We start from the raw sequence: 56,955 nt of genomic DNA on the forward strand, positions 1-56,955 counted from the left end.
TGCCTGGCGCCGTAAGGACCGAGGCCGGCGATACTGAGGACACACTCAAGCAGGTGGAGAACGGCGCCAAGGCAACCTTCAACTATTTCAGGCAGCAACAGACTCCACCCGGCGCAACTTCCACTGGCACCGCCCCACCCAAACCGGTTCAATCCCAAGATCGCCCTCCCCAGGTAGATAACCCGGTTACCGCCGTCGTCATGGCAACAGGAGCAATCGCCGTTGCCGCCAAAGCGGTGTGGAGCCACACCCGGAGTCAACGACCGAGAAAGCAGAAGGATGACGATAAAGGCTGAGTTGCCAGCATACGTTCGGGCCCTGGTTCGGGGGGACCACCAGGCGCATGACCAGCTCCAGGCACAGCTTGACGCTGAAGGCTGGGACGAGCCCGCTTCCTCTCGTCGCTGTTCTTTCTAGCCGTCGATCGCCGCTTCGGCGAGAACGCAACACCGGCCGAGGTCATCAAGTTTGTGGCGGAGCTGCGGGCAGACCTGGCGAACGGAGGACCCGAGATCAACGCCGAGAGCGCCGAAGCTCTGATCAACGCGAACATCGATCCCGACGTGGAATATGACATTGAGCCAGGCATGATAGGCAAGATTCAGGCCGCCACGGTGTACAAGGTCCTAACCGACGAGGGCATTACTGATGTAGACCTGGAGGCATTCCTAAGCGAAGCAACTAACCTCGCCAATAGGCAATAGTTAACCAGTGATTGACGGATGGGGTCGGCCGGCGCAAACTCCCGGACGAGCTGGCCGGACCTACCAGCCGGCTACACCGCCGCCTGACCCGGTGGACCGGTGGCCCTACGCTGCGGACATGGCCAGACGAGTACACATCGCCTATCTGTCGATGTACCTGGGCCTGCTGGTGGCCGGACTCCTCCTGGACCTCTCCTGGGAAATGGCGGTGCTCCTCGGTGCTGTCGTGATGCTGCCCGTCGCCGTAGCGGACATCGTGACGACCAGGCGACGGGCTCACCGCCCCACCTGCGGCGACGTCACCTAGCACCCGCTCGGACCGCGAAGCCAGCACCCGGCGCCAGCCCCGCCAGCGGTTCGGGACGCTCGACGTCCCTTACTCCAGGCGCTTCTCGACGGCGTCCAGCGCCGCCGGTACCGAGTCGACCACGATCAGCAGGTCCATCGCGCCGCTCCGGACGAACGCCGTACCGGCCAGCCCGTCGAGCCAGTCCCGCAGCCCTCGGTAGAAGCCGTCGACATCCAGCAGGACCACCGGCTTGCGGTGCATGCCCAGGGTGGCGGTGGTCCAGACCTCGAAGAGTTCGTCCAGGGTGCCGAGGCCGCCGGGCAGGGTGATGAAGGCGTCCGACTTGTCGATCATCGCCGTCTTGCGGCTCGCCATCCCCTCGGTGATGACCAGCTCGTCGGCGTGCCGGTCGGCGACCTCCAGATCGACCAGCGCCTGCGGGATGATCCCGAGGGTCTTCCCGCCCGCCGCCCGGGTACCGTCCGCGACCGCGCCCATCATGCCGACGCAGCCGCCGCCGGAGACCAGGGTGTGGCCCCGCCGGGCGATCTCACCACCGGTCTCGGTGGCGAGGTCGAGCCAGCGCTGCTCCAGCCGGCGGGACGACGCACAGAAAACGCAGATCGCCGCCACGCTCAGCGCTCCCCGCGACCGCGGGCCGGCGACTCCTGCGCGGCCTCGGTCTGGGCGATCGCCGTCTCCTGCACCGACTCGTGCTCGGCGGCGAGCGCGGCGTCCGCCTCCACGATGTGCCGTACCGCCGCGTCCACGTCGTCGGTCACGACGATGAGTTCCAGGTCCGCCGAACCGATCTTGCCGTCCGCCGCGAGCGTGTCCCGCAGCCAGTCCACCAGCCCACCCCAGTACGCCTCCCCCATCAGTACGACCGGGAACCGGGTGACCTTGCCGGTCTGCACCAGCGTCAGCGCCTCGAAGAGTTCGTCGAGGGTGCCGAAGCCGCCCGGCAGCACCACGAACGCCTGGGCGTACTTGACGAACATGGTCTTGCGGGCGAAGAAGTAGCGGAAGTCGATCGCCAGGTCGACCCACTCGTTGATGCCCTGTTCGAACGGCAGCTCGATGCCGAGCCCGACCGAGAGGCCGCCGGCCTCGGTGGCGCCCCGGTTGGCCGCCTCCATCACCCCGGGACCGCCACCGGTGATGACCGCGTAGCCGGCGCGGGCCAGCCGGGCACCCAGTTCCTCGGCCAGGATGCACTCCGGGCTGTCCGGCTTGCTCCGCGCCGAACCGAAGACGCTGACCGCGGGCGGCAGGTCGGCGAGGGTGTCGAAGCCCTCGACGAACTCGGACAGGATGCGCAGCGCCCGCCAGGCGTCCCGGGTCTTCCAGTCGCCCCGGGTCCGGGAGTCCAGCAGACGCTGGTCCGCCGTGGCGAGCGGGATCGCCTCCCGGCGCAGTGTCACCGCACCCCGGTGCCGTTCCGGTCCGGGATCGCGACCCACGCCGCGCTGCCTGCTCTCGTTCATGGGTCCACGTTAGTGGGAGGCGCCGGACGGGGTGCCGGGTCACCCGGTCCGGTGGCCACGACCACCCGCACGGCGGGACCTGCGGCGACGCGGACGAAACCTGTGTCCTGGGTGACAAAGATCCAACAGATAAAGGCAACCGTACGACGGGCTCGGGCGTCTTACCATGCAACAGGGGAAACGCGCGGTGCCCATGACCGCCGTGCACCTTCGGGGGGCAATCGTGATGACCAACGGGGAGATCGTCCGGCTTCGGCGGCAGATGCAGCGCCGGATCCGGGCGGTGGTGGCGGAGCGCCGGATGGCACGCCAGGGCATGTCGCCCTGGGACGACGACGGCGAGCAGGGGCCGGACGGGACCGAGCCCCACGGACACCACACCGGGATGTGACCCGTCGTCCGGCGGGCGGGATCGGGTCCCGCCCGCCGGCTGACGGCGTTCGGCCGGGTCAGGCCGCGCGGGTCACTGCGCGGCGAGCCAGCGGTGCAGCGTGGCCGCCCCGTCCCGGATCTTGCCGATCTCGACGTGCTCGTCCGGGTGGTGCGCCAGGTTGGGGTCGCCCGGACCGAAGTTCAGCGCCGGGATGCCGAGCGCGGCGAACCGGGCCACGTCCGTCCAGCCCAGCTTCCCGATCGGCGCGGCACCGACCGCCGCCAGGAACTCCCGGGCCGCCGGCGCGGCCAGTCCGGGCAGCGCACCGGGCGCGCAGTCGGTGACCTGCACCTCGTAGCCCTCGAAGACCTCGCGGACGTGCGCCTCCGCCTCCTCCGCCGTACGGTCCGGGGCGAAGCGGTAGTTGACCTCCAGCTCGCAGAGGTCGGGCACCACGTTGCCGGCGATCCCGCCGCTGATCCGGACCCCGTTCAAGCCCTCCCGGTAGACGCAGCCGTCGATGGTGACGGTCCGGGCCTGGTACGCCACCAGCCGGTTCAGCGCGGCGGAGATCCCGTGGATCGCGTTCATGCCGTTCCAGGACCGGGCCGAGTGCGCCCGCCGGCCCCGAGCGGTCACCTTCAGCCGCATCGTCCCCTGGCAGCCCGCCTCGACCACGCCGTGGGTCGGCTCCAGCAGGACCGCGAAGTCGGCGTTCAGCCACTCCGGATGCGCCTGCGAGACCAGGTTCAACCCGTTGTACCGGGAGGTGATCTCCTCGGCCTCGTAGAAGAAGTACGTCACGTCGTACCGGGGCTCGGGCACGCTGACCGCCAGGTGCAGCGCGTACGCGACACCGGACTTCATGTCGGAGGTGCCGCAGCCGTAGATCAGGTCACCCTGGAGGGTGGACGGGAAGTTGTTGTTGATCGGCACGGTGTCCAGGTGGCCCGCCAGCACCACCCGCTGGGCCCGGCCCAGCTCGGTACGGGCCATGATCGTGTTGCTGTGCCGCCGTACGACCAGGTGCGGGACGGAGCTGAGGACCTCCTCGACGCAGTCCGCGATCTCCTTTTCGTTGAGCGAGACGGACTCGATGTCGACCAGGGTGCGGGTCAACGCGACCGGATCGGCCAACACCTCAGGGGTGAGCGGGTTCTCCATGCTGGGAGACGGTACCGTCAAGGTCGGTTGGCCGGGACGCGTCCCACTGGCATGAATGCGAGGTAGCACGGGTGACGACCGCAGACTCCGCCTGGGGGATCGGAGTGGCCACGATCGCCGGTGACCAGGTCCTCGACACCTGGTATCCGACCGGCAAGCTGGGCCTCGGCTCCTCTCCGCTGGTGGCCGGCGAGGACAGTGACGTACTCGACCTGCCCCCTGGCGCGATCGGCGAGCGCGCGCTGCCCGGGCTGCGTACCGCCGTGGTGGTCACCGAGATCGGTTCGCTGGCCGACCCGATCAAGGACGCCTCCGACGCGTACCTCCGGTTGCACCTGCTCTCCCACCGCCTGGTCCGGCCCAACGAGCTCAACCTCGACGGCATCTTCGGGGTGCTGGCGAACGTGGCCTGGACCTCCGCCGGGCCGTGCCCGCCGGACCGGGTCGACGAGCTGCGGGTGATCGAGCGGGCCGCCGGCCGGCACCTCGCGGTCTACGGGGTCGACAAGTTCCCCCGGATGACCGACTACGTGGTCCCCGCCGGCGTGCGGATCGCCGACGCCGACCGGGTACGCCTCGGCGCCCACCTCGCCGCCGGCACCACCGTGATGCACGAGGGCTTCTGCAACTTCAACGCCGGCACCCTCGGCGCCTCGATGGTCGAGGGCCGGATCGTCGCCGGGGTCGTCGTCGGCGACGGCTCCGACGTCGGGGCCGGCGCCTCGATCATGGGCACCCTCTCCGGCGGCGGCAAGGAGAAGGTACGCATCGGCGAGCGGAGCCTGCTCGGCGCCAACGCCGGCATCGGCATCTCCCTCGGCGACGACTGCGTGGTCGAGGCGGGCTGCTACATCACCGCCGGCTCCAAGATCACACTGCCGGACGGCCGGGTGGTCAAGGCCCGGGAACTCTCCGGGGTCGACGGGCTGCTCTTCTGGCGCAACTCGGTCACCGGCGCCCTGGAGGCCCGGCCGCGCACCGGCCGGGGCATCGAGCTCAACGCCGCCCTGCACGCCAACGACTGAGCCGGACACGGACGCGGCGGGCGGGATGGACACGGCACCGGACGGCCGCTCGCAGCGGGACCGGATGCTGGCCGGTGACTACTACCGTGCCGACGACCCCGAACTCGTCGCCCTGGCCCGCCGCGCCAGCGTGCTCGTCCAGCGCTACAACACGACCGACGCCGCCGAGCCGGAGCGGCACGACGCCCTGCTGCGCGAACTGCTCGGCACCGTCGGCACGCAGGTGGTGGTCCGGCCGCCGTTCTACTGCGACTACGGCTCGCAGATCCGGATCGGCGACCGGTCGTACCTGAACTTCAACGCCGTACTGCTGGACGTCGCGCCGATCGAGATCGGCGCGGACGTACAGATCGGGCCGAACGTGCAGCTGCTGACCCCGCACCACCCGCTCGAGCCGGAGCCGCGCCGGGCGAAGTGGGAGGCGGCCCGGCCGATCAGCATCGGCGACAACGCCTGGCTGGGCGGCGGGGTGATCGTGCTCGGCGGCGTCACCATCGGCGCGGACACCGTGGTCGGCGCCGGCAGCGTGGTCACCCGGGACCTTCCGCCCGGAGTCCTCGCCCTGGGCAACCCCGCCCGCACCCGCCGCCGCCTCCCCTCCTGACGGCGCGGTCGGTCCTGCGGGCGCCGGGACTAGTCCTACGACGGTGCCGGCGGCGGGTGGGCGTCCAGCCAGCGCAGGGCGTCGGCGTCGCGCAGCGGCCGGGAGAAGAGATAGCCCTGCCCGGCGCCGCAGCCCATGTCCAGCAGGATGGTGCGGACCCCCTCCGTCTCGACCCCCTCGGCGATCACGTCCAGGCCCAGCGTGCCGGCCAACCGGATGATCCCCTCCACCAGCAGCCGCTGCCGCCGGGACGAGGCGACGGTCTCGGTGAACGACCGGTCGATCTTCAGTACGTCCGCCGGCATCTGCTGGAGATAGCTCAGCGACGAGAAGCCCGTGCCGAAGTCGTCGATGGCGACCCGCAGGCCGAGGGAGCGCAACCCGGCCAGCTCGGCCCAGACCGGCTCCTGGTCCCGCAGCAGCAGGCTCTCGGTGATCTCCAACATCACCCGGTCGGGTGGCAGGTCGGCCCCAGCCAGCGCCGTACGGACCCGGACCACGAAGTCCGGCGTACGCAGCTGTCGGGCGGAGACGTTGATGCTGACGTACGGCGTCTCCCCGCCCCGCTCCTTCCGCCACCGCGCCGCCGCGTCGACCGCCTGGCGCAGCACCCAGTCGCCGATCGGCTCGATCAGGCCGGTCTCCTCGGCCAACGCGATGAACTGCTCCGGCGGCACCGGCCCCCGGGCGGGATGGTGCCACCGGGCCAACGCCTCGAAGCCGACCGCGCCGCCGCTGCGCATGTCGACGATCGGCTGGTACTCGACCGAGAAGCTGAGCTTCTCCACCGCCTCGGTCAGTGCCGCCCGCAGCTCCAGCCGCTCCACGATCGCGGTGTGCAGCTCCGACTGGTAGCGGCACCACCGGCCCTTCCCGGCGCCCTTCGCCACGTACAGCGCCAGGTCGGCGCGTTGCAGCAGCTCCCCGGCGTCGCTGGCGTCGGCGCTGGTCGCCACCCCGACGCTGGCCGAGCCGTTGACCACGGTGTCGCCGACCACCAGCGGCTCGGCCAGCGCCCGGACCAGCTCGTCGGCGATCCGCTCCACCTGCTCCGGGGCGTCCGCCTCCGGCACCAGCACCGCGAACTCGTCGCCGCCGAGTCGGGCCACCAGGTTGTTCGCACCCACCCGCTCCCGCAGCCGCTGCCCGGCGGCGATCAACAGGGCGTCGCCGATGGCGTGCCCGTGGGTGTCGTTGACCGTCGTGAACTCGTCCAGGTCGATGGAGAGGGTGCCGACCGTACGGTCACCGTCGCGGGCCTTCTCCACCGCCTCGTACACCTGGTCCTGGTACGAGGCCCGGTTGGCGAGCCCGGTCAGCGTGTCGTGCACGGCGCGGTGGGTCAGCTCCTGCTCCAGCCGGACCCGCTCGGTGACGTCCCGCATGGTCAGCACGTAGCCGCGTACCGCCCGGTCCCGGCGCAGGTCGCGGCAGCTCACCTCCAGCTGCACCCGCTGCCCGTCACTGCGCCGTACGCTCCAGTCGACCCCCTCGCCCCAGCGGTCCGAACCCGTCCGGGTCGAGTCCAGCAGGGCGGCGACCGAGAGCTGTTCGTCGCCGTGCAGCACCGCCCGCAGATCGGTGCAGTCGGTCGGATCGAGGCCCAGCACCGCGCTGACCGACGGACTCGCGTACCGGATCCGGTGGTCGTCGTCGACGATCAGGATCACGTCGGCGGCGTTCTGCACCAGGCTGCGGAAGTACGTCTCGCTGTTGCGGCGGTCGATCTCCTGGCCGAGACTGATCCGCTCCAGCGCCATCGCCGCCTGGTCGGCGAGCACCTCCAGCGAGTCGCGCAGTGACGGCAGCAGCCGGCTGTCGGCGGCCACCAGCAGCGCGCCGACCCGGGGCGCGCCGCTGGCCCGCCCGTCGCCGACCAGCGGACAGAGCACCACGGTCTCGAAGCCCCGCAACTGCTCGGCGAGCGCCGGCTGCAACGTCCGGATCCGCAGCAGCCGGGTACGCCGGGCCGCGGCGGCCGTCGGCGCCGGGTAGAAGGTGACCGGGGTGTTCAGCCAGGGACCCCAGATGCTCGTCGCGGCGGCCGGCACCCCGCCGCTGGTGTTGACCGAGAAGACGATCCGGTGTGCGGCGTTGCGCGGCACCAGCCGGGAGACCGCGGTACGCACCGCCCGCTCGACCTCGGCGGCGTCGGCGGCCGCCACCAGTGCCGCGCCGGCCTGGCGGAGACCGCGCTCGCGGATGATCGCCTGGCGGTGCGCCTCGGCGGTGTCGGCCAGCCGGCTCAGCACCAGCGCGAAGATCACGCCGCCGACCACCGCGATCACCGCGCCGTCCCGGACCCGGCCCGAGATCACCTGGAACAGCAGCACCCCTGGGGCGAGCGTCGCCGCGAGCCCCAGCAGCACCAGCCGGACCTTGCCGATCTCGGCGTCCTGCGGCGCGGCCGGCTCGGTCAGCCGCACCATCGACGGGTGCAGCGCGGCGGCGCCCCAGGCACCGTAGAAGACCAGCCAGCCCAGTTCGGTCGGGCCGCCCGCCTCCCAGCCACCGCGCAGCAGCGCGGCCCCGTAGAGCAGGTCGGCGACGTGCGCGCCGAGGGCGCCGGTGGCCAGCAGCCAGCCGGCGACGCTGCCGCCCGAGGTCACCGCGAGCCGTACGGTGACGGCCAGCAGCAGCAGGCTGACCAGCGCGTACACGGCCACCGCCGACTGCTCGAAGGTGGGGATCCGGTCGTCCCAGAGGTACGGGTGCACGACGAAGGCCCAGAGCAGGAGCGCACCGGCGGTGGTGAAGATCAGGAAGTCCAGCAGGCCGGAACGGTCCCGGGCGCCGGTGGTGGACCTGGTCAGGCCGAGCAGCCCCGCCCCGATCAGCGGCAGCATCACCAGGTAGAAGACGTCCGAGACGACCGCGGAGGTGGCCCGGGAGTCGCCGATCGGCAGGTTCGCGGCGAGCAGGTAGACCGTGTCACCGGCCGCGAAGGCCGCGAGCCCGGCGGCGAGCAGCCACCAGGCGTACGCCCGGTTGGGACGGTGCCGGCGGACCCCGACGGCGACCGCCGCCACGCCCACCAGACCGAACGCGGCGGTCAGGACCGTGCGGAGCACCGGAACGGCGAAGAAGCAGACCACCAGCGCACCGATCCCCACGGCGTAGCAGGTCAACACTCTCCGAGCTGACACGGGTCTCCTGCCGATCGTCGGGACGGCCGCGGACGGCCGCGGAACGCGATCGAAACCGCTTCGCCGATCGGTTTACCAGTCCTCGATGCGCTTCGCTATCACCCCGCCGGGTAGTGGTGTCTGCCGATGGGAAAGTCCACGAGGGAGGGCCGGCCACCCGGCGCCGGGCGGTGTCGGCCGAACGGGGGTCAAGCCGGCCGGGATCAGGTGTCCGGGATCAGCCGGATCACCAGATCGGCCCGGCCGGCCGTGCCGGCGATCACCTCGGCGTTGGCCTGGTCGCTGCCCCGGGCCCGGGCCGCCGCCTCGGCCGGTGGCCGGCCGTACGCGACGTGCCGGTCGGTCAGCCGGCGCAGCCGCTCCGGCTCCGCCAGGTCGAGAAACCAGATCTCGTCCAGGAGATCCCGCACCACACCCCACGGATGATCGGGAACCAGCAGGTAGTTGCCCTCCACGACGACCAGCCGCACCGACGGTGTGACCGGGATGGCGCCGGCAATCGGTTCCTCGATCTCGCGCCGGAACTCCGGCGCGTAGACGGTGCCCGCCTCGGGCTCGCGGAGCCGCCGCAGCAGGGCGACGAAGCCGGCGCCGTCGAAGGTGTCCGGAGCCCCCTTGCGGGCCTGCCGGCCCAGCCGGTGCAGCTCGGCCTCGGCGAGGTGGAAACCGTCCATCGGGACCAGCGCGGCGGCCGGGCCGAGCGCGGCGACCAGCCGACCGGCCACTGTCGACTTTCCGACCCCGGGCGCCCCGGTGATCCCGAGCAGCCGCCGCGGGCCGGTGGCCGCGAGGTCCCGGGCCCGGGACACCAACCGGTCCAGGGGGTACGGGACCGGTTTCATCGACCCGTCATCCGGCGGTGGATCCGGCGTCTTCCAGCCGGGGCCGGGTGATCGTGAACCGGGCCTCGACGACGGCGTGCACGCTCTGCGGCTGCGGGTCGAGCTGCAACTCCGGCGGCTCGCCGGCGCCGGCCCGCATGGTGCCGAACGAGGCGACCGCCATCATCGGCCGGTCCACCGGACCGTTGTCGGAGAGTTGCAGCAGGGCGGTCACCTCGGCGCCGAGCGCGTCCGCGTACTCCCGGGCCCGCGCGATGGCGTCGCCGACCGCGGCCCGCCGCGCCTCCCGGTGCACCGGGCTGCCCGGCCGCAGCTCCCACCACGGCCCGGCCACGCTCGCCTCGCCCTGGCCGGCGAGCCGGAGCATCAGCTCGCCGAGGCGGCCGAAATCGGTCACCGTGACCGTGGTGGTGACGTTGCCGAGGTAGGCGGCGATCCGTTCGCCCGAGCCCTTGAACTCGGGGCGTACCCACAACTGACCGGTCTCCCGGCGCTCGATCGCGGCACCGTAGCCGTCGATCAGGCTCCGGATCGCCTCGGCCCGCTCGGCGAGCCGGATCAGCACCACCTGGCGGTCACGGTCCCGCGCGGACACGGTGACCGAGAACCGGGCGATCTCCGGGGGCACCTCCCGGAACACCTCGCCGCGTACCACGACGATCGGGGCATCCGTCATCTGGCCACCCTAGCCGGGGGCGGCCCCGGGTGGCCGGCACGGTCGGCGCGTACCGGCCACCCGGGAGTCGTCCGGCGGTCAGTTCGGATACGCCTCCAGCTCCCAGAGCGAGTAGCCGTAGCCGGTACCCCGGGCGGTGCCGTTGATCCGCAGGTAGCGGCCGGTCGCCGCCAGGCCGGGGTGGTCGTCCACCCCGCCGTCGCCGCCGGTCACCGCCTTCACCGTGGTCCAGGTGGTGCCGTCCGCCGAGGTCTGGATCTGGTACGCGCTGCCGTACGCCCCCTCCCAGCTCAACCTGACCCGGCCGATCGTCCGGGTGGAGCCGAGGTCCACGCTGATCCACTGTGGGTCGGCGAACGTCGAGGACCAGCGGGTCGCCGGGTTGCCGTCCACGGCGTTCGACGCGGGCACGTCGGCACCCTCCACGCTGGAGGCGGTGGCCGGCCGGTTGAGCAGCAGGTTGCCGGTCGGCTCCGGATCCGGCCCGGGACCGCCGCCCTCGCCGAGCAGGGTGAACTCGTCGATGTCGAAGAGCCCGCCGCCGGTGCCCCGGAACACCAGGTACAGCTCGTGGGTGCCGGCCGGCGCGGTGATCGCACCGGTGACGTCGCGGAACTCGCCGTATCCGCCGGTCGCCGGGACGGTCGCCGAGCCGATGAGCTGTCCGGTGGGCGAGCCGATCCGGAACTCCAGCCGGTGGCCGGCGACGTTGGCGCCGACCCGGGCCGAGAAGGACCGCACCCCGGTCAGGTTGTACGGGGTGAACGCGATCCAGTCCCCGTCGTCGATGTAGCCGACCGCCCGGCCGCCGTGCGCCTGCCCCGGGGCGCTGGTCTGTACGCCGTTGGCCGACGAGTGGTGCTCGGCCTGGCGTACCCGGGGTTGCAGGATGCTCTGCGCGTGGGTGGTCAGCGGCGCCTGCCCGCCCCCGCCGTTGTCGGTGTACTCCGCGTCGACCACACCGAAGACGTTGGCCGAGGCGCCGTGCTCGCCGTCGCCCATCGTCCGCAGGGTGCCGGTGCAGCCCTGCGCGCCTGTCAGCAGGTGTGCGTGCGAGTCGTGCCCGAGCAGGTAGCTGACCTTGACCCGGGCGCAGTCGACGGTGCCGTCCTGCGGGTCCGTCACCACCACCCGGAACGGCACCGCGTCTCCGAAGGAGAAGGTCTGGCCGTTGGCCGGCAGCTCCAGCCGGACCGTCGGGGCGGTGTTGCCCACGGTGATCACCAGGCTGGCGGTCGCTGTCTTGCCGGTCGAGTCCCGCACGGTCAGCGTCGCATTCCGGGTGCCGTTGCCGGTGTAGGTGTAGCTGGGGTTCGGCGCGGTGGAGTCGGTACTGCCGTTGCCGTCGAAGTCCCAGGCGTAGCTGATCGGGTCGCCGTCCGGGTCGAGCGTGCCGGCCGAGGAGAAGGCGACCGTCAGCGGCGCCACCCCGGAGGTGGGGGTCGCGGCGGCCACCGGCTTCGGCGCGCGGCCGTTGCGGGCGTACTCGATGCGGTAGACCGCCGAGTGCTCGTCGCCGTTGAAGAAGCCGGTGCCGTAGTCGAGCACGTAGAGCGCGCCGTCCGGGCCGAACTCCAGGTCCATCACCTGGGTGCCGCTCCACGGGAACGGGTTGATCTTGAACGGCCGGCCGGCCTCGTCGAGCACGATGTTCCTGATCCAGCGCCGGCCGAACTCGCCGGCGAAGAAGGTGCCGTCGTAGTACTCCGGGAACGCCACCTCGGAGGTCGAGTTCGGGTCGTACCGGTAGACCGGGCCGGCCATCGGCGAGAGTCCGCCGCCGGGGAACTCCGCCGGCTGCGACCCGGTGTACGGCAGCCAGGCCGGGATCGCCGGCGGCAGGTTCCGGATGCCGGTGTTGTTCGGCGAGTCGTTGGTGGGCCCGCCCGCGCAGTTGTACTTCGGCCCGGAGGGCCCGGACGGGAAGGTGAACTCGTTGTACGCGTCGTTGTTGCCGGTGCAGTACGGCCAGCCGTAGAAGCCGGGCTGGGTGATCCGGGCGAACTCCACCTGCCCGGCCGGCCCCCGGTTCGGGTCGGCGGTGCCGGAGTCCGGGCCGTAGTCGCCGAGGTAGACCGCCCCGGTCGCCTTGTCCACGCTCATCCGGAACGGGTTGCGGAAGCCCATCGCGTAGACCTCCGGCCGGGTGTTCGGGGTGCCCGGCGCGAACATGTTGCCGGCCGGGACGGTGTACCCGCCGGACGCGCTCGGCTTGATCCGCAGCACCTTGCCCCGCAGGTCGTTGCTGTTCGCCGAGGTCCGCTGGGCGTCGAACGCCGGGTTCCGGCCGGGCCGCTCGTCGATCGGGCTGAACCCGCCCGAGTCGAAAGGGCTGGTGTCGTCGCCGGTGGACAGATAGAGGTTGCCGGCGGCGTCGAAGTCGATGTCCCCGCCGACGTGGCAGCACATCCCCCGGCTGGTCGGTACGTCCAGGATCAGCGTCTCGCTCGCCAGGTCGATGGTGTTGTCCGGCCGTACGGTGAACCGGGAGAGCCGGTTCACGCCGTTCCAGGGTGCCAGCTCGGCCGGCGTACCGGTGGCGGGGGCGCCGCCGCCCGGGGTGTTCAGCGGGGGCGCGTAGAAGGCGTACACCCAGCGGTTGGTGGCGAAGTTGGGGTCGGCCTTGATGCCCTGCAAGCCCTCCTCGTCGCCAGTGTAGACGGCGAGCCGGCCGGCGACCTTGGTGTTGCCGGCCGCGTCGGTGTGCCGGATCGTGCCGTCCCGGGCGGTGTGCAGCACACCCCGGTCGGGCAGCACGGTCAGGCTCATCGGCTCGCCCGTCTCGGCGACGCCCTTGGCGAGGGTGACCTGCTGGAAGTTCGTGTCGACGGTGCCGCCGCAGCCGCCGGGGGTGGCGCCGGCGGCGGTGCGGATCCCGCCGAGCAGGTGGGTCCGGAACAGCGGCTCGGCAAAGGACTCGTCGGTGTGCCCGCCGCCGGTGTACCAGGACCGGCCGCCGTCGTAGTTGTGGCACCAGGCGATCGGGTGGTCGTGCCCGTTGCCGCCGCCGGTGTAGGTCGTCTCGTCCAGGGTGGCCAGCACGTGCACCCGGCCGCGCGGGTTGTCCCGGAAGTTGTACCACTCGTCGGTGCGGTTCCAGCGCAGCGGCAGCGCCTCCGTGGACGGGTGCACCCGGTCGGCGACCTTGACGGTGGCCGGCTGCGGGGCCGGGTGCGACGCGAAGTACGTCCCGACCAGGCCGCCGTACCAGGGCCAGTCGTACTCGGTGTCGGAGGCGGCGTGCACGCCCACGTAGCCGCCGCCGCCCTGGATGTAGCGCTGGAACGCCGCCTGCTGGCTGGTGTCCAGCACGTCTCCGGTGGTGGAGAGCCAGATCACCGCGTCGAAGCGGGCCAGGTTGGCGTCGGTGAACTGGCCGGCGTCCTCGGTGGCCTCGACGGCGAAGTTGTTCGCCGCGCCGAGCTGCTGGATGGCGGTGATTCCGGGCCCGATCGAGCCGTGCCGGAATCCGGCGGTCTTGGAGAACACCAGCACGGTGAAGGCGGGAGCGGCACCGGCCGCGGGTGCCGCCGCCACACTGCCGCCGAGTACGAGGATCGCGCTCAGCGCCGCACCGAGCCATGATCGTATTGATGTGCGCACGACCTGGTCCTTCCTGTCACGGGACAGGCGTGCGCCGATTCACGCCACTCGGGTGCGCTCCACTGCGGCCGTCGCGGCCGGGAGCGCGAGAGATGTGGATACATCGTTACGAGGGTGTTGCCGCCGCGTCAAGTCGTTCGGCACGAGTTTCTGAGAGCGCTCTCTGTCCCGGCGCCCTCGCGACCGTGGATCCCTGCGCGGCCCGGCACCCGGATCGGGCGTGATGCCTCCGAGTCATATTCATGCCGCAGAGTCATCGCGCCGAACGGCGGTACGGGTGTCAGCGCAGACGCCGTCCGCACCGTCGAGCCAGGGACCGATCAGCCGGCGAGCCGGGACCGTCAGCCGGCGAGCCGGTCGGCCGCCGCCGCGACCCGCTCGTCGGTCGCGGTGAGCGCCACCCGGACGTGCCGGTTGCCGGTCGGGCCGTAGAACTCGCCCGGGGCGACCAGGATGCCCCGCTCGGCGAACCAGTCGACGGTGGTCCAGCAGTCCTCGTCCCGGCTGGCCCAGAGGTAGAGCCCGGCGCCGGAGTGCTCGATCACGAAGCCGGCCTTGGCCAGCGCGTCCCGCAGGACGTCCCGGCGGGCCGCGTACCGGGCCCGCTGCTCGGTCACGTGTGCCTCGTCACCCAGCGCCGCCACCATCGCCGCCTGCACCGGCGCCGGCACGATCATGCCCGCGTGTTTGCGCACGGCGAGCAGCCTGCCGACCAGCGCCCGGTCCCCGGCCACGAAGCCGGCCCGGTAACCGGCCAGGTTCGAGCGCTTGGAGAGGGAGTGCACGGCGAGCAGCCCCGAGTAGTCACCGTCGGAGACGGCCGGGGAGAGTACCGAGGTCGGCGTCTCCTCCCAGCCCAGCGACAGGTAGCACTCGTCGCTCGCCACCACCGCGCCGCGCTCGCGGGCCCAGTCGACGGTCTTGCGCAGGTGCGCCGGGGGCAGCACCCGACCGGTCGGGTTGGACGGCGAGTTGACCCAGACGAGCCGTACCCGGGAGGTCGGCCCGACGGCGGTCAGCGAGTCGGCCCGGACCACCTCGGCCCCGGCGAGCCGCGCGCCCACCTCGTAGGTGGGGTAGCAGACCCGCGGGATGACCACCACGTCGCCGGGCCCCAGCCCGAGCAGGGTGGGCAGCCAGGCGACCAGCTCCTTGGAGCCGATCGTCGGCAGCACCCCGACGCCGTCCCGGTCCGCCCCGCACTCCCGGGCGACCCATGCGGCCAGGGCCGTACGCAGGGCGGGCGAGCCCGCGGTCAGCGGATAGCCGGGCGCGTCCGAGGCCGCCGCCAGGGCGTCCCGGATCAGCGCCGGCACCGGGTCGACCGGCGTACCCACGGAGAGATCGACGATCCCGTCCGGGTGCCGCCCGGCCCGGGCCTTGGCCGGTTCGAGCAGGTCCCAGGGAAAGTCGGGCAGGTCGGCAACGCGACCCGACGAGGCGCTCCCGGACGCCGAGGCGCCGCTCAGTGCTCGCCCCGGGGCGGCTGCGCCGCGATGAACGGGGTGTCCTTCTCCACCTTGCCGATCTTGGAGGCACCGCCCGGCGAACCGAGGTCCTCGAAGAACTCGTAGTTCGCGGTGGTGTAGTCCTTCCACTGCTCCGGCACGTCGTCCTCGTAGAAGATCGCTTCCACCGGGCAGACCGGCTCACAGGCCCCGCAGTCGACACACTCGTCCGGGTGGATGTAGAGCATCCGGTTGCCCTCGTAGATGCAGTCGACCGGGCACTCCTCGATGCATGCCTTGTCGAGCACATCCACGCACGGCTCGGCGATGATGTAGGTCACCGATCTTCTCCTCCGCAAGCCACGCCGCGATCGACCGCGACGCTAAGAGCCTAGTATGTCGCCGGGGAGGGGGTCGATCGTGCTCCGGCGGCAGGATGTGGGACATCGAATAGTGGTCCGGCGTGTCGTCGGGTCCACCGGCGGTCGCACCCTCTTCTCGGACGCCCTGGGCGAGCTCGTCGACCTGACCGAGACCCACCTGGTGCTCGCCACCGCGACCGGCCCGCTGCGGGTCCCGCTGGCCGAGGTGCACCGCGCCAAGCGGGTGCCGCCGGCCCGCCGCCCGAGCGCCACCGCGGTCGTCGCGCTGGAACGCGCCGCCGACGAGGCCTGGCCCGCCCCGGTACGGGACCGGCTCGGCGACTGGCTGCTGCGCGCCGCCGACGGGTGGACCGGCCGGGCGAACTCCGCCCTGCCCATCGGCGACCCGGACCGCCCGCTGGACGACGCGATCGACGCGGTCCGGCGCTGGTACGCCGACCGGGGTCAACCAGCGCTGGTGAACGTCCCGCTCCCGTTGGCCGCGCCGGTCGGTGCCGCGCTCGACGAACGCGGCTGGGGTGCCCGCCCGCTGGTGCTGGTGCAGACCGCCCCGGTGGCGGCGATCCTGGACGCCGCGCCGGCCCGCCCGGAGCTGCCCCCGGTGGAGCTCACCCGCGCCCCCTCGGCCGCCTGGCTCGCCCTGGCGGCCGGCCGCAAGGCGAAGCAGGCGCGGCGGCGCGGCGACGCCGTGGCCGGACCGACGGTGGAACCCGATGCCGGGGCCGAGCCGCCGGCGGCCGCGCGCCACCTGCTCACCGCCGTGCCGCAGGTCCGCTTCGCGCACGTGTACGCCGACACCCCGGAGCCGGCGGGGCGGGAGCTGGTCGCCGCGGCCCGGGGCACGGTGACCGGCGGCGGGCGCTGGCTGGGGCTGGGCCTGGTGGAGGTGGTGCCACCGGCCCGCCGCCGCGGGCTCGCCCGGCACGTCGTCCGGGCCCTCGCGCAGTGGGCCGCCGAGCTGGGCGCGACGCACGCCTTCCTCCAGGTCGAGGAACGCAACTTTGGCGCGGTCGAGCTCTACCGGGGGTTGGGCTTCACCACCCACCACACCTACCAGACCCGCACCGAGCCACCGGCCGGTACGGCCTGACGCCGCCGGGCGCGGGCCACGGGTCAGCGACGTACCACCCGGCGCGGCTTCGACTGCTTGATCTCGGCGTAGCGCTTGAGCGACTGCGACCGGTAGTCCCAGCCGAGCGCGGTCAGCAGCAGATAGCCCAGGACGACGCCGCCGCCGGTGAACCCGGCGTAGAGCCAGATCTGCGAGAAGAACGCCCCGGCCCCGTCCGCGAACGGGTAGCTGCCGCTGACCACCGGTCCCAGGAAGATCGTCAGCACCATCGCGATCAGCACGGCGAGCGCCATCTCCCCGCCCCAGTCCGGCAGCGGCCGGCGCCGTCCCCAGACGAACGCGAGCGTCGCCAGGATCACCGCGATCAGCGCGAACATCGCCAACGACAGCCGGTCCTGCATCTCCGGGTCGTCGCCGAAGGCGAACCGGGAGACCAGCCGTGCCGCCACGTTGATCGCGAACAGCGCGCCCGCGAGCACCCCGACCGGCAGCCAACGATCCTTCATCGCACGTCCCTTCTCCAGTAGGAACTCCGCCACCGCGGCCGTTTCTGACCCAGATTTCTACCACTGCCGGCTGAGTGGATCCATGGGTCGACGTGCGCGGCGGAGGTGCGGAGAAGGATACGTCCGGTTCAGGTCTGCCGGGGGGCGATGATCAACCGGAACGCCATCACGGCGAAGGCGACCGAGCCGGCGAAGATCATCGCCAGTCCGACCCAGTTGTCGGCCGCGATCAGCACGTCACCCTCGCCGGTGCCCCCGGAGGCGACCACCATCAGCGCGAACCAGGCCACGGCAGGCAGCGCGAGCGCCCAGCGGCGCCCCACCGCATGGTTGGCGAACCGGCTCAGCGCCACGTTCGCCACCACCGCCAGCAGCACCGACACCCCCACCGGTACGCCGCCGACCCGCACCATCGACAGCAGCAGCTCCAGGGCGGCGGTGACCACGGCGGCGGCCACCGCGACCACGCCGCCGAGGATCCGCAGCGCGAGGTCCAGCGCCCGCACCACCGCCGTCGGCGGGCTGGGCTGCTCCGGGCCGGAGCTCACCTCCGGTGGTACGGACACGGGCGGGCTCGGCAGGGTCACCGCGCGCCCGCCTCCGCGGGCGCACCTGTCGCGGAGGACGGGAAGGGGGTCACGCCGACGTCCTGTCGGCCGGTGCCGGGGGCCTCGCCGGGCGATACCGGCAGCCCGGCGAAGAGGTCGTCCTCCCACCGGTGCGGGCCGGAGCCGGGGCCCCGCTCCCCGACGGCCAGGGTGTAGTACTCGACCCCCATGAACTCCCCGCCGAAGTTGCTGGCGATGGAGTAGAGCCAGGAGTTCTCCGGAATCTGGGTCGCGTGCGCCCGCATCGCCGCCTCCTTGGCGACGTGCTGGTCGGTGGCGTCAATCCGGGCCGCGATCTCCTCGTCCGGCGTGCCGAAGGGCAGCTCGTCGGGCTGCTCGGTGCCGGCGAACGGGTTGTCGGCGGCGTCGGCGAACGCGGCCAGCCCGGCCTCCAGCACGCTCTTCGGCAGTGCCGTCCAGTAGATCTTGGCTGGCCCGAATCCCTCGGCGGCGGCCAGTTCGGCGGCCCGCATCGCCACCCGGTGCGCCTGGACGTGGTCGGGGTGCCCGTAGAACCCGTTCGGGTCGTAGGTGACCAGCACCTGTGGCCGAACCTCACGCATGATCTCGACCAGGTGGCCGGCCGCCTCGTCGAGGTCCGCCTGCCAGAAGGCCCGGGGGTGCCCGTTGGTGGGCAGGCCCATCATGCCCGAGTCGCGGTACCGGCCGGCCCCACCCAGGAACCGGTGGTCGGTCACCCCGAGCGCCGCGCAGGCGGTGGCGAGTTCCGTGATCCGGTAGCCGCCGAGCTGGTCGGCCTCGGTCGCCGCGAGCCGGGCCAGCGCCGGGACGTGGATCTCGCCCTCCTCGCCGAGCGTGCAGGTCACCAGGGTGACGCCGGCCCCGTCCGCCGCGTAGTGCGCCATCGTCGCGCCGGTGCCGATCGCCTCGTCGTCCGGATGCGCGTGCACCAGCAGCAGCCGTCGGGCCGGCGGTGTCTCGGTCGGGTCACCCGGCGCGGTCGGATTCGTCACCCGGGCCACTTTACGCGCGCGGATCCGACCGCCCTGCTCAGGGAGTTAGTCAATGCATCCGGAGGGTGATCAGACCGATACACGTCACCCGCACGGACGCGATGGCCGGCTCGGCCACATGACGGAACCGGCCGATCTACGATCACGATGTGGACTACCCGGAGTTGGCCGCCCGTACCCGCCGCTTCAGCTGCGGCGCGCCTCGGGCGGTGACGGTGGCCAACGACGGTTCCCGGGTGGTCTTCCTGCGTTCCGGCGGTCCCACCGACCAGGCGGACGCCCTCTGGCTGCTCGACGTCGCGTCCGGCACCGAGCGCCTGGTCGCCGACCCCGCCGTACTGCTCCACCCGGACGGCGGACCCGGGCCGACGACGCCGGCCGGGGCGCGCCCGGACGCCGGCGACGAGCTGGCCGGCGAGCCCGCCGCCGCGGCCGAGCCGAGTCCGACGGAACGGGCGCTGCGCGAGCGGCTCCGGTTGAGCGCCGCCGGCATCGGCGGGTACGCGACCGACCCGGGCGCGCGGGTCGCCGTCTTCACCCTCGCCGGGCGCCTCTTCCGGGCGGACCTCGTCCACGGCGACGTGGTCGAGGTGGCGGTCTCCGGTCCGGTGGTGGATCCCCGCCCGGACCCGACCGGCCAGCGGATCGGCTACGTCACGGACACGGCCGACGGTGCCGGCCGGTTGCGGGTGGTCGACCACGACGGCACCGACAGCCTGCTCGCCGGCGAGGACGCCGGGGTGACCTGGGGCCTGGCCGAGTTCGTGGCCGCCGAGGAGTTCGGCCGGTTCCGCGGCTACTGGTGGTCGCCGGACGGGCGATCCATCCTCGCCGCCCGGGTCGACGAGTCCCGGCTGGCCCGCTGGCACCTGCACGACCCGGGCGACCCGGAGAGCCGGCCGCGCTCGGTGGCCTACCCGCGCAGCGGCGGCCCGAACGCCGAGGTCAGCCTGCACCTGCTGGACCTCGACGGCGGCTGGGTCGACGTGCACTGGGACCGGGAGACCTATCCCTACGTGGTGTCGGTGGACTGGGCCGAGACCGGCCCGCTGATCACCGTGCTGCGCCGCCTGCAACAGCACGGTCTGGTCCTCGCCGTCGACCCGCGTACCGGGGAGACCCAGGTGCACGCCGAACTCGCCGACCCGCGCTGGGTCGACCCGGTCGGCGGCACGCCACGGCACCTGCCCGACGGCCGGGTGCTGGTCGGCGGTGAACTCGCCCACGACGGCTACGACGCCCGCTGCCTCTTCGCCGACGGCACCCTGCTGACCCCGCCGACGCTCTACGTACGCCGGGTGGCCGGCTGGCTGCCGCACCGCAACGGCAGCCCGGACCTGCTGGTGGAGGGGAGCGACGGGGAACCGAGCCAGCAGCACCTGTTCCGGGTCCGTACCGCGATCGGGGTCGGCGGGATCGACGCCCGCCGGCTGACCACCGACCCCGGCTGGCACAGCGGCGTGGTCGGCGGCGACGTGCTGGTGGTGCACTCCCGGTCGCTCGACCACCCGGGCGGCCGGTGGACGGTCTGGCAGGACGACCGGGAGGTGGCGACCCTGCGGAACCTGGCCGCCACCCCGCCGTACGCGCCGCGCCCGGCGCTCGAACGGGTCACCGACCGCCGGCTGCCGGCCGCGGTGCTCTACCCCGGCAACCACGTGGCGGGCCGCCGGCTGCCGGTGCTGCTCGACGTCTACGGCGGCCCGGGTCACCAGGAGGTGCTGGCCGCCCGGTCGGCGTGGCTGGAGCGGCAGTGGTGGGCCGACGCCGGGCTCGCGGTGGTCACCATCGACAACCGGGGTACGCCGGGCGTCGCGCCGTCGTTCGAGAAGGTTGTCCACCGGCGTCTGGCCGACGTGATCCTGGCCGACCAGGTGGACGCGCTCACCGCGCTGGCCGGCAAGCACCCCGATCTCGACCTCGGCCGGGTCGCGATCCGGGGCTGGTCGTTCGGTGGCTGGCTGGCGGCGCTCGCCGTGCTGCGCCGGCCCGAGCTGTTCCGCTGCGCCATCGCCGGGGCGCCGGTCACCGACTGGACCCTCTACGACACCGCCTACACCGAGCGCTATCTCGGGATGCCCGCCGAGAGTCCGGAGATCTACGCGCACCATTCGCTGCTGGAGCTGGCCCGGGAACCCGTCCGCGACCCCGAGGAGGCCCGGCCGATCCTGCTGGTGCACGGCCTGGCCGACGACAACGTGGTGGCCGCGCACACCCTGCGGCTCTCCGCCGAGCTGCTGGGCACCGGCCGCCCGCACTCGGTCATCCCGCTGACCGGCGCCACCCACCTGGCCGCCGGCGGCGCCGCCGAGCGACTGCTCCGGCTCGAACTCGACTTCCTGCACCGCCACCTCTAGCGGTACGGCCGACCGGGGCGTCGATCGACCGGGTGCGGGGCGGCCGGTCGGCGCAGGCGGTGTGCGGCCGATGGGGCCGTCGGACGTAGCGCCGACGACTCTCACCTCAGGCCGGTGCCTGCTTCGGCGGCAGGGTGAGAATGTCGGCCCCGTCGTCGGTGATGGCGATCGTGTGCTCACTGTGGGCCGTCCGGCATCCTGTCGCGCTCCGGAGCGTCCAGCCGTCGGCGTCGGTGACGAGCTCGGCGGTGTCGGCCATGACCCATGGCTCCAGTGCCAGCAGTAGCCCGGGGCGCAGCCGGTATCCGCGACCGGGCCGCCCCGTGTTCGAGACGTGCGGGTCCTGGTGCATCGTCGATCCGACGCCATGACCGCCGAACTCGGTGTTGATCGGATATCCCGCCTCGCTGAGGACCGCGCCGATGGCATGGGAGATGTCACCGATGCGGGCCCCGGGTCCGGCCGCGGCTATTCCCGCGCTCAGGGCGCGCTCGGTCGCGTTGATCATCGCGACGCTCTCCGCGGGCTTCGAGTCGCCCACGATGAAGCTGATGGCGGAGTCAGCGACAACGCCGCCCTTGGCGACGGCGAGGTCGAGCGAGAGCAGGTCGCCGTTGGCGAGCGGGTAGTCGTACGGCAGTCCGTGCAGCACGGCGTCGTTGACGGAGGTGCAGATGTAGTGGCCGAACGGCCCGCGCCCGAAGGGTGGCTCGTAGTCGACGTAGCAGGACTGCGCCCCGGCCTCGGTGATCATGCTCTGCGCCCACGAGTCGATGTCGAGGAGGTTCGTGCCGACCGTGCTACGGCTCTTCAGTGTCTGCAGCATGCCGGCGACGAGGGCGCCGGCGTCCTTCGCGTGGAGCAGTTGGGTGGGGTTCAGAATCTCGATCATGCGGCTCCTCACTCGGGCAGCCAATAAGTATCCCGGCCATATTATCCCGGTACTAGAATCGGAGCATGGTCAGGCTGCCGCTCACTCCCGCAGAGGTCGAGCGCGGACAGCGCCTCGGCGCCCTCCTGCGTCGCGCCAGGGGGGAGCGGTCGATGCTCGGTACCGCGCTGGCCGCAGGCGTCTCGCCGGAGACCCTTCGGAAGATCGAGTCCGGTCGGGTGGCCACGCCCGCCTTCCCGACCATCGCCGCGATCGCCGACGTCCTCGGCCTCTCCCTCGACACGGTGTGGTCGGAGATCAACCAGTCGGACGGCCGGGTCGTACTCGCAGGATCGGGTCGCGACGCGGGCGAGCGGTTGGCCTCGTAGGCCCCGACCCGCAGCGCCGTCGCAGTACATGCAGCGGTACGCCGAGGGCCGGCCCCACCGCGCGGGTGGGACCGGCCCCTGAGCGCCGGGAACGCTATGGCTTGACGTACGCGTTGTAGAAGACGGCCGAACCGAACTGCTCGGAGATGAGCACCCCGCCCACCTTGGCACCGGTCACCAGGAACGAGTTGTCCTGGTAGATCGGCACGACCGGGGCGTACTTCTCCATGATCATCTGGTCGACCTTGGCCCACTCCGGACCCGCCTCGCCGGCCGGCAGGTTGCTCACCCGGTCGATCTCGGCGTTCACGTCGTCGGCGTTGAAGTACGACACGTTGGAGTTGCCCTGCGGGCCGAGCTTGCGGCCGTCCCACAGCACCGGGATCGTCGACACCGCACTGGGCCAGTCCGCCGCCCAGTTGCTCAGGTAGATGTCGTACGGGTTGCCCCGGGTCCGGGCGGTCGGGTTGTGCCGGGCCTGCTCGACGTACTGCACGGTCACGTCGAAGCCGGCCCGCTCCAGGCTCTGCTCGACGATCGGCGCGGTCTGCTGGCCGAAGGCCGTGTTCCGGGACATGAAGACCAGCTTGACCTTCTGGCCGCCGAGCAGCTCCTTGGCCTTCTCCGGGTTGCCGTTCGGGCCGCCGTCGTACGGATTGGGGTAGTCGGTCTGCCCGATGGTGGTGTCGGCGAGCAGGGTGTGGGTCAGCTTGCCGGACGCCTGACCGCCCTGCGTCGCGAGCACGCCCTGCTTGTCGAGCGCGTACGCGATGGCCTGACGGACCTTGACGTCCTTGATCCGGTCGTTGTTGATGCTCAGGTACCAGACGGACGGTGCCGGCTTCTGCAGCACCCGCGCACCCAGCGAGGTGTCGGCCTGCACCTGGTTGACCAGTGACTGCGGGACCTCGTCCCAGGCCACCGCCGCCGCGTCCGCACCCTGCCCGGCGAGCGCCCGCTCGGTCGCGGCCTGGTCGTCCGGCCCGATCTCGACCTCGATGTTGTCCGGGTAGGCGTGCCGCAGCGGGTCGGTATTCGGGTCCCAGTTCGGGTTCCGTTCCAACACCAACCGGCTGTCCTTGACGTACTCCTTGATCTTGTACGGGCCGGAGGAGACCACCCGTCGGTCGTACTCGGTCTTCGTGTCCTGGGCCTTTGGCACCGGCACCGAGGTCGGCAGCGACAGCGCGAACGGCAGGTCGCAGTGCGGCTTGGCGAAGTTGAAGACCAGGGTGCGGTCGTCGGCGACCGTCAGCCCGGGGACGGTGTCGGTGCCCGAGGTGTAGGGACCCTTGTAGCTGGTGTTGTACACCGGGTTGTCGGCCAGCCACTCCTGGATGTACGTCGGACCGCCGTCGATGCTCTCCTCGAACGAGCGGGCGATCCCGTACGCCACGTCGGCCGCCTTGATGGGCGTGCCGTCCTCGAACTTGACGCCCTCCTTCAACCGGTATTCCCAGGTCTTGCAGTCTTTGTTGACGTCCTTGCCGGTGTCCTCGGCGAGGTCGCCGACGAGCAGCACGTTCCCCTTGCCGTCGTCCTTGAAGACGGTCAGCGTGCGCACGAACATCAGCTGGATCGCCATGCCGAAGAAGGTGTAGGTGCGCTGCGGGTCGAGGTGTTCGAAGTCGGACTCCATGATCGCCTTCAGGGTGCCGCCGGGCTTCGCTCCGGACACCTCCGCCGCCGGCCCCTGGGAGTCCTTCGGGTCGGTCGCGATCGAGCTGGTGAACTGCTTCCCGCGGCTGTCGGAGTCATCGGTGTCACCGGTGTTCTCCGAACAGGCGGTCAGGGCGCTGGTCGCGAGCAAGAGCATGGCGCTCGTCGCGGCCACCGCGAACCTGGGTCGCATAGGAATTCCTCCTGGTCTGGTTCCCGCAGGTGCTTCGGCCGTGTTGAAGGAAATATTCACGCATGGGAGCACGAAGGTAAGTTCGTGGCAGTAACGATGGGGCAACGGTTCCCCGGCCGGCGGCAATCAGGGCGTCCACCCGGCCGGCGTCGCTCATCCGAGCCGCACCCGGGGGTCGACCACCGCGTACAGGAGGTCGACCAGGACGTTCGCCGCCACCACGAAGACGGCGGCGAGCAGCACCGTCGCCATCACGATCGGCATGTCCAGGTGCAGTGCCGCGTTCAGCGCCGTCCGGCCGAGCCCGGTGAACCCGAAGACCGTCTCCGTGATCACCGTACCGCCGAGGTAGGCCCCCAGATCCAACCCGGCGATCGTGATGATCGGGGTGATCGCCGCCCGGAGCGCGTGCCGCCCGTACACCGTGACCTTCGGCAGCCCCTTGGCCCGCGCGGTCCGGACGAAGTCCTCGGAGAGCGTCTCCAGCATCTGCGCGCGGGACAGCCGGGCGTAGGTCGAGGAGTTGAGGAAGCCGAGCGCGATCCAGGGCAGGATCATCGCGGACGCCCACCCCAGCGGGTTCTCGGTGAGCGGGGTGTAGCGCGGATAGTCGAGCAGCCCGGTCTCGTAGACCAGGCCGATCAGCAACAGCGGCCCGAGGAGCAGGATCGGCATGGAGGCGCCCACCAGCGACGTGCCGACCGCGAGCTTGTCGAAGACCGTGCCCCGGCGCAGCGCCGAGAGCATGCCGATCGAGACTCCCAGCAGCAGCCAGACGATCGCCGCCCCGGAGACGATGCTCAGCGTCACCGGCAGGGTACGGCCGACGATGCCGGTCACCGGTTCGTCGTTGCGGAACGAGAAGCCCAGGCAGGGCGCCGGGCAGTCCCGGGCCGTCTCGCCGGAGCCGATCGTCCGGCCCACGACGATGCCCCGCATGAAGTCGCCGTACTGCGTGAGGATCGGCTTGTCCAGCCCCATCCGGCGCTCGATCATCTCGATCCGCTCCGGACTGCAGACGTTCTTGCTGTCACCGCACATCAGCTCGGCCGGGTTGTTCGGCACCACGAAGAACAGCCCGAAGGTCACCACGCTGACCGCGAACAGCGTGCTGAGGGCGAGCAGCACCTTCTTGACCAGGAACCGCAGCATGGCCGCCCCTACCTGTTCGACTTCGGGTCGAGCGCGTCGCGCAGCGAGTCGCCGAAGAGGTTGAACGCCAGCACCAGCAGGAACAGGGTGGTGCCGCCCAGGATCGTGAAGCTGGGTACGTCCCGCAGATAGCGCACGCTGTCGTTGAGCAACCGCCCGAGATCGGGGGTCGGCTCCAGCACGCCGATACCGAGGAACGACAGCGCCGCCTCCGCCGTGATCAGCGCCGGTACGTTGAGCGAGAAGGTCACCAGGATCGGTGCCCACAGGTTCGGCAGCAGTTCGCGGAAGAGCATGTGCCCGAACCCGGCCCCGGAGGCGCGGGCCGCGTCCACGAACTCCCGCTCCCGCATCGAGAGCACCTGACCACGAACCAGCCGGGCGGAGATGGTCCAGTTGAACAGCACGAAGATCAGCACCAGCAGCGACGGGCGGAACCAGGGGGACACCTCGTCGCGCGGGCCGTAGAACTGGCTCACCGCCAGCGGTACGAACGCGAAACAGAAGATGTAGAACGGGAAGGCCAGCGCCAGGTCGATCACCCAGGTGATCGCCGCGTCGACCCAGCCGCCGACGTACCCGGCGACGATGCCGATCACCACGCCGAGCGCGATGGTCAGGACGGCCGCGGTGAACGCGATCATCAACGAGGTACGCAGGCCGTAGACGATCTGGATGAAGATGTCCCGGCCGATCCCCGGCTGGATGCCGAACCAGTGCTCGCCGCTCACCCCCGCGTAGCCGAGCGGGAAACCGTTGCGGTCCAGCCGCTCCGGGAACCGCTCCTGCGGGCCCTTGCCGTAGAGCCGGGCCACCAGGGGCGCGGCCACCGCCAGCAGGATGAAGAAGACCAGCACGCCACCGCTGACCATGGCCACCTTGTCGCGGCGCAGCCGCAGCCAGGCGAGCTGACCCGGAGACCGGCCGACGAACTCCGTCGGATCAACCCCCGGCACCGTCCCGGCGGGCGGCGGGTCGATCCCGGCCGCCGCGACGACCCCCACCTGCTGCTCACTCACTGTGGAGCCTCCGTTCGCGACTGCGGGGCTCGCAAACCCGGCTCACTCCTCGCACTCACTGTGGAGCCTCCGTTCGCGACTGCGGGGCTCGCAAACCCGGCTCACTCCTCGCACTCACTGTGGAGCCTCCGTTCGCGACTGCGGGGCTCGCAAACCCGGCTCACTCCTCGCACTCACTGTGGAGCCTCCGTTCGCGACTGCGGGGCTCGCAAACCCGGCTCACTCCTCGCACTCACTGTGGAGCCTCCGTTCGCGACTGCGGGGCTCGCAAACCCGGCTCACTCCTCGCACTCACTGTGCAGAGCGCCTTCCTCGGGGAAGTGGCAGGCCGCCGCCGAGGTGCCGCCGTCACGGACGACGAGGGCGGGCTCCTCGGTCGCGCAGACGTCGCGCGCCTTCCAGCAGCGGGTCCGGAAGCGGCAGCCGGACGGCGGGTCGAGCGGGGTGGGCACGTCACCGGTGAGCCGGATCCGGCCGGCCCGGCCCAGCTTCGTCACGTCCGGCACGGCCGACAGCAACGCCCGGGTGTACGGGTGCCGGGGCCGCTCGTAGATCTCCGCGCGGTCGCCGATCTCCACGATCTTCCCCAGGTACATCACCGCCACCCGCTGCGAGAAGTGCCGCACCACCGCCAGGTCGTGCGCGATGAAGACGAAGGCGAGATCCAGCTCCCGTTGCAGGTCGCGGAGCAGGTTGACCACCTGGGCCTGGATCGAGACATCCAGTGCGGAGACGGGCTCGTCGGCCACGATCAGCTTCGGACGCAGGGCGAGCGCCCGGGCTATCCCGATGCGCTGCCGCTGGCCGCCGGAGAACTCGTGCGGATAGCGGTTGTAGTGCTCCGGGTTCAGTCCGACCAGTTCCAGCAGCTCGCGTACCCGCCGCTGCACCCCGCCCGGCGGGGAGATCCCGTTCACCCGCAGCGGCATCGCCACGATCCGCCCGACCGTGTGCCGGGGGTTCAGCGAGGCGTACGGGTCCTGGAAGATGATCTGCAGGTCCTGGCGCAGCGGCCGCAACGCACCACGGCGGGCGTGGGTGATGTCGCGGCCCTCGAAGACGATCCGCCCGTCCGTCGGCTCCAGCAGCCGGACCAGCAGCCGACCCGTGGTCGTCTTGCCGCAGCCCGACTCCCCCACCAGCCCGAGCGTCTCCCCGGGGCGGACCTCGAAGTCCAGCCCGTCGACGGCCCGCACCGCGCCGCCGCCCCGGAAGCCGCGCCGTACCGGAAAGTGCTTGGTCAGGCCGGTCACCGCGAGCAGCGGCTCGCCAGCGGGCCGGGCCGGTCGCGACGCGGCCTGCGCGCCGTCGAGGCGTTCCTCCACCGTCATCGGGCCACCCCCACCCGGACGATCTCGTCGGCGTAGCGGCGGCGCCGCTCAACCTCCGGCAGGTGGCAGGCGACCAGGTGCCCGGCCTCGGTCACCGGGGCCAGCTCGGGCACCTCGGTGTACGAACGGTCGCCGTTGCCACCCGCGTAGCGGCAGCGGGGGTGGAAGGCGCAGCCGGCGGGCAGGTTGATCAGGCTCGGCGGGTTGCCCCGGATCGGGATCAGGTCCACGTCCGCCTCGCCGTGCAGGGAGGGCACGCTGGACAGCAACCCCCAGGTGTACGGGTGCTGCGGCCGGCGCAGCACCTGCTCGACGCTGCCGTGCTCGACGGCCCGGCCGGCGTACATCACCAGGACCTCGTCGGCGACCTGGCTGACCACGCCGAGGTCGTGCGTGATCAGGATGATCGCCGAGTTGAACTCGGCCTGCAGGTCGGCGAGCAGGTCGAGGATCTGCGCCTGCACGGTGACGTCGAGCGCCGTGGTCGGCTCGTCGGCGATGAGCAGGTCGGGGTTGTTCACCAGGGACATCGCGATCATCGCCCGCTGTCGCATGCCGCCGGAGAACTCGTGTGGGTACTGGTCCACCCGGCGCGCCGGCTGCGGGATGCCGACCCGGTCGAGCATCTCGATCGCCCGTCGCCGGGCCGCCCGGCGCCCGGCCCGCGGCTGGTGCACCCGGTACGCCTCGGCGATCTGCCGCCCGACGGAGTAGTAGGGGTGCAGCGCGGAGAGCGGGTCCTGGAAGACCATCGCCATGTCCCGGCCACGCAACCGGCGGATCTCGGCGTCGGCCAGCCCGACGATGTTCCGCCCGCCGACCTGGATCTCACCGGTGATCTCGGTACGCCGTGGGTCGTGCAGGCCGAGCACGGCCAGGCTGGTGACGCTCTTGCCCGAGCCGGACTCGCCCACGATGCCGAGGGTGCGTCCCCGCTCGACGTCGAACGAGACGCCGTCGACCGCGCGCACCACGCCGTCCTCGGTCCGGAATCGCACCCGCAGGTCTCGGACCCGCAGGTAGGGACCGGTCGTCGGTGTCGGTGCCGGTGTGCCCACGACCGCCCCTCTCCGTGCGCCGATGCGGGTTTTCGCTGTTCACGCGCTCGGGTACCGGCGACCGGCGCTCGGTGCGACGCGTGAAGAGAAACTTACAACAGAGTGCGGGGACTGAAAATAAGCTACAGGTGCCGATCTGCCAGCCCGGCGTGCCGGGGAGGTCGGACGGCACTCCCCGGCCCCTATTCAATGCCCCCGCTGGGGATCTGTCGACCCCCGCCCCGACGACCACGACCGGTCCGACATGGATCGTACGTGTCGGCGGATCATGCGAAACCGACGCCGGCCGGGATGGAGGCAGCCCGGCCGAGACAGCGGCGACGACGAGCCGCCGGATGCACTACCACGTCACCGCCCGGATCCGAGCCGGTGACGGCGGAAATCCGGCCCGAGAGCCTGCTACCCGGGCGCTGAACCGCTTCCCTCGCATAGGCTCGTTCCATGATCGGGTGCCGGTCGGCATCCGATCGGCGTCCCGGACGACCCGGTCCGTCGGGGACGGACGCCACGAGCGCAGCGAGGAGACGCCGATGGCCGAGTTCGACGTCGCGACGGCGGCGGTGCAGGCGGCCCTCGACGCCGGGGCCCGCTACGCCGACGCCCGGGTGATGCACCGGCGCTACGAGTCGATGTCCGCCCGCAACGGGGAGATCGAGGGGCTGGTCCAGGACGAGAGCGCCGGCCTCGGGGTCCGCGCCCTGGTCGGCTCCGGATGGGGCTTCTACGCCGTACCCGAGTTGACCGGGCCGGCGGCGCGGGCGGCCGGTGAGCGGGCCGCGCGGATCGCCGCCGCCAGCGGCCGGGTGGCCGGTCCCGGCAACAACCTCGTACCCGTCCCGGCCAGCACCGGATCGTGGAGTTCCCGCTGCGACCGGGATCCGCTCTCGGTGCCGCTGGCCGACAAGGGCGACCTGCTGGTCCGGGCCACCGCGACGTCCCGGGAGCACGGCGCCGACCAGGCCGAGGGGCTCTACCAGATCTGGGACACCCGCAAGTGGTTCGTCTCCAGCGAGGGGCACCGCATCGACCAGCACATCCGGGAGTGCGGCGCGGGCATCTCGGCCACGGTGATCGGCGACGGCGAGACCCAGCGGCGCTCCTACCCCAGCTACCGGGGCCAGTACGGCACCCAGGGCTGGGAGCTGGTCGACTCGCTCGACCTCACCGCGCACGCCGGGCGGATCGCGGAGGAGGCCCGCGAGCTGAGCCGCGCGCCGCTCTGCCCGGCCGGGGAGACCACCCTGATCCTCGGCGGCGAGCAGCTCGCGCTCCAGATCCACGAGTCGGTCGGGCACGCCATCGAGCTGGACCGGATCCTCGGCTGGGAGGCCGCCTTCGCCGGCACCTCCTGGCTCGACCTGGACCAGTTCGGCGCGCTGCGCTACGGCTCCGAGCTGATGAACATCACCATCGACCCGACCATCCCGGGCGCGCTCGGCAGCTTCGGCTACGACGACGAGGGCACCCCGGCGGCGAAGCGCGACGCGGTGCGCGAGGGGCGCTGGGTGGGTGCGCTGGCCGGGCGGGACTCGGCCGCGGTGGCCGGCCTGGACTACGCCGGCAGCGTCCGGGCCGACGGCTGGGCGCGGCTGCCGATGGTACGGATGACGAACGTCGGCCTGGAGCCCGGACCGCACACACTGGACGAGATCATCGCCGCGACCGACAACGGCGTGCTGATGGAGACCAACCGCTCCTGGTCGATCGACGACAAGCGGCTCAACTTCCAGTTCGGCTGCGAGATCGGCTGGGAGGTCAGGAACGGTCGCCGGGGCCGGATGCTGCGCAACCCGACCTACACCGGGATCGGCCCGCTCTTCTGGCGCTCGATGGACATGCTCTCCTCGGAGATCGTCTCCTGGGGGACGCCGAACTGCGGCAAGGGTCAACCAGGGCAGACCGGCCACACCGGACATCCGGCGGCGCCCGCCCGGTTCACCGGGGTACGGGTCGGAGTACGCGGGTGAACCTGCGCGGTCCGGTCCGGACCTCGGCCCGCGAAGCGCTCCGGAGTGGAGGATGAGCACGGTGAAGTCCCAACTCGACGTCGCCGGCCAGGTGGTCGACCTGGTCCGGGAGCTGGCCGGCCCGGCCGCCCAGGCCGAGGTCACCGCGGAGCACACCGAGTCGGCGCTGACCCGGTTCGCCAACTCGTACATCCACCAGAACGTCGCCGACGCGACCACCACGGTACGGCTGCGGCTGCACCTCGACGGGCGGACCGCCGAGGGTTCCACCACGGTCGTCGGCGACGAGGGGCTGCGCGGGCTGGTGGAGCGCACCGTGACCGCGGCCCGGCACTGCCCCCCGGACCCGGCCTGGCCGGGGCTGACCGCCCCGACCCCGCTGGCCGGCACCGGCAACTGGGACGAGCAGACCGCCGCCGCCAGCCCGGCGGAACGGGCCGAACGGGTCCGGGAGTTCGTCGACGCGGCCGGTGGTCTGGAGGCGGCCGGCTACTGCCGCACCGGGCGCCGGGAGGGCGCCTTTGCCAACACCGCCGGGCAGGCCGTGACCGGCCGGAGCACCGAGGCGGCCATGGACGGGATCGCCCGCTGCGGCGGTGCGGACGGGGTGGCCCGGCTGGCGTCCGTCCGGCTGGCGGAGATCGCCGGCGGGGTGCTCGGGGCCCGGGCGTCGGTGAAGGCCCGCGCCGGGGTGGCCCCGGTGGAGCTGCCGCCCGGACGCTACGAGGTGGTGCTGGAGCCGACCGCCGTGGCCGACCTGCTGCAGAACTTCTCGATGTTCGGTTTCAACGGCAAGGCGTACATCGAGCGGCGGTCCTTCGCGGTGCCGGGGGCGGAGCAGTTCGATCCGGCGGTCACGCTGGTGGACGACCCGGCGGCCACCCCGGCGTTGCCGTACGACGCGGAGGGCACGCCCCGGGCCCGGGTACCCCTGGTCGAGCGGGGCGTCACCGCCACGGTGGCACACGACCGGCGTACCGCCGCCGCGGCCGGCACCGCCTCGACCGGGCACGCGATGCCCGGCGGCGCCTCGGCCGGAGCGCTGCCGCTCCACGTCGGACTCCTGCCGGCCGCCCGTGCGGGAGCGCCCCCGGCCACCGAGGTGTCCGGCCCGATCGTCGACTCGGACACCGCCGAACTGGTCGCCGGGGTACGCCGGGGGTTGCTCGTCACCGACCTCTGGTACACCCGGGTGCTCGACCCGATGAGCCTGGTCGTCACCGGGCTCACCCGCAACGGTGTGTGGTTGATCGAGGACGGCGAGGCGACCACCGCGGTCCAGAACCTCCGCTTCACCCAGTCGTACCCGCAGGCCCTCGCCCCGGGTGGGGTGCTCGGGGTCGGCCGGCACGCCGTACTGCAGCCGGTCAACTTCGTCTCGGCGTGGTGGTCCGCGCCCGCACTGCGGTTGACCTCGTGGAACTTCACCGGCGGCGCGTCCGGCTGACCGGCACCGGGTATGCCGGGCCGGGACAACGGTGCTTGACTGTGCGGCGTGACGGACGACGCGAGCACCCCGACCGCGGACGACGGGACCGGGATCGGCCGGTACGGCGCCACCGGCTCCCCCGTCGGCGAGCCCGACCGACCGCCGCTGGCCACCGGGACGCCCGACCCGGCACCGGCCGAACCCGGCCCGTCCGGCCCGGTGAACCGGCGTCGACGACGGCTGACCATCGCCGCGATCGCGGGGGCGGCCGTGTTCGTCCTGCTGGTCTGCGGCTGCTTCGGCGCGCTCGCCGCCACCTTCGGCAAGCTGGCCCGCGAGGCCGACCACGGCCGTCAGGTGCACGCGCGGGCCGAATCCGCCTGCGCCGACCTGGAGAAGCGGCTCAACCGGCTGACCCCGCCCGGGGCGACGGTCAACCCGGGGCAGCGGGCGGCGGCGATCCGGAACGAGAACGCCGCCCTGCGACCGTTCCTGTCCGAAATCGACCGCCTGCCCGGCCAGTGGCGGGACGAGGACGACGACGAGGACGCCAGCCGCCGGGACGACGGCTGGCGGCAGCTCCTCGACGCGCGTACCAGCTTCGCCGACGCCCTGGACCGGCAGGTCACCAACGGCGAGCCGGCCTTCTTCCTCGCGCCGCAGGACCGGGACGGCCGACCGATGCTGGACCGGTTGCAGCGCGGACCCGAGGCGTGCGCCGCCGCCGCCCGGCGCCTCGCCGCCCCCGACCTCTGACACTCCGCCGCATCCGGCCCACGCCGGCACCCGGTCGCGGCGAGTGAGGTTCTGCACAACCGTGCCCGGATCGGGCGGCGGGACTTTCGTAACCGGCGGAAAACCCGCGAGACTCCCTTGCGCGTGTGCCCGTCAACGTGCGGCGTAACGTGTGCACCGACGCGGACGCAGGTAGCGCGGCTGCGGGGTTCCCCCTGCCCCCGCGCGCCCCGTCGGAACACCATCAGTGCCCGTCAGCCAGACCGGGCCCCGTCAGGGAGACATAGATGACTACGAGGACGGCCCCGCCTCCGGCCGGACTGCCGGGGAGCGTGCGGCAGCGCGCGGCAATCGCGGCGAAAACCCTGCGTACCGACCGTTGGTGGTTCGCTCCGCTGATCACGGTGGTCGGGCTCGGCGCGTGGGTCACCTACGCCACGGTGCGGGTGTTCATGCACAAGTGGTACTGGGTCGACGAGTTCCACTACCTGACCCCGTTCTACTCACCGTGCGTCACCGAACGCTGCATCCCCGAGGCAGCGCACTTCGGCCGGGTACTGCCCGGCTGGTGGATCATCCCGGACGCGGCGCTGACCCTGCCGTTCCTGCTGCTGTTCCGGCTGACCTGCTACTACTACCGCAAGGCCTACTACCGGTCCTTCTGGCTCTCGCCGCCGGCCTGTGCCGTGCCGGACGGGCACAAGACCTACACCGGGGAGACCCGCTTCCCGCTGCTCGGCCAGAACCTGCACCGGTACACCTTCTACGCGGCCTCGATCATCGCGCTGATCAACACCTGGGACGCGGTCCTCGCCTTCCACAGTCCCAAGGGCTTCGGCTTCGGCCTGGGCAACCTGGTCCTGCTCACCAACGTGGTGATGCTCTGGGCGTACACGCTCTCCTGCCACTCCTGCCGGCACATCGCCGGCGGCCGGTTGAAGCACTTCTCCAAGCACCCGGTCCGGTACCGCTTCTGGACCGTCGTCTCGAAGCTGAATGTGCGGCACATGCAGCTCGCCTGGATCACCCTCGGCACCCTGGCGGTGGCGGACTTCTACGTCATGGCGCTCTCCGCCAACTGGTTCGACGACCTGCGGTTCATCAACTAAAGGGCCTCTGACATGACTACCCGAATCGAACGACACCACTACGACGTCGTCGTCATCGGTGCCGGCGGTGCCGGCCTGCGGGCGGCGATCGAGGCCCGGCTCGCCGGCAAGCGGACCGCGATCATTTCGAAGTCGCTGTTCGGCAAGGCCCACACGGTGATGGCCGAGGGCGGCGCCGCCGCCGCGATGGGGAACGTGAACAGCCGGGACAACTGGCAGGTCCACTTCCGGGACACCATGCGGGGTGGCAAGTTCCTCAACAACTTCCGGATGGCGGAGCTGCACGCCAAGGAGTCGCCGGAGCGGATCTGGGAGCTGGAGACGTACGGGGCGCTCTTCGACCGTACCGGCGACGGGAAGATCTCCCAGCGCAACTTCGGGGGCCACGAGTACCCGCGGCTGGCGCACGTCGGCGACCGGACCGGGCTGGAGCTGATCCGCACCCTGCAACAGAAGATCGTCTCGTTGCAGCAGGAGGACAAGCGGGAGTACGGCGACTACGACGCCCGGATCAAGGTCTTCGCGGAGACCACGATCACCGAGCTGATGCTCGACGGCGACCGGATCGCCGGAGCGTTCGGCTACTACCGCGAGTCCGGCGAGTTCGTCCTCTTCGAGGCGCCGGCCGTGGTGCTCGCCACCGGTGGCGTCGGCCGGTCGTACAAGGTGACCTCGAACTCCTGGGAGTACAGCGGCGACGGGCACGCGCTGGCGCTGCGGGCCGGGGCGACGCTGATCAACATGGAGTTCCTCCAGTTTCACCCGACCGGCATGGTCTGGCCGCCGTCGGTGAAGGGCATCCTGGTCACCGAGTCGGTCCGCGGTGACGGCGGCGTGCTGAAGAACTCCGACGGCAAGCGGTTCATGTTCGACTACGTCCCCGACGTCTTCCGCAAGCAGTACGCGGAGACCGAGGAGGAGGCGGACCGCTGGTACACCGACCCGGACAACAACCGGCGCCCACCGGAGCTGCTCCCCCGCGACGAGGTCGCCCGGGCCATCAACTCCGAGGTCAAGGCCGGTCGGGGTACGCCGGCGGGCGGCGTCTACCTGGACATCGCCAGCCGGCTGCCGGCCGACGAGATCCGGCGCCGGCTCCCCTCGATGTACCACCAGTTCAAGGAGCTTGCGGACGTCGACATCACGGCCGAGCCGATGGAGGTCGGCCCGACCTGCCACTACGTGATGGGTGGTGTGGAGGTCGACCCCGACAGCGGGGCCGCGGCCGGGCACGTGCGCGGGCTGTACGCCGCCGGTGAGGTCTCCGGCGGCATGCACGGCTCCAACCGGCTCGGCGGCAACTCCCTGTCCGACCTGCTGGTCTTCGGCCGGCGCGCCGGCGGGTACGCGTCGACGTACGCCGAGGGGCTGGACGCCCGGCCGAAGGTGTCGGCGGCGGACGTGGAGGCGGCGGTGGACCGGGCGCTCGCCCCGCTGGAGCGGGACGGCGGCGAGAGCCCGTACACGTTGCAGCAGGACCTGCAGGCCGTGATGGGCGATCTGGTCGGGATCATCCGGCGCAAGGGTGAGCTGGAGGACGCGCTGGTCCGGCTCGCCGACCTGCGCGACCGGGTGACCCGGGTCGGCGCCGCCGGTGGCCGGCGGTACAACCCGGGTTGGCACCTCGCCCTGGACCTGCGCAACATGCTGGTGGTCTCGGAGTGCACCGCGCGGGCGGCGCTGGAGCGGGAGGAGTCGCGCGGCGGGCACACCCGGGAGGACTTCCCGGCCATGGCGCCGAAGTGGCGCACGCTCAACCTGGTCTGTTCGCTGGACGGCGACAAGGTACGGCTGGAGCACAAGCCGCTGCCGAAGATGCGCGCCGAGCTGATCCGGCTCTTCGACCGGGGCGAGCTGTCGAAGTACCTGACCGACGAGGAGCTGTCCGACTTCGACGCGCTCGCCGGAGACGCGCTCGCCGGAGACGCACTCGCCACAGACGCCCGCACCACGGACGCGCACGCTGAGGAGGCGGCCAAGTAATGGGCAAGCAGAACGCGCCGGATGGGACCGGCAAGGCCGGCGGTACCCGTCACTTCCGGGTGTGGCGCGGCGACGAGACCGGTGGCGACCTGACGGACTACCAGGTCGAGGTCAACGAGGGCGAGGTCGTCCTCGACGTCATCCACCGGTTGCAGGCGACCGAGGCGCCCGACCTGGCCTGCCGGTGGAACTGCAAGGCCGGCAAGTGCGGCTCCTGCTCGATGGAGATCAACGGCATGCCGCGGCTGGGCTGCATGACCCGGATGTCGACGTTCGAGGAGGCCGAGACGGTCACCATCGCCCCGCTCCGGACCTTCCCGATCATCCGGGACCTGGTCACCGACGTCTCGTACAACTACGAGAAGGCGCGGGAGACCCCGGCCTTCGCCCCGCCGGCGGAGCTCGCCCCCGGCGAGTACCGGATGCAGCAGGTCGACGTCGAGCGCTCACAGGAGTTCCGGAAGTGCATCGAGTGCTTCCTGTGCCAGAACACCTGCCACGTGGTGCGGGACCACGAGGAGAACAAGAAGGCCTTCGCCGGGCCGCGCTACTTCATCCGGGCGGCCGAGCTGGACATGCACCCGCTCGACGCGAAGAGTGACCGCAAGGAGTACGCCCAGGCGTCACAGGGGCTCGGCTACTGCAACATCACCAAGTGCTGCACAGAGGTCTGCCCCGAACACATCAAAATCACCGACAACGCGATCATCCCTATGAAGGAACGCGTCGTCGATCGCAGGTACGATCCTCTTGTGTGGCTCGGTAGCAAGATCTTCCGACGTGGGCAGGCCGAGGGCGAGCAGGGCGGCGCTCGGCGGGATCCCGACGAACTTGGTGAGGCGCACACGCATGCCGGCGCGTCCCACGAACCACAGGCGGAGGCGGAGGCCGACCGGGGTGTGCACTGGGGCCGGCAGGTGCCGCAGCCGCAGGGCCCGCCGGTGGACTCCCGCGGCCGGCTGCCGATCAGCGAGTTCACCTTCGACCGGGCCGCCGCGCCGTCGCCGTTCGGCGACGACGTGACCTTCCCACTGCCGAGCAGCGAGCTGAACTTCAGCCACCCGGACCAGCCGCGCTGATCTCGTACGCACGGTGGGGTCGCCGTCCGGCGACCCCACCGCCGCGTTCGGGCCCCTCGTCGGGTAGCCGCCTTCCGGTGCTCAGCCGTCGCGGGCGGCCCGGTCGGCCTCGGTGACCAGGACGGGGCGCAGGGCCGCGACGATCGGTTCGTCGGCGGGCAGCCAGGCGACGCTGTCCAGCTCGTCCGGGCTCAGCCAGCGCAGTTCGGAGTGCTCCAGCGGCTGCGGCTCGGTGTCCCCGACGAGCCGCGCGGCGTACACCTTGAGCACGGAGCGGCCGTGCCCCATCCGGACGTCCCGGCCGATCCGCTGGCCGACCTCGACCCGCACGGCGAGTTCCTCGGCGCACTCGCGCACCAGCGCGGCCACCTCGGTCTCCCCGGGTTCGACCTTGCCGCCCGGGAACTCCCACCGGCCGGCGACCTCCGGCGGACCGGTCCGGGAGCAGGCCAGGACCCGGCCCCGCGCGATGATCGCCGCCCCCACCACGACCCTCGGTCCCCGCTGTCCGCGATCGCCCATCGCCCCGGCCGGCTCGTCCCGGTCGTCACCGCTCGCCCATTCGGTCTGCACGGGCGTCCAGCGTGCCAGATCAATCGGCATTTCGGGTAGCGGAGCCGTCCCCACGGCCAATAGAAGACGGAGGGGTGGACGTGGACACACCAGCCGCTCAGCGACAGACTAGGGAACACCACCGAGACACGGGATGGCGACGATTTGGCCACGAGCCGGCAACGACGCCCGGGAGGTATGGGGATGCGTGCTCTCTGGCGTGGCCGGACGGACCACGACTACCTGAGCGACGCACTCACCCTACTGGGCGACTGGACCCGCGAGGGACAGCAGATCAAGCGGACTCTGGTACTCGACGACACGCAGCACGCCGCCCTCACCGAGCGGTTGAAGATCATCGCAGACGCGCTGCACCTGCGCCCCGGGATCCGGCGGCTCGACGGGCACACCCAGATCACGATCGGCCCACGGGACGGCAGCGAGATCACCGAGGGCGAGGTCACGCTGGCGGCCCGCATCGAGGACATCTACCGAGCGGTGACCAGCGCCCCCTGACCCACCGTCGGCGGGGCCGGCGCGGTGGCGCGGCCCGCCTAGTCTCGGATCATGGCAAACGTCACCTATGACCGCCGTGAGCAGTACCAGCAGATCCAGAGCGGGCTGCTCGACGGGGAGCAGGTCATCGCCGTCTACGACGCGGTCGGCGCGGGCACCGGGTTCATCGGCCTGACCGACCGCCGCGTGATCATCCAGGACAGGTCGTTCGTCGGCAAGAAGTACGCGATCACCAGCATCCCGTACTCGAAGATCACCAGTGTGAGCGTGGTCAGCAACAAGTCCTGGGGCGGTTCGTTCTTCTCCACCGGCGCGATCGCCATCCACGTCGGCACCCACACCTACGAGGTGGAGTTCCGGGGCGACCAGAAGAGCCACCACGTGCACAACGTCATCCTGCACTACATCTCGTGAACCTCACCCCGGACCGGGTGGGCAGACCCCTGGGGTCACGGGCGCCGTGACGTACGGGGCCGGGGGCGGCGCCGACGTCCACCGGTGGCGGCGACGCAGCGGGGACAGATGTGCCCCACCTCGTCCGCCTCGGTCAGCACGTCGGTCGCCGCGTACTCGAAGGCGACGTGCGGGAAGCGCCGCAACGCCGAGCGGCTCAGCGCCAGCCCGCAGAGGGTCTGGTTCTGCCCCTGTCGCCACGCGTGCACCTCGCCGCCCGGCTGGCGCGTCCCGGTGTCGTCCACCCACTCGCTGGAGGCGGCCACCGCCGCCGACGCGTTCCTGGTCATCTCCGGAGGCCGTCAGCCCCGTACCGGCGGGCCGCTCACCGCTGGTCCGCCTGGTCGCCCGCGTCCGTGCCCGGGTTCTCGGACTCCGCGTAGCCCTCCATCCGGGAGTCCGCCTCGTGTCCCTCCGGGTTGCCCGGCGGACGCTGGTTCGCGCGCATCTCGGTCTCCGTCATCGGCGCACCGCTCTGCTCCTCCGCCGCGCCGCGTTCCCCAGCCTGCCGATCGCCGCTCGTCATCGCGTACCCCTGTCCCTCGCCGCGTCCCGGTCCGGCGCGGTCGCGCCGGTGGCGGTGCGCTCGCCTCGCAACGGTGCGCTACCCGGATGGAGCCGAGCCAAACCGGACGGCTCGATCCCGCGGACGTGTCGCGGCATCCCGGCTACCGCGTCCGCGCGTCCGGGCCGCAGGTCCCGCATTCCTGATCGCGGTCGCCGGCCGACCAGAGGTAGACCACCTCCGCACCGGTCTGTCGGGCGAGCCGGTCGGCCAGCACCGCACCCCGCTCGTACCAGGCCGCCCGCTGCGCGGCGTCGGCCGGCTCGCCGCCGCCGTACTCGGCGTGCCGTTCCCACCACTGCCGCCAGGCGGTCAACGCCTCGGCGAGCTCGGCCGGGATGCCGAGACGTTTCGGCCGGGACATGCCGTCCCGCTCCCACACCGGGAAGGCGGAGTAGTCGGGGAAGAGGTCCAGCCGACGGCCGCCCGGCGGCCGGCCCTTCGGGCACCACCGGGCATGCCGCCGGAACTCCCGCCGCACGCCTACAGCCGTTTGCGCATCTGGACCGTGGTCGTCTCGAAGCCCATCTGCTCGTACAGCCTCCGGGCACCCTGGTTGAAGCCGAACACGCTCAGCCCGATCGACACCACACCCAGGTCCCGGCAGACCCGTTCGACGGCCTCCATGATCGCCCGACCGTGGCCCCTGCGCCGCAGCTCCTCGCGCACCTCGAAGTCGTAGCCGAAGGCGTGCAGCCCGTCCGACTTCCGCCGCAGATGCAGCCACACCATGCCGACCTCGACATCACCGGCGTACGCGGCCCAGAGGCGGTGCCCCTCCGTGCCCAGGCCGTCGGGAAGCAGCCGAGCGTAGTCGTCGTGCGCCTTCTGCCGGGCATCCGGCTCGGGCATCGCGCCGCTGGCGGCGATGCCCCGGGCGTAGTCGACCTCGGCGCTCTCCCGGTAGCGCCGGTACTGCTCCTCGGTCATGGGTTCGAGTGTGATCGTGTCCACGTACGTACCCTAGGCGCGCGGCTCACCCTGGAAGATCGTCGTGTCCGGGCTGCGCGGCGCTCAGACGTTGAAGCGAAACTCCACCACGTCGCCGTCGCGCATGACGTAGTCCTTGCCCTCGATCCGCACCTTGCCGGCGGACTTGGCGGCAGCCATCGACCCCGCCGCCACCAGGTCGTCGAACGAGACGACCTCGGCCTTGATGAAGCCCCGCTGGAAGTCGGTGTGGATCACCCCGGCCGCCTCCGGGGCGGTCGCCCCGACCGGAACGGTCCAGGCCCGGGTCTCCTTCGGCCCCGCGGTGAGGTACGTCTGCAGGCCCAGCGTGCGGAAGCCGATTCGGATCAGCTGGTCGAGCCCGGGTTCGGACTGCCCGATCGACTCCAGCAGCTCCCGGGCCTCCTCGGCCGGCAGGTCGGTCAGCTCCGACTCGACCTTCGCGTCCATGAAGACCGCCTCGGCCGGCGCCACCAGCGCGCGCAGCTCGTCCAGCAGCTCCGCGTTGGCGAGTTCCGCCTCGTCGACGTTGAAGACGTACAGGAACGGCTTGGTGGTCAGCAGGTGCAGCTCGCGCAGCTCGGCCACGTCGATGCCGGCGCGGGCCGCGCCCGCGTAGAGGGTGACCCCGGTGTCGAGCAGTTCGGCGGCCTTCTTCGCGGCCGTGACGGCGGCGGCCCGGTCCTTGCGGACCCTCGCCTCCTTCTCCAGCCGGGGCAGCGCCTTCTCCAGGGTCTGCAGGTCGGCGAGGATCAGCTCGGTGTTGATCGTCTCGATGTCGTCGCCCGGTGACACCTTGCCGTCGACGTGCACCACGTTCGGGTCGGAGAAGACCCGGACCACCTGGCAGATCGCGGCGGCGTCGCGGATGTTGGCGAGGAACGCGTTGCCCCGGCCCTGCCCCTTCGACGCGCCCCGAACCAGGCCGGCGATGTCGACGAACGAGACCGGCGCCGGCATGATCTTCTGCGAGTCGTGGATCTCGGCGAGCTTGGCCAACCGCTCGTCCGGCAGGCCGACCACGCCGACGTTGGGCTCGATGGTGGCGAACGGGTAGTTGGCCGCGAGGACGTCGTTCTTGGTCAGCGCGTTGAACAGCGTGCTCTTGCCGACGTTGGGCAGGCCGACGATGCCGATGGTCAGTGAAGTCATGCGAACGCGACCGCTCTCTCTCGTTGCCCTGCGCCTGCGTGTCGGCGCGCCGGCCGGCCTCCGCCGGCCCGGCCACCCGCCGAGTCTACGAGGTGCCCCGGGGCACCGGCCGAACGGAGGAACACGGCCAGGTCCGATTTCCGCGAGTCAACGCCACCGCGAGGCGGCACTATTGCGGCATGGACCTGGACTTCGAGCGGTGCTACCGGGCCGTCGACAGCCGCGACCAGCGCTTCGACGGCTGGTTCTACACCGGCGTCACCACCACCGGCATCTACTGCCGGCCGTCCTGTCCGGCGACGACCCCGAAGCGGGAGAACGTCCGGTTCTTCCCCTCCGCCGCTGCCGCGCAGCGCGCCGGCCTGCGCGCCTGCCGGCGGTGCCGGCCGGACGCCGTACCCGGCTCGCCGGACTGGGACATCCGGGCCGACGTGGTCGGGCGGGCGATGCGGCTGATCGGCGACGGGGTGGTGGACCGGGAGGGCATCCCGGGTCTGGCCGCCCGGGTCGGCTACACCGAACGGCACCTGCACCGGATGCTCGTCGCCGAGGTGGGCGCCGGTCCGTTGGCGCTGGCCCGCGCCCAGCGGGCACAGACCGCGCGGATCCTGGTCGAGACGACCGAACTCGGCCTGGCCGAGATCGCCTTCGCGGCCGGCTTCGGCAGCGTGCGGCAGTTCAACGACACGATCCGCGAGGTGTACGCGGTCGCCCCCTCCGACCTGCGGACCGCCGCCCGCGCTCGCGCGGCCCGGGCCGGCTCCGGCGCACCGGGCGCGCTCACCCTGCGGCTGGCGTACCGGCCGCCGCTGCACGCCGGGGCGTTGCTCGACTTCCTCGCCCTGCGCGCGGTGCCCGGGGTGGAGGAGGTCGACGCCGGGTCGTACCACCGGGGGCTGCGCCTGCCGCACGGCCCGGCGGAGGTCACCCTGACGCCCACGCCCGGGTACGTCACGGCCACGCTGCGGCTGACCGACGTGCGGGACCTGGCCCCGGCGGTGGCCCGGTGCCGCCGGCTGCTCGACCTGGACGCCGACCCGGAGGCCGTGGACGCGACGCTCGCCGCCGACCCGGCACTCGCCGCCGCCGTCGCGAAGGAGCCCGGGGTACGGGTGCCGCGCGCGGTCGACGGCTTCGAGATGGTGGTCCGGGCGATCGTCGGCCAGCAGGTCTCCGTGGCGGGTGCCCGCACCCTGCTGGCCCGCCTCGTCACCGCCGGTCCCGTCGACCATGCGGCCGGCGCGGACGCCGACGGCACCCCGGTCGGTCGCGGGTTGCGACCGTTTCCGTCGGCCGAGGAGGTGCTGGCGCTGCCGGACTCCGCGTTCGGCATGCCGGCGGCGCGGCGGGCGAGCATCCGGGCGGTCGCCGCCGAGGTCGCCGCCGGCCGGCTCGACCTCGATCCGGGCGCCGACCGGGCGGAACTGGCCCGCCGGCTCACCGCCCTGCCCGGAATCGGGCCGTGGACCGCCGGCTACGTCGCGATGCGCGGCGTCGGAGACCCGGACACCTTCCTCGGCACCGATCTCGGGGTACGGCAGGGCGCCGCGGCGCTCGGCCTCCCCGACGACCCGAAGACCCTCGACGCGTACGCCGGCCGGTGGCGGCCCTGGCGCTCGTACGCGGTGATCAGATTGTGGAGAGCGGAATGACCGAGACACACGCCAGCACCATGCGGACCCCGGCGGGACCGTTGACGATCCTGGCCGGCCCGGACGGGGCGGTCCACGCGGCCGGGTTCACCCCCGACGCCGAGGCGCTGCTCGGGCTCGTACACCCCCGGTTGCGGGCACCGGTGCGGACCCGGGCCGACCTCGGACCGGTGACCGCCGCCGTACGCTCCTATCTGGACGGTGACCTCGCGGCGATCGACGGGGTGCCGGTCGAGCAGCACACCGACGGCGCCTTCATGGCACACGCCTGGCGGACGCTGCGACAGGTCAAGCCCGGCGAACCCGTCACCTACACCGGTTACGCCGAACTGGCCGGCCGGCCCCGGGCGATCCGGGCCGCGGCGGCGGCCTGTGCCCGCAACGCCGCCGCGCTCTTCGTCCCCTGCCACCGGGTACTGCGCACCGACGGCGGCCTCGGCGGCTACCGGTGGGGACTGCCGGTCAAGACCTGGCTGCTGGAGCACGAGCGGCGCCAGCTCGGCGAGTGACGGACCGGTAGCCGGTGGCGGGTCGGTAGCTGACAGCAACACGACTCAACCACCGCCGCCGGTTGCCGTACCGTCGGAAGATGCCCCCGGATCGTGACGACGAGCCCGCGGTCCGGGCCGGCCGGCCCTTCCGGCCGTACCGCGCACGCCCGTCCCGCGCCCGGTTGCCGCGCAATCTCTGGCGGTTGCGCCGGTACGTACGCCCGTACACCTGGCACCTGGTCTGGCTGCTGCTCGCGGCGTTCGCGGCGACCGGGGCCGGCATCGCCGTACCGCTGGTGGTGCGGCAGGTGGTGGACGGGCCGATCGCACACCGCGACCCCGACGGCCTGCTCCGGCTCGGCGCGCTGGCGCTGGTGCTCGGGATCGCGGAGGCGCTGCTCATCTTCGTCCGGCGCTGGGCACAGTCCTCCTCGGCGGTCGGGATGGAGGCCGCCATCCGGGACGAGCTCTACGCCCACCTGCAACGGCTGCACATCGGCTTCCACGACCGGTGGCAGTCCGGCCAACTGCTCTCCCGGGTGACCAGCGACCTCTCGGTGATCCGGCGGTTCCTCTCCTTCGGGCTGATCTTCCTCGTCGTCAACATCACCACCTACGTCACCGTGGTCGCGCTGCTGATCGCGCTGCACTGGCCGCTCGGCCTGCTGGTCGCCGCGAGCGCGGTCCCGCTGTTCGTGGTGAGTCGCCGCTTCACCCGCGCCTACCTGCGGGCCGCCCGGCGCCTGCAGGACGAGCAGGGCGACCTGGCCACCCTGATCGAGGAGTCGGCGCAGGGCCTGCGCACGATCAAGGCGTTCGGGCGGCGGCCGGAGATGCGGCACCGGTTCGCCGGCGGCACCCGCCAGCTGCACGACACCGCGATCGGCAAGGCCCGGCTGCTGGCCCGTACCTCGGCCCAGTTCGACCTGGTGCCCAACCTGACCCTCGGCGTGGTGCTGGTCGCCGGTACGGTCGCCGTCGCGCACGGCGGGCTGACCATCGGCGAGCTGGTCGCCTTCGTCACCCTGCAACTGATGCTGATCTGGCCGATCGAATCGCTCGGCTGGATCATCGCCAACGGTCAGGAGGCGATCAGCGCCAGCGACCGGATACACGAGGTGCTGGACACCCGTCCCGCCGTCGTCGACCGGCCCGACGCGGTGTCGCTGCCGCTCCCGGGCGGCACCGGCACCGCCGTGGTCCTCCAGGACGTGTGGTTCGGCTATCCGGGCGGCGCACCGGTGCTGCGCGGCGTCGACCTCAGCGTCCGCCCCGGCGAGACCCTGGCCGTGGTGGGCGCGACCGGGTCCGGGAAGACCACCCTGCTGTCGCTGGTACCGAGGCTGCACGACGTCACCGCCGGCCGGGTCACCCTGGACGGGCGGGACGTCCGCGACATCCGGCTCGACTCGCTGCGCCGGACGGTCGGCGTCGCGTTCGAGGACCCCACCCTCTTCTCCATGTCGGTCTGGGAGAACCTCACCCTGGGCCGGCCGGACGCGGACGAGGCGGAGGTCCTGGCCGCGCTCGGGGTCGCCCAGGCCGACTTCGTGCACGACCTGCCGTGGGGGCTGGCCACCCGGATCGGGGAACAGGGGCTGTCGCTCTCCGGTGGTCAGCGGCAGCGGCTGGCGCTGGCCCGCGCCGTACTGGGCCGGCCGGGGGTGCTGGTCCTCGACGACCCGCTCTCCGCACTCGACGTGCACACCGAGGCGCTGGTGGAGGAGGCGCTCGCCCGGGTGCTGCGCGACACCACCGCCCTGCTCGTGGTGCACCGGCCGTCGACCATCGCGCTCGCCGACCGAGTGGCGCTGCTCGCCGACGGTCGGATCGCGGCCGTCGGCACCCACTCCGAACTGCTGGCCGGCGTACCGGCGTACCGGTCGATGCTGGCCGCCGACGCCGGCCACAGCGACGACGTCGGGCTCGTCCGCTCGTGACGGCCGGCCAGCCCACCCCAGGGGCGGCGCCCGGCGGGCCACCCGGCACGCCCGCCGCCGGGGCCGACGTGACCGACTGGCGCGGCATCGCGGCCGAGGCGGACGCGGACCGCACCGCGGCGGAGGCGGACAGCGCGCCCGCCATCGCCCGGCTCCGGGCCCGCAGCCGGACACTGCTCGGCTCGCTGGTACGCCCGCACCGGCGGCTCGTCGGCGTCGCCGTGGCGCTGCTGCTGGTGCAGAACGCGGCCGGAATGGCCGGCCCGTACCTGGTGATGCTCGGCATCGACCGGGCCATCACGCCCCTGCGCGGCGGTGACCCGGGACCGCTCACCGCCGTCGCCGGGGCGTTCGCGCTGGCCGCCGCCGCCGAGTACGCCGGCAAGCGCGGCTTCCTCAACCTCTCCGCGCGGATCGGCCAGGCCATCCTGCTCGACCTGCGCCGCCGGGTGTACGACCACTTCCTGCGGCTCTCGGTCGGCTTCCACGAGCGGTACACCTCGGGCCGGCTGGTCGCCCGGCTGACCAGCGACATGGACTCGATCGCCGAACTGGTCGACGGCGGCATCGACGACCTGGTCCTGGCCGGGCTCTCCATCGTCTCGGTCGCCGGGGTCCTGCTCTGGCTGGACCCGCCCCTGGCCGTGGTCACCCTGTTCGCGTTCCCGTTCCTGCTCTGGCTGTCCCGCTGGTTCGCCCGCGCCTCCGCGCACGCGTACCGGCGCACCCGGGAGGCGGTCGCGCTGGTGATCGTCCACTTCGTCGAGTCGCTGGGCGGGATCCGGGCGGTCCAGGCGTTCCGCCGCGAGCCGCGCAACCAGCAGATCTTCACCGCGGTCAACGACGACTACCGGCGGGCCAACCTGCGGGCGTTCCGGCTGATCGCCGTCTACTCCCCGGCGATCAAACTGACCGGCAACGTGACGATCGCGGTCGTGTTGACGTACGGCGGCAGCCGGGTGCTGCACGGCGAGGTGGAGATCGGGGTACTCGCCGCCTTTCTGCTCTACCTGCGCCGGTTCTTCGAGCCGATGCAGGAGCTGAGCCAGTTCTACAACTCCCTCCAGTCCGCCACCGCCGCCCTGGAGAAGCTGGCCGGGGTGCTCGACGAGCGACCGGCGGTGCCGGAGCCGGCCCACCCCCGGCCGTTGCCGTCCGGGCCGGTACGCGGCGCGGTCGAGTTCCGGGCGGTCAGCTTCGGGTACCGGGCGGGCACCCCGATCCTGCCCGAGCTGAGCCTGCGGATCCCGGCCGGCCAGACCGTGGCGCTGGTCGGGGCGACCGGAGCCGGCAAGTCGACGGTGGCCAAGCTGGTGGCCCGGTTCTACGACCCGACGGGCGGCACCGTCAGCCTGGACGGGATCGACCTGCGCGAGGTGGCCGACGCCGACCTGCGCCGCGCGGTGGTGATGGTGACCCAGGAGAACCACCTCTTCTCCGGATCGGTCGCCGACAACATCCGGTTCGGCCGGCCCGGGGCGCCGGACGCGGAGGTCGAGGCCGCCGCCCGGGCCATCGGCGCGCACGACTTCATCGCGGCCCTGCCCGAGGGGTACGCCACCGACGTGCACCGGCGCGGCGGCCGGCTCTCCGCCGGGCAACGTCAGCTCGTCGCGTTCGCCCGGGCGTTCCTCGCCGACCCGGCGGTGCTGATCCTCGACGAGGCCACCTCGTCGCTGGACGTGCCGAGCGAGCGGCTGGTCCAGCGGGCGCTGCGGACCGTCCTGGCCGAGCGGACCGCGATCGTCATCGCGCACCGCCTCTCCACCGTGGAGATCGCCGACCGGGTCCTGGTGCTGGACGCCGGGCGGATCGTCGAGGACGGAGCCCCGGCCGCACTGATCACCGGGGGCGGCCGGTACGCCGCCCTGCACCAGCAGTGGCGCGACTCCCTGGTGTAACGGGTGTAAGGAAGGGCCCCTTCCTATCGCTTTCTGTAGAGGAAGGGCCCCCTCCTAACACCTCGGCCCGGCCGCCCGCCCCGCTGTGGAAAACCCGGCCAGCCGGCCACCGGGCTGGGCGTACCATCGGCCAATGACCGACCCGGATCGTTCCCAGCGCGGTGTCCCCGAGCGGCCGAGCCTGGACGGGCTGGCCGAGAAGTGGGCGGACCGCTGGCAGGCGGAGGGCACCTACGCGTTCGACCGGTCGAAGAGCCGGTCGGACGTGTACGCCATCGACACCCCGCCGCCGACCGTGTCGGGCGAACTGCACATGGGGCACGTCTTCTCGTACACCCACACCGACACGGTGGCCCGGTTCCAGCGGATGCGCGGCCGGACGGTCTTCTACCCAATGGGCTGGGACGACAACGGGCTGCCCACCGAGCGCCGGGTGCAGAACGTCTACGGGGTGACGTGCGACCCGAGCCTGCCGTACGACCCGGAGTGGCAGCCGCCGCAGGCGCCGGTCGGCGAGGCCGCCCGCAAGCGGCCGGTGGCGATCTCGCGGCGCAACTTCGTGGAGCTCTGTGCCCGGCTGACCGCCGAGGACGAGCAGGTCTTCGAGGCGCTGTGGCGGCGGCTCGGGCTGTCGGTGGACTGGTCGCTGACGTACACCACGATCGGTCCGGCGGCCCGGGGCACCGCGCAGCGGGCCTTCCTGCGCAACCTGGCCCGGGGCGAGGCGTACACGGCCGAGGCGCCGGCGCTCTGGGATGTGGGTTTCGGCACCGCGGTGGCGCAGGCCGAGCTGGAGGACCGGGAGCGGCCGGGTGCGTACCACCGGCTCCGGTTCGAGGTGGTGGCTGCCGGTCCGGGCAGCGCCGGCACCCCGCCCGCCGCCGGCCCGGACCGGGAGGAACGGTACGTCCACATCGAGACCACCCGGCCGGAGCTGCTGCCCGCCTGCGTGGCACTGGTCTGCCACCCGGACGACGAGCGCTACGCCGACCTGGTCGGCGGCACCGTCCGGACGCCGCTGTTCGGCGCCGAGGTGACGGTGTACGCGCATCCGCTCGCCGACCCGGCCAAGGGCACCGGACTGGTGATGGTCTGCACCTTCGGCGACCTGGCCGACGTGACCTGGTGGCGGGAGCTGCGGCTGCCAACCCGGGTGGTGATCGGCCGGGACGGACGGCTGCTCCCCGATCCTCCAGCGGGCCTCGACCCGGCCCCGTACGCCGAACTGGCCGGCCGGTTCGTCACCGCGGCCCGGCGCCGGATCGTGGAGCTGTTGACGGCCTCCGGAGACCTGGTCGGCGAGCCGACCCCGGTCACCCATCCGGTGAAGTTCTACGAGCGGGGCGACAGCCCGCTGGAGATCATCTCGACCCGGCAGTGGTATCTGCGCAACGGCGGGCGGGACGCGGAGCTGCGCGCCGACCTGCTGGCCCGGGGGCGGGAGCTGAACTGGGTGCCGGCGCACATGTGGCACCGCTACGAGCACTGGGTGACCGGCCTCACCGGAGACTGGCTGATCAGCCGCCAGCGCTACTTCGGGGTGCCGTTCCCGGTCTGGTACCGGCTCGACGACGTTGGCGAGCCGGACTACGCCCAGCCTCTCACGCCGGACGAGGCCCTGCTGCCCGTTGACCCGACCTCGGAGGTGCCGGCCGGCTACACCGAGTCGCAGCGCGGCCAGCCGGGCGGTTTCATCGCGGACCCGGACGTCATGGACACCTGGGCGACGTCGTCGCTGACGCCGCAGATCGTCGGCGGCTGGGAGCGGGATCCGGACCTCTTCGCCCGGGTTTTCCCGATGGACCTGCGTCCGCAGGGACAGGAGATCATCCGTACCTGGCTCTTCTCGACCCTGGTCCGCGCGCACCTGGAACAGGGCGTGCTGCCCTGGCGGGACGCGGTGCTCTCCGGCTGGATCCTCGATCCGGACCGCAGGAAGATGTCCAAGTCCAAGGGAAACGTCCTCACCCCGATGGGGTTGCTGGCGGAGCACGGGCCGGACGCGGTGCGGTACTGGGCGGCCAACGGCCGCCCCGGCACCGACCTGGCCTTCGACCCGGGTCAGATCCGGGTGGGCCGCCGGCTGGCCACCAAACTGCTCAACGCGTCGAAGTTCGCCCTCGGCCTCGGCGCCGCCGACGCCCTGCGGGCGCCGGTCGCCGAGCCGCTGGACCGCTCGATGCTCGCCGGACTCTCCACCGTGGTCGCCACCGCCACCGCCGCCTTCGACCGGTACGACCACACCGACGCGCTCCAGGCCGCCGAGGCGTTCTTCTGGACGTTCTGCGACGACTACATCGAGTTGGTGAAGGAACGCGCCTACGGCACGGGGGCCGGGGCGGAGTCGGCCCGGGCGGCGCTGGCCACCGCGCTCTCGGTGCAGCTGCGGCTCTTCGCCCCGTTCCTGCCGTACGTGACCGAGGAGGTCTGGTCCTGGTGGCGGTACGGCTCGGTGCACCGCTCGCCGTGGCCGACGACGTACGAGGTCGCCCGGGTGGCCGCCGACGGTGACCCGGCGCTGCTGGCGCTGGCCGGCGCGGCGCTGACCCAGGTGCGCCGGGCCAAGTCGGAACGGAAACTGTCGATGCGCACCGAGGTCCCGCTCGCCGAGGCGCTCGGCCCGGCGGCGATGCTGGAGCAGCTCGCCCTCATCGCCGGCGACCTGCGGGCGGCGGGCCGGATCGGCAAGCTCGACTTCCTCCCGGACCGCACCCCGGAGCTGGTCATCGCCTGCGCGGTCTGAACCGGGGCTCCGGCGGCCCCCCGGTCGCTCAGTCCCGGGCGGGGCTCCAGCCGGCGGCGGCGAACCGGCCGGCGTCCGGACCCTCGCCGTGGAAGAGCAGTCCGCTCGCGCCGGCCACCAACACCCGGTCGACGTAGACGCCCCGGCCCCGGGCACTGGCGTCGGTGGTGTAGCTCCAGCGCAGTGCGGTGGCGCCGGCCGGCAGTTGCGCGTACGCCTGCCACCAGCGCCGCCCGCCGTAGCCGGTGACCTCGCCGTCGGCGGTCCAGCTGCGGCCGGGCCCGAAGAGCGTCACCTCGACCGGTGCCCAGTTCGCGCCCCCGTCGACGGAGGCCTCGAAGCGCAGCACGTCGTACCGGGGCTCGGTGTCGTACCAGAGGTGGAAGCTGGCGAATCCGCGGTCGGCCGGGCGGCGCAGCGGCGCGGTCAGGGTGACGCTGCCGCCGTCGCGGTCGTCGGCCCGCCAGGCGGTGCCACCCAGCGGCGGCCGGACCGGGGTCGCGTACGCCAGGTCGCGGGCGAGCGCCCGCCGGGCGACGGTGTTGGTGCCCCAGGCCCGGTCCGGGTGCACCCGGTTGGCGAGCAGGATCAGGAACGTGTGCGTCAGGGGGTCGATCACGATCGAGGTGCCGGTGAACCCGGTGTGCCCGAAGGTCACGGGCGAGGCGAGCGGTCCCATGTACGAGTGCTTGTTCAGCTCGAAGCCGAGCCCCCGGTCGCTGTCCGGATGGCGGCTCTCCAGCGCGGCGTTGTAGTTGACCAGCATCGTCCGCACGGTGGATTCCCGCAGGATCCGCGCGCCCCGGTACTCACCGCCGTTCAGCAGCATCTGGCAGAAGATCGCCAGGTCGCCGGCGGTGGAGAAGAGCCCGGCGTGTCCGGCCACCCCGTCCAGCGACCATGCGTTCTCGTCGTGCACCTCGCCCCAGACCATGCCCCGCCCCGCGTACGGCTGGTATTCGGTGGCCGCGATCCGGGGACGGAGCGCGGCCGACGGGTTGTAGCCGGTGTCCGCCATCCGCAGCGGCCCGGTCACCTCGGCGGCCACGAGCTGGTCCAGCGGTCGACCGGTCAGCCGTTCCAGCAGTACGCCGAGGGCGATCAGCCCGAGGTCGGAGTAGACGTACTGGTTGCCCGGACTGGCCCCGGCGGCGAACGGGGTGGCCAGCGCCGCCGCCCGCCGCTGCGCCGGCGTCGGATAACTACTCCACAGTGGAGCGAACGCGGGCAGCCCGGCGGTGTGGGTCAGCAGCATCCGTACGGTGACCGCCTCCTTGCCACCCGCCGCGAACTCGGGCAGGTAGCGGACCACCGGCGCGTCCAGGTCGATCCGGCCCCGCTCGACCTGCCGCAGCGCCACCACGGCGGTGAAGAGCTTGGAGATGGAGGCGAGGTCGAAGATGGTGTCGGGGCGCATCGGGATCTGCTGCTCGGCCGGCAACTCGACGCCGACCCGCTCGGGGGCCGGCCCGACCGCGCCGTACTTCACCGCCGTGCCGACCGCGTCGTGCCGGACGACCACCCCGTCCTTCGCGGCGAGCAGCACCGCCCCGGCGTACGTCGGATAGTTCGGATGGTCCGGCGTCGGCGCCAGGTACGCCTCGGCGTCGGCCCGGAGCCGGTCCACGTACTCGGGAAGCAGCCCCACCTCCCGGGCGGTGCCGGCGCGCAGGATGCGCCGTTCGAACCGGATGTCGCCCGGGTCGACCGTCGGCGGCCCGGTCAGCCAGGCGGCCCGCGCCCCGACGGGGCGTTCGTCGCCGGCCCCGGGGCGGGCGGCGTCGGGTGCGGCGGCGGCCGGGTGGCCGGGCGCCAGCGCCGCGACCAGGAGCACCGCGCTGACCGCACCGCCGACGGCACTTCGGGAAATCCTCGGACCGGGCATCGCCGCACCTTCCTGCCAGCTGTCGCACCAGCATGAAGCTTTCCTACGTCATATTCAAGAACAGAGAAGTTTCTTGCCAGATGCCGCTTCAGGGACTAATTTACGCGGGTATATGGACTGCCTTGGAGGTGCCATGCGGGCTCGGCTACTGGCGTCAACCCTCGCGACCGCGCTACTGGCGAGCGGAAGCGTCAGCCCGCCCGCCCAGGCCGCCCCGTCCGGCGCCGCCGGATCCACCGGCGCGGCGTCGGCCGGCACGTCCGCCACCGTGGAACGCCTCATCGCCCGGATGAGCCTGCCGGAGAAGGTCGGCCAGCTCTTCGCCACCTACGTCTACGGCGGCGACGCCACGGCACCGAGCGCGGCCGACGCGGCGGCCAACCGGCAGGCGTACGGCGTCGACACCGGTGCGGAGGTCGTCGCCCGGTACCACCTCGGCGGCGTCATCTACTTCACCTGGTCCCACAACCTCGACTCGGTACGCCAGATCGCCACCCTCTCCAACGGACTCCAGGCCGCCGCCGGCAACGCGGGTGCCCGGATCCCCCTGCTGATCTCCACCGACCAGGAGCACGGCATCGTGCAGCGGATGCCGGCCCCGGCCACCCTCTTCCCGGGCAGCATGGCCCTGGGCGCCGGGCGCAGCCTCACCGACGCGTACACGGCGGCCCGGATCACCGGTCAGGAGCTGCGCGCCGTCGGCATCCGCCAGGTCTGGGCACCGTCGGCCGACGTCAACGTCGACCCGGCCAACCCGGTAATCGGGGTCCGCTCCTTCGGCAGCGACCCGCTGCTGGTCGCCGCGATGACCGCCGCCCAGGTGGTCGGGTTCCAGCAGGGCGCCGGGGTCACCGCCGCCGCGAAGCACTTCCCCGGGCACGGGGACACCAGGGACGACAGCCACACCGCGCTGCCGGTGATCGACCACAGCCGGGCCGAGTGGCAGCGGCTCGACGCACCGCCGTTCCGGGCCGCCATCGCCGCCGGCATCGACACCGTGATGACGGCGCACATCGTCGTACCGTCGCTGGACCCCTCCGGCGACCCCGCGACCCTCTCCCCGCCGATCCTGACCGGACTGCTCCGGGAGGAACTCGGGTTCCGTGGCGTCGTGGTGACCGACTCGCTGGCCATGGCCGGCGTCCGGCAGCGCTACGGCGACGAGCGGGTCCCCGTGCTGGCCCTGAAGGCCGGCGCCGACCTGCTGCTCATGCCGCCGGACCTGGACCTGGCGATCAACTCCGTACTGGCCGCGGTCGCCGACGGCGAGCTGACCGAGGCCCGCATCGACGAGTCCGTACGCCGGCTCCTCACCCTCAAGCAGCGACGCGGTGCCCTGACCGGCGCGCAGACGGTGGACCCGGCCGCCGCCGAGCGCCTGGTCGGCCGGGACGCGCACCAGCGCGACCTCCAGAAGATCACCGACCGTACGGTGACCGTGCTGCGCAACGACGCCGGGCTGCTGCCGCTGCGTCCGGCCGACCGGTCGGTGCTGGTGACCGGCTGGAACTCCGGAGCCTTCGACAACGTCGGCACGCTCGCCACCGAACTGGCCGCCCGGGGTGCCCGCACCACGCCGCTGCCCACCGGGCTGCCCACCGACGCGAAGATCGCCGAGGCGGTGGCGGCGGCACAGGCGAGCGAGCTGACCGTGGTGTTCACGCAGAAGTCCTGGGACACCGCGGTGACCGATCCCGGTGGCCGGCAGCAGAAGTTGGTGCACGCGCTGGCCGCCACCGGTCGGCCGGTGCTGGTGGTCGCCGTGCGCGACCCGTACGACGTCGGACACTTCCCCGAGGTGCCGACCCAGGTCACCACGTTCGGCTACACCCGGGCGTCGATCGGGTCGCTGGCCCGGGTGCTGACCGGGGAGGTCGCCCCGCGCGGCAGGCTGCCGGTGAACGTCCCCGATCCGGCCGACCCGTCGGGCGTGCGCTACCCGTACGGCCACGGCCTGACCTGGCGGACGCCGGCCTGACCCCGGCGGTCAGAACGGCCAGTCGCGTCAGAACGGCCAGTCGCGCAGGAAACGCAGGCCGAGCAGGAAGGCGACCACCGCCGGCCCGATGGCCAGGGCCACCGCCTGCGCGCGGTACGCGATCCGGTGCCGGAGCAGCTCCAGGCCGTTGCCGAGCACCACCACCCCGCCGGCCATGATGAAGCCGCCCCACCAGCCGGTCTCACCGAAGTCGAGCACGTCCTCGGCCAGCAGCAGCAGGGTCACCCCGAGGACGGCGGCGATCAGCGCCAGCATGGCGACCGTCCGGTGGAACGCCCGGGGCAGCGGATCGCCCGTGCGCCACAGGTAGGTCCCGGAGATGGCCAGCGCCGGCAGTGTGACCATGAGTGGCCAGCCCCGGCCCATCAGACCGAACATCAGCAGCGCACCCACCGCGAAGACCAGCCCGCCCACCGAGGCGAGCAGATATCCGAAGAAGGCCCGTCCGCCGCCGCGGGCCAGGAGCGGCCCGCCGGTCGCCCCGATCAGGGCACCCGGTACGAGGACGAAGCCGGCCCACCAGTGGAACCGCTCGACACTCTGGGCCGTCACCGTCACCACCGCGACCGCCACCCCGGCGACGGCGAGACTCGCCATCCACCGCCCGGCCAGGCCCAGCGGCCGGTGCCCCGCCACGCTATCCGTCTGCACGTTCACAGCTCTCGACTCTGCCCGCCGGCGCGGCGGCGGACCATCCCGGCAGCCCTACCATCCGCCGACCGGTTAGCCGCAACGCCCACGTCCCGGCCTCGAACCGGCCCGCCGTCACCCGGGCCGGGGGTGGTTCAGAAGTCCCCGCCACCGCCGAAATCGCCCCCGCCGAAGTCACCGCCACCGAAGTCACCCGCGGCGTAGTCGCCACCGCCGCCGGCGTCTCCGGCGTCGCCCTGGTCCGTCCCGTCGGCGTAGCCCTCCTGGTAGCCGGCGTCATAGCCGTACCCCGGATCGGCGAACGCCGGCGAGAAGAGCACGTCGGCGATCAGCATGCCGCCGATCACCCCCGCGCCGGCGGCGAGGCCCGTCTTCCACCAGGGGGTCGAATACCAGCCGGCCGGGACCGGCCGGCCCTGCATCCGCCCACCGGGGTAGTAGTAGGGCGTAGCGGCACCGGGTTGCGGCCCGGCCCGGAAGCTGCGCCCCTGCACCTCCACCTCGCGCGGCACGGTCAGCTCGCCGGCGCCCCGCGCGGCGGCCAGCGGCGGCAGCTCGGGACCCGGGTCGATGCCGAGCGCGGTCCGGGCCGCCCGGACGTAGGCGAGCCCCTCCAGCGCGGTCTCCCGGGCCAGCTCGTACTGCCGGGCACTGCGCGCCTGCTCGAGCTGGCTGCCGGCCGCGTTGTAGCGCTCCCCCGCGTCGGCCAGTGCCTGCCGGACCGCCGGCTCGGTGCCGTGCAGGTTCATCAACTGCCCGCCCAGCCGCTCGTACCAGCGGCTCGCCTCGGCGCGGGCGTCGGCGAGCTGCCGCTCCCGCCGGAGCGAACTCTCCCGCCGCCACCAGACGAACCCGGCGACGAGCAGGGCTGCGAGCAGCAGAAACCACAGCATCTCGACCATTACCCAACGGTACCCACGCGGTGCCAGGACCACGCCCGTCAGCTACCCGCGCAACGCGCCCGTCGTGCCCGTTTGGCATGCTTCGTCACGTGGACCTAGCGACGGTGGCCGTAGTGGTGGTCTGTCTCGTCGCCGGCGGGGCGGTGGGCTGGCTCGCGGCCACGGCGCGGTCGGCGACCCAGATCGCCCGGCTCGACGCGACCCTGCGGGCCACCCGGGACGGCGAGGGCCGGCTGGAGCAGTCCCTGCGGGCGCTCTCCTACGAGGCCACCGCGCAGTCGCAGGAGGCGGTGGCCCGGGCGGTGGCACCGCTGCACGAGACGCTGCGCCGCTACGAGCAGCGGGTCGCCGAGCTGGAGCACGACCGGGTCGACGCCTACGCGGAGCTGCGCGAGCAGGTGCGGTCGATGAACGCCGTCTCCGGCGAGCTGCGTACCGAGACCAAGCAGCTGGTGGCGGCGCTGCGGGCGCCGCAGGTCCGGGGCCGGTGGGGCGAGCACCAGCTCCGCCGCATCGTCGAGGCCGCCGGCCTGCTGGAGCACTGCGACTTCTCCGAGCAGGTGACCGCCAGCACCGACCATCAGGTCGTCCGCCCGGACCTGGTGGTCCGGCTGCACGGCGGGCGCTCGGTGGTGGTGGACGCCAAGGCGCCGTTCGACGCCTACCTGACCGCGATGGAGGCCCGGGACGAGCACGGGCGGGACCGGCACCTGGACGCGCACGCCCGGCACCTGCGGGGACACGTCGACGCCCTGGCCGCCAAGTCCTACTGGTCGGCCTTCGACCAGTCGCCGGAGTTCGTCGTCCTGTTCGTCCCGGCCGACCCGTTCCTGGACGTGGCGCTGCAACGGGACCCCACGCTGCTGGAGCACGCGTTCACCCGCAACGTGGTGCTGGCCACCCCGGCCACCCTGGTCGCGCTGCTGCGTACGGTGGCCTATTCGTGGCGGCAGGAGGCGCTGGCCCGCAACGCCGTCGCCGTACACACGCTGGCCCGCGAGCTGTACGGCCGGCTCGGCACGCTCGGCGAGCACGTCGGCAAGCTCGGCGGGGCGCTGGGCGGCGCGGTGACCGCGTACAACCGCGCGGTGGGTTCGCTGGAGGCCCGGGTGCTGGTCAGCGCCCGCAAGCTCGCCGACCTCGGTGTGGCCGGCGAGGACCTGCCGGTGCCGCCACAGGTCGAGACGGCGCCCCGGCAGCCGCAGGCGCCGGAGCTGCTCGACGCGGTGGCGGGCGGGCCGGTGGCGGCCGACGCGGTGGCGGCCGGGCCGGTGGCGGGCGAGGGAGCGCGCGACCGGTCGGCGGCGACCCGGATCGGCGATCCTGACTAGACGGTGTCCGGACCGGCAACCGCCGCTGGGGTCCCC

At 72.5% G+C, this 56,955-nt stretch carries 49 protein-coding genes and 3 pseudogenes; 25 read left to right on the top strand and 27 right to left on the bottom strand.

Translation table 11 applies throughout. The features are described 5' to 3' along the window. From ACQEUR_RS14585 to ACQEUR_RS14595, 3 genes and pseudogenes are all read left to right on the top strand, one after another. A pseudogene (locus ACQEUR_RS14585) lies at positions 1-296 on the top strand (hypothetical protein); the annotation flags it as partial. A gap of 174 nt (positions 297-470) precedes the next feature. Continuing rightward, a complete protein-coding gene (locus tag ACQEUR_RS14590) occupies positions 471-704 on the top strand; it encodes a hypothetical protein (protein ID WP_433030461.1) in 234 nt (77 codons plus the stop codon). 118 nt (positions 705-822) lie between these two features. Next, entirely contained in the window at positions 823-1,011 is a 189-nt protein-coding gene (locus tag ACQEUR_RS14595; RefSeq protein WP_433030463.1) for a hypothetical protein, read from the top strand. A gap of 69 nt (positions 1,012-1,080) precedes the next feature. Here ACQEUR_RS14595 and ACQEUR_RS14600 read toward each other — a convergent pair whose 3' ends face one another. Then, positions 1,081-1,626 carry a TIGR00730 family Rossman fold protein gene (locus ACQEUR_RS14600; protein ID WP_433030465.1) on the bottom strand — a complete coding sequence of 182 codons (546 nt, stop codon included), beginning with the start codon at positions 1,624-1,626 and terminating at the stop codon, positions 1,081-1,083. A gap of 2 nt (positions 1,627-1,628) precedes the next feature. Further along, positions 1,629-2,480: a TIGR00730 family Rossman fold protein gene (locus ACQEUR_RS14605; protein ID WP_433030467.1), complete on the bottom strand. Its 852-nt coding sequence runs from the start codon at positions 2,478-2,480 to the stop codon at positions 1,629-1,631. A gap of 193 nt (positions 2,481-2,673) precedes the next feature. Between ACQEUR_RS14605 and ACQEUR_RS14610 the strand changes: the two genes are divergently transcribed. Beyond that, positions 2,674-2,871: a hypothetical protein gene (locus tag ACQEUR_RS14610; protein WP_433031008.1), complete on the top strand. Its 198-nt coding sequence runs from the start codon at positions 2,674-2,676 to the stop codon at positions 2,869-2,871. Positions 2,872-2,943: 72 nt separating this feature from the next. Here ACQEUR_RS14610 and dapE read toward each other — a convergent pair whose 3' ends face one another. Continuing rightward, entirely contained in the window at positions 2,944-4,017 is a 1,074-nt protein-coding gene (gene dapE / locus ACQEUR_RS14615; RefSeq protein ID WP_433030469.1) for a succinyl-diaminopimelate desuccinylase, read from the bottom strand. 71 nt (positions 4,018-4,088) lie between these two features. Between dapE and dapD the strand changes: the two genes are divergently transcribed. Both dapD and ACQEUR_RS14625 read left to right on the top strand, forming a co-directional pair. After that, positions 4,089-5,042, top strand: a complete 954-nt coding sequence (gene dapD / locus ACQEUR_RS14620) for a 2,3,4,5-tetrahydropyridine-2,6-dicarboxylate N-succinyltransferase (RefSeq protein ID WP_433030471.1) — start codon at positions 4,089-4,091, stop codon at positions 5,040-5,042. 25 nt (positions 5,043-5,067) lie between these two features. Beyond that, positions 5,068-5,646, top strand: a complete 579-nt coding sequence (locus ACQEUR_RS14625) for a sugar O-acetyltransferase (RefSeq protein ID WP_433030473.1) — start codon at positions 5,068-5,070, stop codon at positions 5,644-5,646. 35 nt (positions 5,647-5,681) lie between these two features. Here ACQEUR_RS14625 and ACQEUR_RS14630 read toward each other — a convergent pair whose 3' ends face one another. The 6 genes from ACQEUR_RS14630 to fdxA form a co-directional block, all read right to left on the bottom strand. After that, positions 5,682-8,792 carry a putative bifunctional diguanylate cyclase/phosphodiesterase gene (locus tag ACQEUR_RS14630; RefSeq protein WP_433030475.1) on the bottom strand — a complete coding sequence of 1,037 codons (3,111 nt, stop codon included), beginning with the start codon at positions 8,790-8,792 and terminating at the stop codon, positions 5,682-5,684. Positions 8,793-8,995: 203 nt separating this feature from the next. Next, positions 8,996-9,634, bottom strand: a complete 639-nt coding sequence (locus tag ACQEUR_RS14635) for a nucleoside/nucleotide kinase family protein (protein ID WP_433030477.1) — start codon at positions 9,632-9,634, stop codon at positions 8,996-8,998. 7 nt (positions 9,635-9,641) lie between these two features. After that, positions 9,642-10,310 carry an SIMPL domain-containing protein gene (locus ACQEUR_RS14640; RefSeq protein WP_433030479.1) on the bottom strand — a complete coding sequence of 223 codons (669 nt, stop codon included), beginning with the start codon at positions 10,308-10,310 and terminating at the stop codon, positions 9,642-9,644. Between the two features lie 78 nt (positions 10,311-10,388). Beyond that, a complete protein-coding gene (locus tag ACQEUR_RS14645; protein ID WP_433030481.1) occupies positions 10,389-13,913 on the bottom strand; it encodes a ThuA domain-containing protein in 3,525 nt (1,174 codons plus the stop codon). Between the two features lie 341 nt (positions 13,914-14,254). Further along, complete coding sequence (gene dapC, locus ACQEUR_RS14650) at positions 14,255-15,382, bottom strand: succinyldiaminopimelate transaminase (protein ID WP_433031011.1); 1,128 nt, start codon at positions 15,380-15,382, stop codon at positions 14,255-14,257. Next, on the bottom strand, positions 15,379-15,702 hold the full coding sequence (fdxA, locus tag ACQEUR_RS14655) for a ferredoxin (RefSeq protein WP_421396921.1): 324 nt from the start codon (positions 15,700-15,702) through the stop codon (positions 15,379-15,381). The genes dapC and fdxA overlap by 4 nt, the downstream gene beginning before the upstream one ends. Before the next feature lie 79 nt (positions 15,703-15,781). Here fdxA and ACQEUR_RS14660 point away from each other — a divergent pair, with 79 nt between their 5' ends. After that, positions 15,782-16,834, top strand: coding sequence for a GNAT family N-acetyltransferase (locus ACQEUR_RS14660; protein WP_433030483.1), 1,053 nt, complete (start codon positions 15,782-15,784; stop codon positions 16,832-16,834). Positions 16,835-16,857: 23 nt separating this feature from the next. On the opposite strand, the gene ACQEUR_RS14665 is transcribed toward ACQEUR_RS14660, so the two are convergent. The 3 genes from ACQEUR_RS14665 to mshB form a co-directional block, all read right to left on the bottom strand. Beyond that, complete coding sequence (locus ACQEUR_RS14665; protein WP_433030485.1) at positions 16,858-17,322, bottom strand: hypothetical protein; 465 nt, start codon at positions 17,320-17,322, stop codon at positions 16,858-16,860. Between the two features lie 128 nt (positions 17,323-17,450). Continuing rightward, on the bottom strand, positions 17,451-17,888 hold the full coding sequence (locus ACQEUR_RS14670) for a hypothetical protein (RefSeq protein ID WP_433030487.1): 438 nt from the start codon (positions 17,886-17,888) through the stop codon (positions 17,451-17,453). A gap of 17 nt (positions 17,889-17,905) precedes the next feature. Next, the gene (gene mshB, locus ACQEUR_RS14675) at positions 17,906-18,904 is read right to left on the bottom strand and encodes an N-acetyl-1-D-myo-inositol-2-amino-2-deoxy-alpha-D-glucopyranoside deacetylase (protein ID WP_433030489.1); all 999 of its coding nucleotides are present in this window, start codon (positions 18,902-18,904) and stop codon (positions 17,906-17,908) included. Between the two features lie 149 nt (positions 18,905-19,053). On the opposite strand from mshB, the gene ACQEUR_RS14680 reads away from it, so the two are divergent. Continuing rightward, positions 19,054-21,261 carry a prolyl oligopeptidase family serine peptidase gene (locus tag ACQEUR_RS14680; protein ID WP_433030491.1) on the top strand — a complete coding sequence of 736 codons (2,208 nt, stop codon included), beginning with the start codon at positions 19,054-19,056 and terminating at the stop codon, positions 21,259-21,261. Positions 21,262-21,367: 106 nt separating this feature from the next. Here the strand turns inward: ACQEUR_RS14680 and map are convergent, their stop codons facing one another. Then, complete coding sequence (gene map, locus ACQEUR_RS14685) at positions 21,368-22,153, bottom strand: type I methionyl aminopeptidase (RefSeq protein ID WP_433030493.1); 786 nt, start codon at positions 22,151-22,153, stop codon at positions 21,368-21,370. 65 nt (positions 22,154-22,218) lie between these two features. Between map and ACQEUR_RS14690 the strand changes: the two genes are divergently transcribed. Then, the gene (locus ACQEUR_RS14690) at positions 22,219-22,521 is read left to right on the top strand and encodes a helix-turn-helix transcriptional regulator (protein WP_433030495.1); all 303 of its coding nucleotides are present in this window, start codon (positions 22,219-22,221) and stop codon (positions 22,519-22,521) included. Positions 22,522-22,615: 94 nt separating this feature from the next. Here ACQEUR_RS14690 and ACQEUR_RS14695 read toward each other — a convergent pair whose 3' ends face one another. From ACQEUR_RS14695 to ACQEUR_RS14715, 5 genes are all read right to left on the bottom strand, one after another. Further along, positions 22,616-24,373, bottom strand: a complete 1,758-nt coding sequence (locus tag ACQEUR_RS14695; RefSeq protein WP_433030497.1) for an ABC transporter substrate-binding protein — start codon at positions 24,371-24,373, stop codon at positions 22,616-22,618. Positions 24,374-24,526: 153 nt separating this feature from the next. After that, positions 24,527-25,525, bottom strand: a complete 999-nt coding sequence (locus ACQEUR_RS14700) for an ABC transporter permease (protein WP_433030499.1) — start codon at positions 25,523-25,525, stop codon at positions 24,527-24,529. An 8-nt stretch (positions 25,526-25,533) separates the two neighbouring features. Beyond that, positions 25,534-26,544 (bottom strand): ABC transporter permease, encoded by a 1,011-nt coding sequence (locus ACQEUR_RS14705; RefSeq protein WP_433030501.1) that lies wholly within the window; start codon positions 26,542-26,544, stop codon positions 25,534-25,536. A 278-nt stretch (positions 26,545-26,822) separates the two neighbouring features. After that, positions 26,823-27,875, bottom strand: coding sequence for an ABC transporter ATP-binding protein (locus ACQEUR_RS14710; protein ID WP_433030503.1), 1,053 nt, complete (start codon positions 27,873-27,875; stop codon positions 26,823-26,825). After that, positions 27,872-28,933: an ABC transporter ATP-binding protein gene (locus ACQEUR_RS14715; protein WP_433030505.1), complete on the bottom strand. Its 1,062-nt coding sequence runs from the start codon at positions 28,931-28,933 to the stop codon at positions 27,872-27,874. The genes ACQEUR_RS14710 and ACQEUR_RS14715 overlap by 4 nt, the downstream gene beginning before the upstream one ends. A 530-nt stretch (positions 28,934-29,463) precedes the next feature. Here ACQEUR_RS14715 and ACQEUR_RS14720 point away from each other — a divergent pair. The 7 genes and pseudogenes from ACQEUR_RS14720 to ACQEUR_RS14750 form a co-directional block, all read left to right on the top strand. After that, positions 29,464-30,900 (top strand): TldD/PmbA family protein, encoded by a 1,437-nt coding sequence (locus tag ACQEUR_RS14720; protein ID WP_433030507.1) that lies wholly within the window; start codon positions 29,464-29,466, stop codon positions 30,898-30,900. Positions 30,901-30,952: 52 nt separating this feature from the next. Further along, positions 30,953-32,347 carry a TldD/PmbA family protein gene (locus ACQEUR_RS14725; RefSeq protein WP_433030509.1) on the top strand — a complete coding sequence of 465 codons (1,395 nt, stop codon included), beginning with the start codon at positions 30,953-30,955 and terminating at the stop codon, positions 32,345-32,347. A 48-nt stretch (positions 32,348-32,395) separates the two neighbouring features. Then, positions 32,396-33,085, top strand: a complete 690-nt coding sequence (locus ACQEUR_RS14730) for a hypothetical protein (RefSeq protein ID WP_433030511.1) — start codon at positions 32,396-32,398, stop codon at positions 33,083-33,085. 266 nt (positions 33,086-33,351) lie between these two features. Further along, positions 33,352-34,173: a hypothetical protein gene (locus ACQEUR_RS14735; RefSeq protein WP_433030513.1), complete on the top strand. Its 822-nt coding sequence runs from the start codon at positions 33,352-33,354 to the stop codon at positions 34,171-34,173. A 12-nt stretch (positions 34,174-34,185) separates the two neighbouring features. Beyond that, entirely contained in the window at positions 34,186-36,156 is a 1,971-nt protein-coding gene (locus ACQEUR_RS14740) for a fumarate reductase/succinate dehydrogenase flavoprotein subunit (RefSeq protein ID WP_433030515.1), read from the top strand. Beyond that, a pseudogene (locus ACQEUR_RS14745) lies at positions 36,156-36,944 on the top strand (succinate dehydrogenase/fumarate reductase iron-sulfur subunit); the annotation flags it as partial. The gene ACQEUR_RS14740 and the pseudogene ACQEUR_RS14745, both read left to right, overlap by 1 nt. Positions 36,945-36,998: 54 nt before the next feature. Then, a pseudogene (locus tag ACQEUR_RS14750) lies at positions 36,999-37,235 on the top strand (succinate dehydrogenase/fumarate reductase iron-sulfur subunit); the annotation flags it as partial. Between the two features lie 81 nt (positions 37,236-37,316). Here ACQEUR_RS14750 and ACQEUR_RS14755 read toward each other — a convergent pair. Continuing rightward, positions 37,317-37,757, bottom strand: coding sequence for a (deoxy)nucleoside triphosphate pyrophosphohydrolase (locus tag ACQEUR_RS14755; protein ID WP_433031014.1), 441 nt, complete (start codon positions 37,755-37,757; stop codon positions 37,317-37,319). A gap of 234 nt (positions 37,758-37,991) precedes the next feature. On the opposite strand from ACQEUR_RS14755, the gene ACQEUR_RS14760 reads away from it, so the two are divergent. Both ACQEUR_RS14760 and ACQEUR_RS14765 read left to right on the top strand, forming a co-directional pair. Next, entirely contained in the window at positions 37,992-38,303 is a 312-nt protein-coding gene (locus ACQEUR_RS14760) for a 4a-hydroxytetrahydrobiopterin dehydratase (protein ID WP_433030517.1), read from the top strand. A gap of 51 nt (positions 38,304-38,354) precedes the next feature. Continuing rightward, entirely contained in the window at positions 38,355-38,717 is a 363-nt protein-coding gene (locus tag ACQEUR_RS14765) for a PH domain-containing protein (protein WP_433030519.1), read from the top strand. A 35-nt stretch (positions 38,718-38,752) separates the two neighbouring features. On the opposite strand, the gene ACQEUR_RS14770 is transcribed toward ACQEUR_RS14765, so the two are convergent. The 5 genes from ACQEUR_RS14770 to ychF form a co-directional block, all read right to left on the bottom strand. Beyond that, entirely contained in the window at positions 38,753-39,046 is a 294-nt protein-coding gene (locus tag ACQEUR_RS14770; protein WP_433030521.1) for a hypothetical protein, read from the bottom strand. Positions 39,047-39,081: 35 nt separating this feature from the next. Continuing rightward, a complete protein-coding gene (locus ACQEUR_RS14775; RefSeq protein WP_433030523.1) occupies positions 39,082-39,282 on the bottom strand; it encodes a hypothetical protein in 201 nt (66 codons plus the stop codon). 142 nt (positions 39,283-39,424) lie between these two features. Then, entirely contained in the window at positions 39,425-39,802 is a 378-nt protein-coding gene (locus tag ACQEUR_RS14780; protein ID WP_433030525.1) for a hypothetical protein, read from the bottom strand. A 2-nt stretch (positions 39,803-39,804) separates the two neighbouring features. Then, positions 39,805-40,275 carry a GNAT family N-acetyltransferase gene (locus ACQEUR_RS14785; RefSeq protein ID WP_433030527.1) on the bottom strand — a complete coding sequence of 157 codons (471 nt, stop codon included), beginning with the start codon at positions 40,273-40,275 and terminating at the stop codon, positions 39,805-39,807. A gap of 60 nt (positions 40,276-40,335) precedes the next feature. After that, positions 40,336-41,424, bottom strand: coding sequence for a redox-regulated ATPase YchF (gene ychF, locus ACQEUR_RS14790; protein ID WP_433030529.1), 1,089 nt, complete (start codon positions 41,422-41,424; stop codon positions 40,336-40,338). A 179-nt stretch (positions 41,425-41,603) separates the two neighbouring features. Between ychF and ACQEUR_RS14795 the strand changes: the two genes are divergently transcribed. From ACQEUR_RS14795 to valS, 5 genes are all read left to right on the top strand, one after another. Then, a complete protein-coding gene (locus ACQEUR_RS14795) occupies positions 41,604-43,076 on the top strand; it encodes an AlkA N-terminal domain-containing protein (RefSeq protein ID WP_433030531.1) in 1,473 nt (490 codons plus the stop codon). Continuing rightward, positions 43,073-43,585: a methylated-DNA--[protein]-cysteine S-methyltransferase gene (locus ACQEUR_RS14800; protein WP_433030533.1), complete on the top strand. Its 513-nt coding sequence runs from the start codon at positions 43,073-43,075 to the stop codon at positions 43,583-43,585. Before ACQEUR_RS14795 ends, ACQEUR_RS14800 begins: the two co-directional genes overlap by 4 nt. 80 nt (positions 43,586-43,665) lie before the next feature. After that, positions 43,666-45,507 (top strand): ABC transporter ATP-binding protein, encoded by a 1,842-nt coding sequence (locus tag ACQEUR_RS14805; protein WP_433030535.1) that lies wholly within the window; start codon positions 43,666-43,668, stop codon positions 45,505-45,507. A gap of 68 nt (positions 45,508-45,575) precedes the next feature. Further along, positions 45,576-47,408: an ABC transporter ATP-binding protein gene (locus ACQEUR_RS14810; RefSeq protein ID WP_433031017.1), complete on the top strand. Its 1,833-nt coding sequence runs from the start codon at positions 45,576-45,578 to the stop codon at positions 47,406-47,408. Between the two features lie 133 nt (positions 47,409-47,541). Further along, the gene (valS, locus tag ACQEUR_RS14815; RefSeq protein ID WP_433030537.1) at positions 47,542-50,151 is read left to right on the top strand and encodes a valine--tRNA ligase; all 2,610 of its coding nucleotides are present in this window, start codon (positions 47,542-47,544) and stop codon (positions 50,149-50,151) included. Between the two features lie 28 nt (positions 50,152-50,179). Here valS and ACQEUR_RS14820 read toward each other — a convergent pair whose 3' ends face one another. Next, positions 50,180-52,036, bottom strand: coding sequence for a serine hydrolase (locus ACQEUR_RS14820; protein ID WP_433030539.1), 1,857 nt, complete (start codon positions 52,034-52,036; stop codon positions 50,180-50,182). A gap of 133 nt (positions 52,037-52,169) precedes the next feature. On the opposite strand from ACQEUR_RS14820, the gene ACQEUR_RS14825 reads away from it, so the two are divergent. Further along, complete coding sequence (locus ACQEUR_RS14825; RefSeq protein WP_433030541.1) at positions 52,170-54,014, top strand: glycoside hydrolase family 3 protein; 1,845 nt, start codon at positions 52,170-52,172, stop codon at positions 54,012-54,014. 27 nt (positions 54,015-54,041) lie between these two features. Here the strand turns inward: ACQEUR_RS14825 and ACQEUR_RS14830 are convergent, their stop codons facing one another. After that, positions 54,042-54,686, bottom strand: a complete 645-nt coding sequence (locus ACQEUR_RS14830) for a hypothetical protein (RefSeq protein ID WP_433030543.1) — start codon at positions 54,684-54,686, stop codon at positions 54,042-54,044. Between the two features lie 134 nt (positions 54,687-54,820). After that, positions 54,821-55,588: a hypothetical protein gene (locus ACQEUR_RS14835; RefSeq protein ID WP_433030545.1), complete on the bottom strand. Its 768-nt coding sequence runs from the start codon at positions 55,586-55,588 to the stop codon at positions 54,821-54,823. Between the two features lie 77 nt (positions 55,589-55,665). Here ACQEUR_RS14835 and ACQEUR_RS14840 point away from each other — a divergent pair, with 77 nt between their 5' ends. After that, positions 55,666-56,919: a DNA recombination protein RmuC gene (locus tag ACQEUR_RS14840; RefSeq protein WP_433030547.1), complete on the top strand. Its 1,254-nt coding sequence runs from the start codon at positions 55,666-55,668 to the stop codon at positions 56,917-56,919. The last annotated feature ends 36 nt before the right edge of the window (positions 56,920-56,955 follow it).

The sequence above is a fragment of the Plantactinospora sp. CA-290183 genome (genome assembly GCF_050936375.1).
Taxonomy (GTDB): domain Bacteria; phylum Actinomycetota; class Actinomycetes; order Mycobacteriales; family Micromonosporaceae; genus Plantactinospora.

What these genes read in the sequence shown, in the direction of transcription:
- ACQEUR_RS14595 (WP_433030463.1), top strand. Translation starts at nt 823, where the DNA reads ATGGCCAGACGAGTACACATCGCCTATCTGTCGATGTACCTGGGCCTG.
- ACQEUR_RS14605 (WP_433030467.1), bottom strand. Translation starts at nt 2,480, where the DNA reads ATGAACGAGAGCAGGCAGCGCGGCGTGGGTCGCGATCCCGGACCGGAA.
- ACQEUR_RS14610 (WP_433031008.1), top strand. Translation starts at nt 2,674, where the DNA reads ATGACCGCCGTGCACCTTCGGGGGGCAATCGTGATGACCAACGGGGAG.
- dapE (WP_433030469.1), bottom strand. Translation starts at nt 4,017, where the DNA reads ATGGAGAACCCGCTCACCCCTGAGGTGTTGGCCGATCCGGTCGCGTTG.
- ACQEUR_RS14625 (WP_433030473.1), top strand. Translation starts at nt 5,068, where the DNA reads ATGGACACGGCACCGGACGGCCGCTCGCAGCGGGACCGGATGCTGGCC.
- ACQEUR_RS14635 (WP_433030477.1), bottom strand. Translation starts at nt 9,634, where the DNA reads ATGAAACCGGTCCCGTACCCCCTGGACCGGTTGGTGTCCCGGGCCCGG.
- ACQEUR_RS14640 (WP_433030479.1), bottom strand. Translation starts at nt 10,310, where the DNA reads ATGACGGATGCCCCGATCGTCGTGGTACGCGGCGAGGTGTTCCGGGAG.
- ACQEUR_RS14665 (WP_433030485.1), bottom strand. Translation starts at nt 17,322, where the DNA reads ATGAAGGATCGTTGGCTGCCGGTCGGGGTGCTCGCGGGCGCGCTGTTC.
- map (WP_433030493.1), bottom strand. Translation starts at nt 22,153, where the DNA reads ATGATCGAGATTCTGAACCCCACCCAACTGCTCCACGCGAAGGACGCC.
- ACQEUR_RS14690 (WP_433030495.1), top strand. Translation starts at nt 22,219, where the DNA reads ATGGTCAGGCTGCCGCTCACTCCCGCAGAGGTCGAGCGCGGACAGCGC.
- ACQEUR_RS14695 (WP_433030497.1), bottom strand. Translation starts at nt 24,373, where the DNA reads ATGCGACCCAGGTTCGCGGTGGCCGCGACGAGCGCCATGCTCTTGCTC.
- ACQEUR_RS14700 (WP_433030499.1), bottom strand. Translation starts at nt 25,525, where the DNA reads ATGCTGCGGTTCCTGGTCAAGAAGGTGCTGCTCGCCCTCAGCACGCTG.
- ACQEUR_RS14710 (WP_433030503.1), bottom strand. Translation starts at nt 27,875, where the DNA reads ATGACGGTGGAGGAACGCCTCGACGGCGCGCAGGCCGCGTCGCGACCG.
- ACQEUR_RS14720 (WP_433030507.1), top strand. Translation starts at nt 29,464, where the DNA reads ATGGCCGAGTTCGACGTCGCGACGGCGGCGGTGCAGGCGGCCCTCGAC.
- ACQEUR_RS14725 (WP_433030509.1), top strand. Translation starts at nt 30,953, where the DNA reads ATGAGCACGGTGAAGTCCCAACTCGACGTCGCCGGCCAGGTGGTCGAC.
- ACQEUR_RS14735 (WP_433030513.1), top strand. Translation starts at nt 33,352, where the DNA reads ATGACTACGAGGACGGCCCCGCCTCCGGCCGGACTGCCGGGGAGCGTG.
- ACQEUR_RS14740 (WP_433030515.1), top strand. Translation starts at nt 34,186, where the DNA reads ATGACTACCCGAATCGAACGACACCACTACGACGTCGTCGTCATCGGT.
- ACQEUR_RS14755 (WP_433031014.1), bottom strand. Translation starts at nt 37,757, where the DNA reads ATGGGCGATCGCGGACAGCGGGGACCGAGGGTCGTGGTGGGGGCGGCG.
- ACQEUR_RS14760 (WP_433030517.1), top strand. Translation starts at nt 37,992, where the DNA reads ATGCGTGCTCTCTGGCGTGGCCGGACGGACCACGACTACCTGAGCGAC.
- ACQEUR_RS14765 (WP_433030519.1), top strand. Translation starts at nt 38,355, where the DNA reads ATGGCAAACGTCACCTATGACCGCCGTGAGCAGTACCAGCAGATCCAG.
- ACQEUR_RS14770 (WP_433030521.1), bottom strand. Translation starts at nt 39,046, where the DNA reads ATGACCAGGAACGCGTCGGCGGCGGTGGCCGCCTCCAGCGAGTGGGTG.
- ACQEUR_RS14775 (WP_433030523.1), bottom strand. Translation starts at nt 39,282, where the DNA reads ATGACGAGCGGCGATCGGCAGGCTGGGGAACGCGGCGCGGCGGAGGAG.
- ychF (WP_433030529.1), bottom strand. Translation starts at nt 41,424, where the DNA reads ATGACTTCACTGACCATCGGCATCGTCGGCCTGCCCAACGTCGGCAAG.
- ACQEUR_RS14795 (WP_433030531.1), top strand. Translation starts at nt 41,604, where the DNA reads ATGGACCTGGACTTCGAGCGGTGCTACCGGGCCGTCGACAGCCGCGAC.
- ACQEUR_RS14800 (WP_433030533.1), top strand. Translation starts at nt 43,073, where the DNA reads ATGACCGAGACACACGCCAGCACCATGCGGACCCCGGCGGGACCGTTG.
- ACQEUR_RS14805 (WP_433030535.1), top strand. Translation starts at nt 43,666, where the DNA reads ATGCCCCCGGATCGTGACGACGAGCCCGCGGTCCGGGCCGGCCGGCCC.
- valS (WP_433030537.1), top strand. Translation starts at nt 47,542, where the DNA reads ATGACCGACCCGGATCGTTCCCAGCGCGGTGTCCCCGAGCGGCCGAGC.
- ACQEUR_RS14820 (WP_433030539.1), bottom strand. Translation starts at nt 52,036, where the DNA reads ATGCCCGGTCCGAGGATTTCCCGAAGTGCCGTCGGCGGTGCGGTCAGC.
- ACQEUR_RS14825 (WP_433030541.1), top strand. Translation starts at nt 52,170, where the DNA reads ATGCGGGCTCGGCTACTGGCGTCAACCCTCGCGACCGCGCTACTGGCG.
- ACQEUR_RS14835 (WP_433030545.1), bottom strand. Translation starts at nt 55,588, where the DNA reads ATGGTCGAGATGCTGTGGTTTCTGCTGCTCGCAGCCCTGCTCGTCGCC.
- ACQEUR_RS14840 (WP_433030547.1), top strand. Translation starts at nt 55,666, where the DNA reads ATGCTTCGTCACGTGGACCTAGCGACGGTGGCCGTAGTGGTGGTCTGT.